Source organism: Nitrospira japonica (genome assembly GCF_900169565.1).
GTDB classification, from domain to species: domain Bacteria; phylum Nitrospirota; class Nitrospiria; order Nitrospirales; family Nitrospiraceae; genus Nitrospira_C; species Nitrospira_C japonica_A.
On the sequence record NZ_LT828648.1, the window covers coordinates 856,899 to 913,732 of the forward strand.

Consider the following 56,834-nt stretch of genomic DNA (forward strand, 5'->3'; position numbering starts at 1 on the left):
CTCTGGCCGCTCCCCGTGGTCGCGCCTGCCTGACCGGTCTGCACGGCTCCTCAGCCGGTTTCGCCCTGACGGAACTGTGGCAACCCGGATCCGGCTCTCCGTCCGGCAAGCCGTGGCTCATCGTCACCGGCACCGACGAGGCCGCGGAACGCCTCTACGACGATCTCCTATTTTTTCACCGGCTGACCGGCCGGACGACCGACTCCCTGACGCTCTTCCCCCGATGGGAAACGTTGCCTTACGAAGCGACTGCGCCCCACGTCGGATTGGTCGCCCGCCGCATGAACGCGCTGCACGGAATCCACGGTGCCCCGGCCGCGCGGGTCGTGACGTCGGTCGCCGCCCTGACTCAGCGCCTGATGCCGGTGGAGACGTTCGTGCGCTCGCTGCTCCGGCTCGATGTCGGCGGTTCCATCGAGCGAGACGCCTTGACCGGCGGATTGTTGCGGTTGGGCTACCGCCGGGTGTCGGTGGTGGAAATCCCGGGCGAGTTCAGCATCCGAGGGGGCATCATCGACATCTTTTCGACCGCGTATGGCGATCCGTTGCGGGCGGAGTTTCTCGGCGAAACCATCGACTCCCTGCGCCTCTTCGATCCGTCCACCCAGAAATCGACCCGGAACCTGGATCGCGCCGTCGTCTTGCCGGCGCGTGAATATGTACGGCTGGATGCGGCCACCGAGGCGCTGGCCCCGATTCAGGCCGACGCGGAGTGGCGGGCGCCGGACCTCTATCCTCATATGGATACGCTGTTCGACTACTTTTCGGCGCCGCCGATGCTGGTCTTGGATCAGCCCGCCGTCCTCGCTCGCTCCGCCGCCGATCTCTGGGAGCGGATCGATGATGGGTATCTACGCAACAGCGAACGGGACGGTTCATCCCCCTATCCTTCGCCGGAACGATTGTTTCTGACCTGGCAGGACGTGGTCTCCGTCACGGAGGACCGGACTCAACTCGCGTTGGAGCCGCTGGCGGCGGCCGATCCGTCGTGGGATCCGGTCCAGACCTTCCCGGCGCAGCTCCCCGCCAGCGCCGGCCTCGGAGTACGGGGGACCTCGTTCACCCAAACACTTACGATCCTCGATCGTCTGCGCGAAGCAGGCCGGGTGGCGCTCGTTGCGAGGAGCCGCGGCCAGGTCGAACGCCTCCTGGCCTTGCTCCGCGAGCACGATGTCCCCGCGGTCGAATGGACCGCCGCGCATTGGAAGGGCTCGGGCCAGACCAAAGCCCCGTTTTACGTCCTGCAAGGGGAACTCTCGGCGGGATTTCTCTCCACGGACCTGCGCCTGACCGTCCTGACGGAGGAAGAGCTCTTCGCCAAAGGGACGCGTCATAAGCCCCAGGCCAAGAGCAAAGCCGCGACCTTCCTGTCGTCCCTCGAAGACCTCAACGTGGGCGATTACGTCGTGCACGTCCAGCACGGCATCGCGAAATACCAGGGACTCAAGCGCCTGACGGTCACGGAGTTCGACAGCGATTACCTGATCCTGGAGTTTTTCGGCGGGGACAAGCTCTACGTGCCGCTCGACCGGCTCAATCAGGTGCAGCGGTACAGCGGCGCCGACGGACACGTGCCCCGATTGGACCGCTTGGGCGGCACCGCCTGGGCCAAGACCACGGCGCGCGTCAAGAAGGACATCGAGGAGATGGCTCAAGACCTGGTCGACCTGTATGCCAATCGGGAACTGGCCACGCGCCACGCTTACGGGTCCGACAGCACGCTGTACCATGAATTCGAGGCGGCGTTCGAATTCGAGGAGACGGCCGATCAGCTCAAGGCCATCGACGACATCACCCGTGACATGGAGTCGAGCAGGCCGATGGACCGGCTCGTCTGCGGAGACGTGGGCTACGGCAAGACCGAAGTGGCGATGCGGGCGGCCTTCAAAGCCGTGGAGGACAATCGTCAGGTGGCCGTGCTCGTGCCGACCACGCTCCTGGCGCATCAGCACTATGACAATTTTACCGAGCGGTTCGCCCCCTTTCCCACCAAGGTGGCGTTGCTGTCGCGATTCCAGTCGCCCAAAGAGACCAAGGCCATCTTGAAGGACGTGGCGGCGGGTATCGTCGACGTCGTCATCGGTACTCATCGTCTTCTGCAGAAGGACGTGACGTTCCGGAACCTCGGCCTGGTCATCATCGACGAGGAGCAATGGTTCGGCGTCAAACACAAGGAGCGGCTCAAGACGCTGCGCACGCAGGTGGACGTCCTGACGCTCACTGCCACGCCGATTCCACGGACCCTGCAAATGGCCATGGCCAGCGTGCGCGACCTGTCGATCATCGATACGCCTCCGGCCGGCCGGCTGTCGATCCGCACGCACGTCGTCCGCGGCAGCGACAAGCTGATCCGCGAAGCCGTTCTCCGCGAACTGGGACGCGGCGGGCAGGTCTATTTCGTCCACAACCGTGTCGAAACGATGGAACGGACCGGAGCCTGGCTGCAACAGATCGTTCCGGAAGCCCGCATCGTCATGGCCCACGGGCAAATGGACGCGAAGCCGTTGGAAGCCGTCATGCTGAAATTCTTCCATCGGGAGGCGGATGTACTGATCGCCTCCGCGATCATTCAATCCGGGTTGGACGTGCCGAATGCCAATACGATCATCGTCAATCGGGCGGACACGTTCGGTCTGGCGCAGCTGTACCAGTTGCGCGGGCGGGTCGGACGAGGCGGCGATCAAGCGTACGCCTATTTTTTGATTCCCGATGAAGGCACGTTGACCGGAGACGCGCAGAAACGATTGATCGCCATTCAGCAGTTCACGGAGTTGGGATCCGGATTTCGCATCGCCGCCGCCGATCTCGAAATCAGAGGGGCTGGAAACCTGCTCGGCAAGCAACAGTCCGGACATATCGCCGCCATTGGCCTTGACCTCTACATGCAAATGGTCGAGCAGGCGGTGCAACGGCTCAAAGGCCTCGTCATGGAAGAAGAGCCCGATCCCGTGCTCCGGCTGAACGTGTCAGCTTATATTCCCGAAGAGTACGTTTCGGATCCGCATCAGCGCCTGTCGTTCTACAAACGGCTTTCCTCCTGTCAGCAAGTCGGCGAGTTGGCGTTGCTTCACGGAGAGCTTCAGGACCGCTATGGACTTCCCCCCGACCCCGTCGAACGGCTCTTCGAAGTCATGCAGATTCGTCTTCACGCCAAGGTGCTCCGCCTGGACTCGGTCGAATTGAAGGCCCAGTCGGTCGTGGTGATCTGGGGGACGAACAGCCGGATCACTCCGCCTGCCGTCCAGCAGATGATGGATCGCTACAAGAACCGGGTGCGTTTTCTCTCACCGACCTCGTTCGAACTTCAAATGTCGCATCAGGACTGGCCTTCCATCTTTCGAGAACTCGCCGCAATGTTGCAAAGCCTGGAAGTCTGTGATACCACCACTTCAACGAAGACGTGATCGCCAACCACATACCGAAGGTCCACCGCCGCATGGTTTCCAGACCATTTCGTTCCGCAAGTCCGTCCGGGTCGGCCGCCGACCGCCGAATTCGCCTGGCTTGCAGCGCCTTGTTGCTGCTGCTGGCCGGTTGTACGCCGCCGTCCTCCGAAGAGCGGATCGTCGCGTTCGTCAATGGACGGCCCATCTCGCAGGTCGAGTTCGAAAACGAATGGAACGAGCTCCCGGATGCGACCAGAACGCGATACGAAAAAGAAGGCGGGAAGCCGCGTCTGCTCAGCGAAGTGATTACTCGCGAACTCTTGTTGCAAGAGGCGCGCAGGCAGGGATTGGATCAAAATGATCAGATCAGGGATCGAGCCCGGCGGTACAAGGAACGCTTGATGCTGGACGAACTATTGAAGGACCGCATCAAGACCAAAATCGAACTGACCAAGGAAGAATTGGACGCCTATTACGACAAGCACGCGCGCCAACTGCTGACGCCGTTGAAAGTCAGAGTGGCCGTGATGCTGCTTCCGAACTATCCGGCCGCGAAGGATCTCGAAAAGCAGGTGAACCAGGGCGGCGACTTCGGCAAGTTCGCCCAGCGCTACTCAATCGACGCCAAGACCAAAGCCAACGGCGGAGACCTGGGTCCGTATCGCAAGGATCTGGTCGCACCGGAAGTGGACGAAGCCATTCACCAGCTGAAGCCGGGCATGACGAGCGCCCCCATCAAGACCGACGCCGGCTACTATCTCGTCAGGATTACGGCGCTCGATCCCGAAATCATCCAGGCGGACTTGGCAACCAGGGAACGACTCCGGCAGGAACTGTTGAACGAAAAACGCCAGAAACGTTTTGACGACGTGATCGCCGACATTCGCGCCAAGGCGGTCGTAAAAATTGCCGACGTGTCCCGGTTCGGCGCCGGAGACCTGGCCAACCGCTGACGCAGGCTTCAAGGCCCTCCTAATGCTGCGGCATCCAACCCGGCCTGCAGACCATCGGTGCCCTTCCTCAATCAGGCCCGTCTCCTGTAGAATCGTGAGATTATGAACCGGCATAGCCCTCCCGCTCGGCCACAACGGACCAGATCATTATTCCCTCCTATGCAATGATCCACCCGACCTCGTTGACCATATGGCTCGTCGCGGGCGCTGCGTGCGGAGCCCTGGTATGGCTGCCCGACCGGCCTCCGGCGCAAGCCGCACATGTCGAAGACCGCATCATCGCGATCGTCAACACCGACCTCATCATGCTGTCGGAGATGAACCGGGAGCTCAAACCTGAGAAAGATCGGATTCAGAGGCAATACCGCGGCACGGAGCTGACTCGACAGCTGTCGATCGCCCAATCCATGACGCTCACCGCCATGATCGAACGTCGCTTGCAGTTGCAGGAGGCCAAAGCCCGTTCGGTCGAAGTGACCGACCAGGAAGTGAAACAGGCGGTCCATCAACTCAAGCAACAGGGCGAAAAACTGGACGAGAAGGACCCCGCGAACATGAAAGCGGTCCGGGAACAGCTGACGCTTCTCAAGGTGGTCGACCGGGAAGTCCGCAGCGGCGTGATGGTCGCGGACCCGGAAATGAAGCGGTACTACAACGAGCACCGCGACCGCTTCTCGCTCCCCGAAGAATACACGCTCAGCCAGATCCTTATCCGGCCGCGTTCGCCGGACGATTTATCGGACGCGACCGAAAAGGCGCGAACGGTCGTGAAACTGCTCAAGCAAGGCGAATCCTTTGAAGATCTCGCGCTTCGCTACTCGGACGGCGCCAACGCGTCACGCGGTGGGCGGATAGGCCTCGTGCGCCAGGGAGAATTGCTGCCGGCCATCGAACGTGGCGTCGCGACCCTGGTGCCGGGCGGCATTTCCGATGTGATTCAGTCGCCGGAGGGACTGCACATCGTCCGACTGGACGACAAGAAACCCAAGCAGTTCCGTCCCTACGACGAAGTCCGGTTGGAAATTCAATCGCTCGTGTATCAACAAAAGAGCGAGGACATGTTCCAGGATTGGTTGGCGGACCTGAAGAACAAGTCGTATATCGAGATCAAATTCGAGTCCGCTCCTTCAGCACCGTCCACAGGCGATCCCTCCCCTCGCCCGTTGTCGACGAATACGCGATGACCGGCAAACGGTCGTCGAGACCCAATTCCGCCCCCAATCGCCGCAGGCCCGCCACTCGCTCGCTCGGCTTGAGTTTGTCGACCTTCGTCGCCACGACGACCGGAAGATGACCGATGGAGAGGAGCCATTCGATCGTCGCCCGGTCCTGAGCGGCAGGCACACGACTTTCCACAAGCAGCACGACGATCCGGACTTCTTCCCGGTCGGTCAGGTAGGCCTCGAGCAGCGGACCCCATTGCGCGCGGATCGACTTCGAAACCTTGGCGTACCCGTATCCTGGCAGATCCACGATCATAAACCGTGCGAGCTGAACGTCGCCCGTGACCACGGAAAAGACGTTGACGGCCCTGGTCTTTCCGGGCGTTCGGCTCACCTTCGCCAGACTTTTCCGTTGCAGCAGCGAATTGATCAGCGAGGACTTGCCGACGTTCGAGCGGCCGACGAACGCGATCTCCGGCAGACCGCCGTTCGGAAACTGTTCGGGTCCGACGCAACTTCTGATAAACTCGGCCGTCAGAATCTTCATCGTATCCACCATTGTCTTAGGCAGCCTCCGTGCGGAAGTCAACACCACGTCGAGGAATGCGTCTGGTCACGGGATTGCTGTTGTGCGCCGCGGTCGGTTTGGCGGCGATCGGGCTCTTTTGGCTGCTCGCCATGCCCGACGTATCCGCCCTCCGCACGACGAATCCCACGATCACGGCTCTCATCGAGGCGCGGCAAGCCCAGGCCAAGGAGCAGGGTCGTTCCATCGGGCGCCACTGGGTCTGGGTGCCGCTCTCCCGCATCTCGCCGTATCTGCGCCAGGCCGTCGTCGCGGCCGAGGACGCGTCGTTCTTCTCGCACGAGGGATTCGATTGGGAAGGCCTGAAAGACGCCGCCCTCTATGATCTGGAAAAGGGCGAACTGAAGCGCGGAGGCAGTACGATCACTCAACAGCTGGCCAAGAACCTCTACCTGTCGTCCGAGCGCTCGCTGTTCAGGAAGGCACACGAGGCATTGATCACGCGGTCGCTCGAACAGCATCTTTCGAAGGACCGAATCCTCGAACTGTATCTGAACGTGGCGGAATGGGGGAACGGAATCTACGGAGCCGAGGCCGCCTCACGGCATCATTTCATGAAGCCGGCCCGCGACCTCTCCGCCGATGAAGCGGCCTGGCTCGCGGCCATGCTGCCCGCGCCGCGCCGATATGACCCGCTCAGAAAGACCACCGCACTGACCCGCCGTCATGAGCGCATCTTGCGACGCATGAGCCGGGTTTCAACAAGACCGGTCACGCGATAAGGTCCGTGGCCGGTGTGTCATGTTGGGCAGGCTATCGCGGCTCGTGGGAATCCCCGACTTCCGGTACGTCCCGTTCTCCGAAGATGGCGGATTCGTGCGTGTAATATTTGAACTCCAGCAGATTGTCCGAGGGATCCTGCAGGAAATAGGTGTGGTGTTCGATCCTGGTTCCGGGAAACCGGACTCGAGGCTGCTGATAGAATGCGAGCCCCTTGGACCTGGCACGATCGGCGAATTCCTGCCATTGCGCTTTCGTCAGAAAGACCAGGCCGAAATGCCGAGGGTAAATGCCTCGTTGAGCCTGCGGCTCATCCACAAGGTGGGCCACAAGCTGATGGCCGGCAAGCCCGAACGTCACGGCGCGCTCTGATTCGCGACCGAGCGTGCAACCCAACCCGTCGACATAGAACCGCTTGGCGGCCAGACGGTCGTGAATGGGAAAGGCCAGATGAAACAGGACTTCGTTCATGTCCAACGATCCTTCACGATGGGACTGCCCGTGCCGCGCCACCAGCCGGCGGCCATGCGAGGAGTGACGTGGGCGATGGCAAACCGCCCGTCAGGCGCTACAACCAACATACCAGCCACTCCCTGAATCCGCGAGACCAGTTGGTTCAAGATCCGCCGGGCGGCGGCCGCCGGGCTTTTGCCCTCTGCCAGCCGCTCACAGACGATCCCCGCCACCGCGAGACGGATGATGCCTTCGCCGACGCCGGTCATCGATACCCCACCGGCCCGATCGTCGGCATAGACGCCGCAGCCGATCAACGGCGTGTCGCCCACTCGGCCGGGCAACATGCGCTCGATGCCGCCGGTCGAAGCTCCGGCCGACACCGTGCCGGCTTGGTCCAACGCGACGGCCCCGACGGTCCCATGTCGCTCTCCTGTCATGGATGTACGGGCGAGCAAGCGATCGTACGACAGCCCCTGACGAGCCTGAGTCGGCGGAAGCCGTTGCAGTTTGAAGTGGCGGGCGAACTTGGTGGCCGACGGACCGACCAGCAACACGTGATCCGTTTTTTCCATGACCAATCTGGCCGCAGTGATGGGATGCACAACGCCCTCGACGGAAGCGACCGCGCCGGCCCGTAAGCCTTTTCCCTCCATGATGGACGCATCCATCCGCCGCACACCGTCGAGTTGACGATAGGCACCCCGGCCGGCGTTGAAGGCTCCGCCTTCCTCCAAAATGCCGATCGCGCATTCCACGGCGGCCAGGGACGGGCCTCCTCGTTGGAGGATCCCATATCCGGCCTCAAGCGCCAGCTTCAGGCTTTGAACTTGTTGCGAGGTCATCGGACGGCGGCCCGCGCCGCCGTGGACGAGCAGAAGAGGGCGAAGACGCGTCAATTGAGCAGCAAGTCCCTGGCGTGACGATAGGCGGGGTCGCGCAGGCGATCCAAATCGGAACGCACAAACCCCAATCCCGTCACGCAGAGTTCGAAGTTCTCGGAGAGTTTTCTGAACAACGGAGGCTCGTCGGGACCCGGATTGCGGGCCATTTCGGCCACGATGCCGTAGGAACGCTTTCCGGCTTTGACGTAATCGACGAGAAAATCCTTGTGATAGATCAGGCCGGCGGTTTTCAATCTGCGCAGGTACTCGGGAAAGAGTCCGGCCATGAACAGGGTGAAGTCGCCGATATGCCGATGGACGTCCCGTTCCCGTTCCATAGACTGTGCTCCGTACAGCACCTCGGACTCGTACAGGAGCTCGACCACGGTATCGAGCGGTTTGCCGTGCTGGCTGCGAACCTTATAAAGTTGATCTGTGCTTGCGAAATCGACCAAGAGATTCGACAGGTAGGCGGTCACGTTCAGATCGGGCCAACCCAGGTGTTCCGTAAAGCTCTTCTCGGTCAATGCCCCGAAAAGCTGCCGAAGCGGATGTCGCGGAGGAACCTCTGCTCCCATCACGCCCTCCCTGCTATGGCCTTCTGTGCCTAGTATAACAGAGTAGCCGTCACTCGCATCCTGTTTGCTGTATGCGTGCACGGAACAGCTCTCACATCCGAATGGAGCCGGTCACCGGGTCTCCAATACGAATGTCACCGGCCCGTCGTTGACCGACTCGACAGCCATGTGTGCCGCGAAGACTCCCGTCTCCACGTGGACTCCGCGTGCGCGCACCTCGTGGATGACGAACTCATAGAGGCGCTTCGCTTCCTCGGGAGGCGCGGCCTCCTCAAAGCTCGGACGCCGGCCGTTCTTGGTATTGCCCAACAGGGTGAATTGGGAGACGAGGAGAACCGAGCCTCCGATATCTGCCAGGGATCGATTCATCTTGCCCCGATCATCGGAGAATATCCGCAACGTCTGCAGCTTCTCGGCCAATGAACGCCCGGCGGCTTCCGTATCGTCGGCCGCCACTCCCAGAAGCACCAACAGTCCCTCACGAATCTGCCCGACGGTCTCGCCATCCACCTCCACCCGCGCCCGCACGACCCGCTGAACGACGGCTTTCATGCGGATCCCGTCCTGTGCGCCGGTGAACGTCGTTTGCCGCCGAGCTTCCGTCGCGGAGGCCGGCGGGGACGCAGCTCCGCCAATGTCCCCTCCAGAGTCAGCAACCGTTGTTTCATCGATAGACCTCCGGAAAATCCGCCCAGCGAGACATCATGTGCCACAATCCTATGGCACGGAATGATGATGGGAATCGGATTGGCTCCCACCGCATTGCCCACGGCCCTGGCATATCGGGGCCCGCCGACGCGGGAGGCCACCCATCGATAGGAGCGGAGGGAGGCATATGGCAGCCGCCGGAGCACTCGCCAGACCCGCTGTTGGAACCGCGTGCCGAGCCGGACGTCCATGGGAAGAGTAAACGTCCGACGGCGGCCCGATAGATACAGCTGCAGCTGCTCCCTGGCACGCTGCAAGCCGCCGGTCGCGCGGCCGATCGTCATCGGCCCCGCGCCCTTCCGGATGCTCCGTTCGGCTTCCTGCCTGGTCTTTTTCGGCAAGCTGATGGCGCAGATGCCCTTGGCCGATTCGGCAATGCCGACCCAGCCCCAGCTCGATCGAAAGATCGTCGCGCGTAGCATTCCGGTTTAGCGCCTGAAGAGACGACCCAGTTTGCGTTGCACCATTCCCCACACCAACTGTAATTCTTCCGAGCCGAACATGGCCTGCATCCCGGCGTACCCGCTGGCGCTGATTGCGACCGCCAGACCCACCATGGCCGACTTCAGCACCCAATCGCCCGGACGGTTCCAGATCTCGACCCCGGCCACCCACAGACACACTCCGATCAACGGCACACAGGCGACCGCCGCCCGGAGCGACGAGCGGCCGATCGATCGCCAATCGACACCGCCAAGCCGTCGGGTCAACATCACCACCAGGATGCCTCCGTTGAGCATGGCCGCCAAGGCAGTCGCCAAGGCCAATCCGGAAGCACCAAGCGGAGCCATGAGCAGTACCGACAACACGATGTTGCCGACGACCGCCACAGCAGCGGAAATGGCCGGCGTTCTCGTGTCCTGCAAGGAATAGAACGCGGCAACGATGATGCGGAGACCGGCGAAGGCCCACAAGCCCATCGCATAACACAGCACCGCGGTGGCGGTGGCAATCGTGTCGGCATGGGTAAACGAGCCGTGCTCAAAGAATAGGTGTACCAGGGGCACGCGCAGCAGGATCAAGCCCAGCATCGCCGGGAGAATGATGAACAGGATCATACGGATGCCGAATCCTACGGTCGCGGCCAATTCGTCCATGACACCCTTGGCCGCCTGCGCTGACAGTGTCGGCAGGATGGCCGTCGCCAGCGCCACGCCGAAAATTCCCAAGGGAAACTGGATCAATCGCATGCCATAGAAAAGATAGGTCGGTCCGCCTGGGAAGAAAGAGGCCAAGATCGTACTGACCGTAATATTGATCTGGGTGACCGACAATCCCAGCAGCGACGGCAGCATCAAAATGCCGATTCGCCGGACGCCGGGATGGCCCGGTTCCAGCCGAAACCCAAACAGCATGCCGCGTAATTTGAGCCCGGGCAGTTGCATCGCAAACTGCGCCGCTCCTCCGGCCACGACCCCGATCGCGACACCAAGAATCGGTTCCGGGAGCGCGGGCGACAGAAACAGCATGCAGCCGATAATGAAGAGGTTGAAAAATACCGGGGAAAACGCCGGTGCGGCGAAGGCTCGCATCGAGTTCAGAATGCCCATAGCCAGCGCCGCCAGGCTGATGAAGAGCAGGTAGGGAAACATGATGCGCGTCAGCAGCGTCGTCATATCCAGTTTTGCGGGGTCGCCATGAAACCCGGGAGCCAGAATCCAGACGATGACGGGCGACGCGAGCACGCCAAGCAAGGTAATCCCGGTGACGATCGTCAACAACGTCGTAAAGACCGCGCTCGCCAACTCCCAGGCGTCCTGTTTGGATTTCAATGTCTGATATTCGGTGAACACGGGAATGAACGCGGAGGACATGGATCCTTCGGCAAACAGCTCGCGCAGTAAGTTGGGAACGCGATAGGCGACGAAGAAGGCGTCGGCGGCCGGCGTCGCGCCAAACAGGCGGGCCATGACCATGTCTCGAATGAACCCCAGGATACGGCTGGAAAATGTTGCGACGCCGATAAGTCCGGCGGCCTTGACGACCGAGCGGGTTTCTTCCGGAAGTTGGACCGGGACCGCTTGTCCGGCGCGAGATCGGGACATGATTCGGGATTCTAGCCGAAGGATCGCGGGCAGTCTATTGAACTGTCGCTTAGGATTCGTCGATCACACGGTCCGGAATTTCGTTGGGATTGTCGCCCGATGTCGCCGGGCAGGCAACGGCAAGAATCTCCCCGCAACGGCTCACGCCCGCACACAGAGCCACGGCCATGTCGCCCGCTCGAACCCCTTCAATCACGGATCGCACCACCTCATCCCACTGGCCCGAGGACACCAGCCGAATCAGTTCCTTGTCCGCCAAGACGTAGACCTCGCGTTCGAGGACCGAGAGCATGAGCAGAATCCCGGTCCGTTCGCGAGTCTGGAAGATACCGTGCTGCGCGAAGGCTCGTTCGGCCCTCAGCCGAACCTTCTGACGCATCCGCTCTCGCGAGGTGATGAGGCGCACGATCGGCGCAAAGGTGCCCGACCACGCACCAGCGGCATATGCGGCGACGGTGCACAGCACCAGCCACGCTGCGTTCTCGCCGTCCCAACTCCATGGCAGCCAGGCGGCTTCCGACATGAGAAGGGCGGTGAGCGTGAACAAGGCCAGGATGAGGCCGGCTCGATGCGTGGCGTCCCGATAGACACCGGACCGCGACACGATCATCGGAACGATTTCCGCCCGGGTCCGGCGTTCGGCAGTACGGACGGCTTCTCCGATCCGCTCACGTTCCTCCGGTTTCAGCACCCTACTGTCACCAATTGCCATTGGCCCCTCCGCCTCCGAAATCTCCCCCGCCTCCGCTGAACCCGCTGTCCGACGACCCTCCGCTCCACCCGCCGCCTCGGCTGCTGTACCATGTCCAGTCGTCATGCGTTCTTCTCCAGCCGCCGCGGCTGGTCCGGAGGACCAGCCAGAGCAGGACGGCCGTCACCGCTGCCGCCATCACCCCCAAAATCATGCCCGCGGATTGGGCCACCAGATAGGCCAGTAGACTTCCAAAGAGTGCTCTGGTTCGTCGTAGTCCCTGGCTGAGCACGATGCCGGCAAGAAAGCCGACGACAACCCCGATAAAAACGAGCTGCAGAGCATCCGTGTCTTGCCCCCAACCTCTTCGAGCGGCGGAGCGATCTTTCGCTTCGTACGTCCCTTCGATGGTTTTGAGAATGGCCTCGGTCCCGGCGCGCACGCCTCCGGGCATGTCGCCCGCCTTGAATCGCGGTACCATCTCATCGCGGATGATATGTGCGGAACGGAGATCGGTCAGCGTTCCTTCCAAACCATAGCCGACTTCGATGCGGAGTCGGCGCTCCTTGACTGCAATCAAAAGCAATACGCCGTTGGCCGTGCCCCGCTGGCCCAGCTTCCAGGTTGTCGCCACGCGGTGGGCATACTCTTCCAGCGACTCGCCCTCGAGCGACGGTATGATCAGGACGGCGACTTGATTGCCGGTCTTTTCCTCATGAGCCTTGAGTGCCGCCGTCAGCCAATCCACGTCGGACGCCGGGAGCACGTGCGCGGAGTCGACGACGCGGCCTGTCAACGGGGGAGCTTCGAGTGCGAAGAGCGGTGCCGCGACCGACAGGAGGGTGAACAAGACGAAGAGCCGGACCGGCCCTCGCCAGACCAGCCTCGTTCTTGCGAGTTTCATACTCGGCCTGGACGGTTTAGAACTTGACCGGCGGCGGCGTGGCGACGCTCTTTTCGTCGGCCACGGCGAAGTTGGGACGCTCCTCCAGATGGAGCAAGAACTTGGCGGTCAGGTTCGTTGGAAAGTACCGGACCATCTTGTTGTACTCGGCCACGCGGTCGATGTAGCGCTTGCGCGCGACGGCGATGCGGTTCTCCGTGCCTTCCAATTGGCTCTGCAGATCGCGGAAATTCTGATCGGCTTTGAGGTTGGGATAGTTTTCGGCGATCGCAATCAGCCGTCCCAACGCCGACGTGAGGCCCGCTTGCGCATTCTGAAACCGCTCGAACGCCTCGGGGTTGTTCAGGGTCTCCGGCGTGATCTGCACTCCGGTCGCCTGTGCCCGTGCCTGCACGACTTTTTCCAGCGTGTCTTTCTCGTGGCCCGCATAACCTTTGACGGTGGCCACGAGGTTGGGAATGAGGTCGGCCCTCCGCTGGTATTGATTCACCACTTCACTCCATGCGGCCTTTGTATCCTCGTCCAGTCCCTGCAAATCGTTGTAACCACACCCGCTGAGACAGGCGAGCACTATCATCCAGCCGGCGATCCCGCGCATTGTACTCATGATCCTCCTCCTTCTGATGAGCCGCCCGCTCATGCTATCATGGCCTTCATCCTTGAATATATTGCGCCTCGGGGAACGGACATGTCACGTGACCACACAACGCGTTCGCCCGGCGGATTCCAGGTCCGTCATCGATCGCTTGGCTTGTATCAAGGGAGCGCGATCGAACTGGCCTTCTGGTATCCCTCCTCCGGTATGCCCGAGTACGGTCTTTATCGATTTGCGACCGAGACGCAGGCGCAGTCCTTGATCGACTTTCTCGTCTCCGCCGCCTGTGCGGAGCCGCTGAGCAGGGAAGACTTACAGATTGAACCGTTCGACCTGGCCGAGCACGAACGACTCGTCGCCGAATACCCGTTGCCGTCCGCCTGGGAACAGCCGCTGTAACGGGATTCCCCCGCCCGGTCCCTTACCTGGTCTGGTTGCAGATATTCGGAGGCGAAGGGAGCTTAACTGGCGGCTCGCAGCTTGGGGGCGAGCCGATCATGATGTTCAACGCTTCGGGATTGGACGAAGGCCAGCAAGCGCTTGTTCTCCTGTGCGGCACGGAGAAACTTGAACGCAATACCCCGCTGACTGACGGATCGAACCATGGCCGCCACTTCCAGCGGCGCCTGATCCTGGTCGGTCGTGATTTCCAGATAAAAAATATCGTCTACATGAACCAGCGTGTCGCTCTTGATGATGCATCCACCGACCGAGAGATCCATCACAATGCCTTCTCCGCGAACCTTTCCTCCAGAAAATGATAAATAAAGGCGCACCGGAATCCTGAGATGCTGCCGTCGCTCGGTTTTGTGCTCGGGCATCACCACGCCGATCCTGGAAGCCATGAATCGGCAACTGCAATGCTGGCAACTGAAGGGGGACATCATCAACAGCGCTGCGACCCGCTCACCGGCGGACACCGGCTGCTCACGCAGGATTTTTTCTTGGCGGCACTGCGGACAATGGAGGAGGCGGGCCATAGCGTCGTCGAATGTGACCGGCATCCGGCTTATTGATCGGGGACTGTCTTGAGATCATCGATAATGCAACTCTCCGATCCTGTCAACAAAACAGCGCTTTTCCCTGACGACCACCAAGCGAGCCGACGCCGCCGGTGGCTTAATGAAACTCTGCGTGGGGGTCGGCCGGCGCATCGGTGAGAGGGCCGGGTTCGGCGATGGTCGATCGGAGGAATTCCCGATTGAACGTGGCGATGAAATGCACGCTGATCGATTTCGGACAGACGGCCTCGCACTCATATTGGTTGCCGCAGGAACCAAATCCCTCCCGATCCATGGCCTTCATCATCGCATCGGCTCGTCTGGCCCGCTCCGGTCCGCCCTGGGGTATATGAGCCAGGTGGGATACTTTCGCCGCCACGAACAACATGGCCGACGCATTCCGACACGCCGCCACGCAGGCGCCGCAGCCGATGCAGGAGGCCGCATCCATCGCCGTTTCCGCCCGATCCTTGCCGATGAGAAAGGTATTGCCGTCGACGGCGCCTCCCGTGTTCGAAGAAATATAGCCGCCCGCCTGCATGATGCGATCCAATGCCCGGCGGTCCACAACGAGATCCCGGATCACGGGAAAGGCTCTGGCACGCCAGGGTTCGATGGTGATGACCGTCTCATCAATAAACCGCCGCATATAGAGTTGACAGGTGGCGACTCCTCGGTCGGGGCCATGAGGAATACCGTTGATGACCAGCGAGCAGGCCCCGCAGATGCCTTCGCGGCAGTCGGATTCGAAGGCGATCGGCTCTTCGCCCTTCAGAATGAGCCGTTGATTGACGACGTCCAGCATTTCGAGGAAGGACATCGCGGGACTGATATCGTCGGCGGGATAGCTCACGAACGCGCCTTGGCCGTCCGGACCCCGTTGCCGCCACACGCTCAACGTGAAGTGCATATATCCCCGCGATTTGTTTCAGGCTCGTCTATTGATAATTCCGCATCGCCGGTTTGACAAATTCAAAGACCAGCGGTTCCTTGTGCAGGATCGGCGTTCCATCGGGCTGATATTCCCACGCGGCGACATAGGCGAACCGTTCGTCGTCACGAATCGGCTCGCCGTCCGGGGTTTGGTGCTCCTCACGGAAATGCGCCCCACATGATTCTTCGCGATGCAGCGCGTCATGGCACAGCAATTCCGCAAATTCCAGGAAGTCCGCCACCCTCCCGGCATACTCCAGTTGCTGATTGAACGTCTCCCCTGAGCCGGGAATAGCCACTTGGCGCCAGAAATCGTGCCGCAGCGGCGGAATGGTCTGCAGCGCGTGATGGAGCCCGGCGCGGCGGCGCGCCATGCCGCACGCATTCCACATGATATGGCCGAGTGCGCGATGAAACGAGGCGGCCGTGCGCGTTCCGTTGCCCTGGAGCAACTTTGTCGAGCGAATGGTTACCCGCTCCACCGCCGCGCGCGCGTCGGGATGATCACGCGTGATCGGCGCGCTCTTGGTCGTGGCCAGATAATGTCCGATCGTATACGGCAGGATGAAGTACCCGTCGGCCAATCCCTGCATCAACGAGCTGGCTCCCAGTCGATTGGCTCCATGGTCGGCGAAATTGGCCTCGCCGACGACGAAAAGGCCTGGAATGGTGCTCATGAGATTGTAGTCGACCCAGAGGCCACCCATTGTATAGTGCGGTGCCGGATAGATCCGCATCGGAGCTTTATAGGCATCTTCTCCCGTGATGCGCTGATACATCTCAAACAGATTGCCGTAGCGTTCCCGAACCAGCCCCAGCCCTTCCCGCTCAATCACCTCGGCAAAATCGAGATAGACGCCATGGCCGCCCGGTCCGACTCCGCATCCCTCGTCGCATACGGTTTTCACGGCACGTGACGCCACGTCTCGCGGCACGAGGTTGCCAAACCGCGGGTATCGCCGTTCAAGAAAATAATCCCGCTCGGACTCGAGAATCTGCTCAGGCGCCCGTGAATCCCCAGCCCGTTTGGGCACCCACATTCTTCCATCATTGCGAAGCGATTCGGACATGAGGGTCAGTTTGGCCTGATGCTCCTCACTCGGCGGAATGGCGGTCGGATGGATCTGGGTGAAACAGGGATTGGCAAATGCGGCGCCTTCTTTCCAGGCCCGATAGGTCGCGGTCACATTGGAGCCGGTCGCATTCGTCGAGAGATAGAAGATATTGCTGTACCCTCCTGTCGCGAGGACCACGGCCTGCGCCACATGCACGTCGAGCCGTCCGGAAATCAGATCGCGGACCACGATCCCACGGGCATGACCGTCGACGACGATCAAATCGAGCATTTCAGTCCGCGGATGCATGACGACCTGGCCCCGTTCGATTTGCCAGCAGAGCGCCGAATAGGCGCCCAGCAGCAATTGCTGACCTGTTTGTCCCCGGCAATAGAACGTGCGCGAGACTTGCACGCCCCCAAATGAGCGGTTCGCCAACTGTCCCCCGTACTCGCGGGCGAAGGGGACGCCCAGTGCGACGCATTGATCGATGATCTGCGTGCTGACCTGAGCCAATCGATAGACGTTCGCTTCGCGGGAGCGGAAATCCCCTCCCTTGACGGTGTCATAGAACAGGCGGGCGATGCTGTCGCCGTCGTCCTGGTAATTCTTGGCCGCATTGATGCCGCCTTGGGCAGCGATGCTGTGAGCGCGGCGCGGACTGTCATGAAAACAGAAGCAGTCGACGTGATAACCGAGCTGTCCCAAGGTGGAAGCGGCGCTGGCTCCCGCCAGCCCTGTTCCGACGACGATGATCTTGATGGCCTGTTTGTTGTTGGGGCTGACGAGTTTCTCGGTAAACCGGTGCCGATCCCATTTGGTTTCCAAGGGACCCGACGGCACTTTTGAATCGAGGCGGACCATCAACGCAGAACTCCAAGAGCAATCGCCAAAACGATCGCCGAATTGCCCAGCGCGACCGTGCCGGCCACGAACGGACCGGCGGCTCTGAAGACCCGATTGAGGACCGGATGCTCCAATCCCAGGGTCTGCAGGCTGCTGGAGACACCGTGACTGAGGTGCACCGCCAGCACTCCTTGAGCGAGAAGATAGAGCAGCGCGAACCAGGGATTCTGAAACGTGTGGATCACCCGGCTGTAGACGTCCCGATGCCCTCTCGGATCCAGCCTGTCCACGAAGGAAGTGTCCACGACCCCGGCGGTCAAGTGCAGCAGATGAAACACGATGAACAACAGGACCAGAGTTCCCGTCAAGGCCATCGTGCGTGAGGAGATCGATGCTTGGCGGTAGACGCGGCTTGCGTAGGCCACGGGCCGAGCCCGACGGTTTCGTATCACCAATTGGATCGTCAATCCGATGTGCAAAGCCGCGGTCAGCAGAAGTCCGATTCGAGCGGACCACAATAAGATGGGTAATTCACGAAGAAATGCCGCATAGGTGTTGAGCGCCTCCTGGCCCTCGAACACCTGCAGATTCCCCAGCATGTGGAACACGACGAAGCCGGCAAGCACCAGACCCGTCAACGCCACTACAACCTTGCTGCCAAGCGAGGTACAGAAGACGGTGAAGAACCGCGTCATCTTCGAGTCCTCATGGCGACGGTGCTCCGTCCCGTGCTTGTTCGCGCCGCACCGTCAAGGCGGAAACGGGATACCAGCGGTCCGCGCGCTTTCCGGCAATCGCCAACTCGACGTCTGCCGTGCTCCCATCCTCGCTCAGGACCGCCACGTCGAGATGATATCGCCCGGCCGGAAGATCCTCGGACAGAGGGTGCGCATCCTCCACTTGGATCGACGAGCCGGGCAACCAGTCCATCGGACGGGCCTCGCTCTCCCATTGTGCCACGACGGCGCCCTCATTCGATCGCAAGCGATAGGCGAGCGGATGATCGTGATACATCGGAGCCACGCCGACGTTGTTCCATTGTGACCGGACGGTGACGATGCCTCCTGGAATGGTTTCGACGGTATGCGTCAACTCGCGAAGCACCAGCCGGTACCCGAGTCGCTTCTGAAATTCCTCGATGCGTGGCCGCCAGCTCTCCGGAACTGGTTCAGACTTGGCGTTCAATACTGAGACATGCCACTCCAAGCCTTTTTGGAGAATCAGGTCGAGATTGAAGCCCTTGTCGATCCAATCCTGCATCACGCCACAGACTTCGAATTCTATGGGACCATGCTTCCACGCTTCCGCGACGACCGGATCGCGGAGTTTTCGGGCATAGACATGGTCCATGTGGTTCCAATCGGATCTGAAATACCCGTAGTCACCGAAACAGTCTCCTCGCCAGCCGGCCCCTTGAGCCGTCGCGTACGCCAGTTGGCCTCCGACCAATGCCACGAGAGGCACCGCCGGGAAGTATTGGAAATACCAATCGGTGATCTTCCGCTGATTGTCTTCCGTCGCGTACAGCTGCTTGCAACGCGCTTCCACTCCAAGGCAACAGGCCATGTTCCATTCACCCCAGCAACCGATCGACCCAATGTCCACATGGTCGATCGCCGGAGAGTCGCCGTACCGGGCCCCTAATGCTTTCAGGAGTCGTTCATGGGCTTCCAGGAAACGGGGATCATTGTAATCCGGAAACGTACCGCCGGAGACCGACACGCTTGCCACGCCCTTGTCCAGCAGCCAGGCCGGTGATCCGTCCTCATATTCAGTCATGATCCGAAATGCCAGGGTTTCACCCTTGGCCCTTGCCTGAGCGATCACGTCGTCCACGAGCTGAAAGTTATACTCCCCCTCTACCGGTTCAAGGTCGGCCCATGACCAACGGAAATACGCCACGGTCGAACGAGGATACTGAGTCCTTGAAGGTGGATGATCGAACCCGAAATGGAAATCGGCAAACCCCATGCCGGGATTATAGAGAATATCGTCGATTTGTAACGGATATACGGTGACTAACGGCGGCGACGCACGTTGATCGTCCGTTGCGGCGGCAGGCTCACCGGCGGTCACGACATCGATCGAGGTTGCCAGTGAAAGGAGGAGATACCAGATCGTGAGAAGGATCGGAAACGATCGCGACGTCTTCACCAACGCTCCGCTGGTTGGAAGTCCACTTCCTTTCTCTTTCATTGTTGAGGCCGGAACGCAAAATGTCAATCATACCGGACGAATCATGTGCCGGAGATGGCGCGGCCGGCCAGCGATCCTGTCGCCCAGGCCCATTGAAAATTGAATCCGCCGATCCGCCCGTCACAGTCGAGCATCTCACCGATAAGATAAAGACCCGAGACCAGCTTGGATTCCATCGTGCGATAGTCGACCTCCTCCAGTGGAACTCCGCCGGCCGTCACCTCGGCATAATTCCACCCGCGGTCGCGCACAATCGGCAACCGAAGTCTGCTCAGCGCATCTACCAGACGAAGACGGTCTTGACGGGGGCACTGGGCCAACAGACGCGATGGATCGCATCCCACATGCCGACCAACCTCCTCGGCAAAACGTAGCGGAACGCGTTGAGATAGGATTTTTGCCACGGTCCTTTGAGACGACTGCATGGTCTGTTCGACCAACCACTGATCGATGTCCTCGGACCTCGAATCAGGAAGGAAATTGGCGAATATTTCCGCATCCTGCCCCTGATGCCGCGCCAGGGTCCAGAAGCGGCTCGCATCCATCACGACGGGACCACTCACCCCGAAATGAGTCCAGAGCAGACTTCCGATCCGCTGATCCACCCTCTTCCCGTCAATGACCGTCGTCAAACGAACGATTTGTGAAAGGCCCATGAGACGTTGATGAAACATGCCTTCGTCCAAAACAAGCGGAACCAGCGCCGGACTTGTCGGAGAAACGCGGTGTCCCAACCGTTCGGCCATGACATAGCCCATTCCATCACTGCCGGATTTCGGGAGTGAACGTCCTCCCATTGCCAGTATCACTTTTTGGGCGGCCATGCTTCCTTGAGAGTGGTGCACAAGGAATAGATACCCGTCCCGAGGATCCGGCACTCGATCAATTCGACTCACGCGATGCCGACACAGAATATCCACACCCCGAGCCTGACAACTGCTGACCAAGGAGGTCAAAACTGTCCGGGCCTTGTCGGTAACGGGAAACAACTTTCCGGTTTCCTCGCGTTTGAGCGTGACGCCAAGCGATGCAAACCAGGCAATGGTGTCCTGAACCGGAAATCCTGCGAGAACGTTTTTGATAACCCGTCGGTTTCCGAAAAAGTCTGCCGCGGTAACCGTATGGTGCGTGACATTGCACCGTCCACCCCCGGATACGAGAATCTTCACCCCCACCGTCGCTGCTCCGTCGAGAAGCACGACACGACTCTTCGTCGCGCGAGCTTGAGTCGCGAAGAGTGCGGCGGTCAGACCGGCCGCCCCGGCCCCGACGATGACGACATCCGCCGTTCGCATGCTCATCTGAGATTGCACGGAAGTGATAAGTCTTCGAGATTGACCGGCGCGCCTCACTATATAGCATGGCTCTGATGGACCAAGAGAGCCCGAGCGAATCGATCGCATTCAAGAAATGGGAAGCGTCCCGCTTGGGTTCAATCCGCCGACGAAATCAGAAATTATCCTGAGAACTTGCAGTGATCGGGATACTTTTTCGCATTAGAGGGTTTTAACTAACCGTTAACACCCCGTTAATCTTTTGCTGCTACAGTTGCGCTCGTACGCAAACCTGTTTCCGTGGAGGTGGGCAATGACCTGTCAAAAATGTCACGGGTTGATGATCGAAGAGTGGCGGCCGGAATATTCGACCGACGTCACCGTACACCGTTGCATCAATTGCGGTCTGGTACTTGATCCACTGATTGCTCAGAATCGCTCATTAAAAGCGCGCGGGAAGCAACCGATTCTCGATGCAGCATAGAGCACCATCTGGTTCGGCCGGCACGGATGACTTGCCGTACCGGCCGAACAGGGCAGGCGTGGACGTCGCGCACACGACCGCATCGAAGCCTGGAAAGGGTTCCGATCGGAACCACGGTTCTCGCTCGTCGCGGCTCGACGTCTACCTCTACCCTGCGAAAGTGGGTGGCGAGATGATATTCCCATAAAATTCAGCGGTTACAATCTCTGCTATCCCTTTTGACTCTGCTCCCCCCCTCTCTTTTTTTCCACGCCCCTCTTCCCTCATTTTGATCCGATCAAACCCTTTCGTAAAGTGGCGCCCCGACATCCGCTGTTGGAGGACGGCGGCTCTCCTGTGGTAGCCTAGCAACTGCGACACTAGGACCCAACGGAACGCTATGAGCATCAAACCGGTGACCGACAAGATTTTCACCATCCTGCTGGTTGAGGACAACGGCGGAGACGTGGAAGTCTTTCTGCGCACTGTTGAGGCAGAGCTTCCCCGCGAAGCAGATGAACAGGTCGACTTGGTGATCGCCGCGCGCGCAGAAGGTGCGTTGAAGGTCCTTGAAGACAGGCGAATTGATCTGGTGATCACGGAGGTCCGGCTGCCGGGAATGAGCGGCATCGAGTTGCTGCAGCGGATCCAAGCGAGAGACCGTAGGATTCCAGTCATCGTGATCAGTCGAGTAGGAACTGTGGATACCGCCGTCGAAGCGATGCGCTGCGGAGCGTTTGACTATGTCACCAAACCATTCGAAAGACTGGACTTGGCCGCCAGGATTCACCGAGCGATGCGAATTTCTGAAATCTTATTCCGGTACGAGCCTCCCCAGAAGGGAGAGCCGCAGACATTCAAGGAATTGATTGGTGTAAGCCCCGCCATCCGCAATGTGACGGCCTTGATCGAAGCCGCCGCGCGGGTGCAGTCCACCACGTTGATCATTGGAGAAACGGGAACCGGAAAGGAGCTGATTGCCAGGGCCATCCACGAACGGAGCGCCGAACGTGACGGCCCCTTTCAGGTCGTCGACTGCACGACCTTCTCGGAAGGAACGGTCGAGAGCGAACTCTTCGGCCACGTGCGCGGCGCCTTTACGGGGGCCGTTGGAGATAAGCTCGGATTGATCGAACGGGGAATTGGTGGCACGCTGTTTCTTGACGAGATCGGCGACCTGCCTCTTCCATTACAGGCAAAGCTGCTCCGGGTTCTGGAAGAGGGAGAAATGCGGGCCGTGGGAAGCGTGCAGATGAAAAAAGTCAGCGCGCGCTTCATCGCAGCGACCAATCAGGAGCTTACCGAGAAGGTAAAACGGAATGAATTCCGCAAAGATCTGTTTTTCCGACTCAATGTCATGGCCATCAGAGTGCCGCCCCTACGCGAGCGATCACAGGATATTCCTCTGCTTGCCCGCCATTTCATGTCCCGATATACGAAGGAATTCGGTAAATATGTAAATGAATTGCATCCTTCTGCTGTCACGGAACTCGTGGCCTATCCCTGGCCTGGGAACGTTCGGGAACTTCGCAACGTCATGGAGCGGGCGGTCATGCTGGCTAACGGGGATCGCATCAGCCAAGAGGATGTTATCGGCCTGCTGCAGTTTACCGATCAAGCAAAAAGAGCCCAAGGAGATGATTACCTCTCTCTTCCCTATGCGAAAGCGAAGGAAAAGGTATTGGAGGACTTCAGTCGCCGCTACATCAAGTCCAAACTGGACCACCATCAGGGCAACGTCACACATGCGGCTCAAGAGGCAGGATTACCTCGCTCCTACTTCCACGAAATTATGCGGCGATATTTGAGAGACGAGAAGTAGTCCCGCTGTCATTCTTTCCTTACACTTCACCCCGTCTTTCCTTGTATCGTATTGATTTTTAATTGATTTAGTCATTATCAACTTCACTGTCAGCATTCACTGACACACAAATCATATATAAATCATAGGCTTACGATAGTCGCCCCATTTCTTCGTCAGGCGCTGCTGACAGGCCCTGTTTTCTGCTGGATCCTGCTCGAGAACTCCTTTCAGTCAAAAAACCATAACATGCTGATTTACAAATTGAATATCGGCATTGCGTCGCCGACATTTCCCTAGCATTTAGCCATGCTACCGGCATGGTGCTTGTAAAGATGTTCCGTCCATGAGCGACGAGGGAGGTATGTTCGTGCGACTCGATTCTAGTCGAAAGGGGGTGAGAGGGAAGGTCGGTGGGCCTTTCAGAGTTGACAGAGGTAACGGCAACGTTACGCAAGATTGTCTTTGAAGTAGGAGGTGTTCGCAATGCAGCAATCATTAGTCTCACGTCGGCAGTTCCTAAAAATTACAGCTGGAACGGTCGCGGCTGTCGCAGTGGCGGACAAGGTCTTGGCCTTGACGGCGCTGCAGCCGGTCATCGAAGTGGGTAACCCACTGGGTGACTATCCGGATCGGTCCTGGGAGCGGGTCTACCACGACCAGTATCGTTACGATTCTTCTTTTACGTGGTGTTGTTCCCCGAACGACACTCACGGATGCCGCGTTCGCGCCTTTGTTCGCAACGGCGTGGTCATGCGGGTCGAACAGAACTATGACCATCAAACCTACGAAGATCTCTACGGCAACCGCGGGACATTCGCACATAATCCCCGGATGTGCCTAAAAGGATTCACCTTCCACCGCCGCGTATACGGCCCGTATCGCTTGAAGGGACCGTTGATGCGGAAGGGTTGGAAAGAGTGGATGGATGCCGGCTCCCCGGAGTTAACTCCGGACGTGAAGCGGAAATATAAATTTGACGCCCGTTTTCTGGACGACATGATGCGGGTGTCCTGGGATACCGCGGCGACCTATGCGGCCAAGGGCTGCATCCTCATCGCGACCCGGTACAGCGGCGAAGCGGGCGCTCGGCGCCTGCGCGAACAGGGCTATGCACCGGAGATGATCGAGATGATGAAGGGCGCCGGAGTTCGGTGCTTTAAGCATCGGGCCGGTATGCCCGTGCTCGGCATCATCGGGAAGATGATGAACACCCGCTTCAACGGCGGTGTGTTGCCGCTTCTGGATTCCTGGATCCGCAAAGTGGACGCGGACAGGGCCCAAGGCGGAAAGTACTATTCGAACTACACCTGGCACGGCGACCAAGACCCCTCCCATCCATGGTGGAACGGCACGCAGAACTGCGACATTGACCTCTCCGACATGCGGTTCAGCAAGCTGAACACCAGCTGGGGCAAGAACTTCGTCGAGAACAAGATGCCGGAAGCTCACTGGAAGCTCGAGTGCATCGAGCGCGGTGGCCGCGTCGTGGTGATCACGCCGGAGTACAATCCGACGGCCTATCGGGCCGACTACTGGATTCCGGTGCGCCCGGAGACGGACGGCGCCTTGTTCCTGGGTGGTTCCAAAATCATCCTCGACGAGAACCTGCAGGACATCGACTATATCAAGCAGTTCACCGATCTTCCGATCCTGGTCAGGACGGACACGCTCCAGTATCTGGATCCGCGTGACGTCGTCCCTGATTTCAAGTTCCCGGATCACTCCAAGAGTTATTCGGGGCGGATTCAGGCCCTCAAGCCCGAACAGATCGAGCGCTTGGGCGGGTTTATGATGTACGACCTGGCGAAAAAGCAGCCGGTCTATGTCAACCGGGAACAGGTCGGTTTCCATTTCGTGCAGACCGGAATCGATCCAGCGTTGACCGGAACCTTCCGCGTCAAACTGCTGAACGGTCGCGAAGTGGACGTATCGCCGATCTACCAGATGTACCTGGTCCACCTCCAGGACTACGATCTGGATACGGTGAATCAGATCACCCGGTCGCCCAAGGACTTGATCGTCCGCTGGGGTCGGGATTCAGGCACCGTGAAGCCGGCGGCCATGCACAACGGCGAAGGTGTCTGTCACTACTTCCATATGACGGAAATGGGTCGGGCAGCGGCATTCGTCCTGACCTTGACCGGCAATATCGGAAAGTTCGGCACGGGATGTCATACCTGGTCCGGCAACTACAAAGCCGGTATCTGGAACGCCACCCCCTGGTCGGGCGCCGGCCTGGCGGTGCATACGGGCGAGGATCCGTTCAATCAGACCCTCGATCCTAATGCGCACGGGAAGGAAATCAAGACGAAGTCCTACTACTACGGCGAGGAGGTCGGCTACTGGAACCACGGCGACACCGCCCTGATCGTCAATACGCCGAAGTACGGACGCAAGGTGTTCACGGGTAAGACGCACATGCCGAGCCCGAGCAAGGTGCGGTGGGTAACCAACGTGAACATTCTGAACAACGCCAAGCACCACTATGACATGGTGCGCAACGTGGATCCGAACATCGAGATGATCGTCACGCAAGACATCGAGATGACCTCGGACGTCAACCACGCCGACATCGCGTTTGCCTGCAACTCCTGGATGGAATTCACCTATCCGGAGATGACGGCGACGGTGTCGAATCCCTGGGTGCAAATCTGGAAGGGCGGCATCCGGCCGCTGTACGACACCCGCAACGATGCCGATACCTTTGCGGCCGTGGCGGCCAGACTGACGGAAATGACGGGCGATGTCCGTATCCGTCAGGTGTTCCACTTCGTGTATCAGAACCGCGTGGACGTGTACGTCCAACGCGCGCTCGACGCCAGCGCGACCTGCTACGGGTACAACGCTGACGTGATGCTGAAGTCGGAAAAGGGCTGGATGGTCATGGGACGAACCTATCCCCGCCATCCGCTCTGGGAAGAAACGAACGAATCGAAACCGCAGTGGACGCGATGCGGCCGTATTGAAACCTACCGCATCGAGCCCGAGGCGATCGAGTACGGGGAAAACTTCATCGTTCACCGGGAAGGCCCGGAGGCGACCCCGTATCTGCCGAACGCCATCTTCACGACCAACCCGTACGTCCGACCGGACGACTACGGCATTCCGATCACGGCGCAGCACCATGACGACAAGACGGTGCGCAACATCAAGCTGCCGTGGGCGGAAATCAAGCGGCACGCCAACCCGTTGTGGGAGAAGGGCTACCAGTTCTACTGCGTGACGCCCAAGACCCGGCACCGGGTGCACAGCCAGTGGTCGGTGAACGACTGGGTGCAGATTTACGAGTCGAACTTCGGCGATCCGTACCGCATGGACAAACGGACGCCGGGCGTCGGCGAGCACCAGTTGCACATCAACCCGCAGGCGGCCAAAGACCGCGGCATCAACGACGGCGACTACGTCTATGTGGACGGCAACCCGGTGGACCGGCCCTATCGTGGCTGGAAGCCCTCGGATCCGTTCTACAAGGTGGCCCGTCTGATGATCCGGGCGAAGTACAACCCCGCCTATCCGTACCACGTGACGATGGCGAAGCACGCCCCGTACGTGTCGACGGCGAAGTCGGTGAAGGGCCACGAGACCCGGCCGGACGGCCGAGCCATCGCGGTGGACACCGGCTATCAGTCCAACTTCCGGTACGGGGCCCAACAGTCCTTTACCCGGTCGTGGCTGATGCCGATGCACCAGACCGACTCGCTCCCGGGCAAACACGCCAACGGGTTGAAATGGAAGTGGGGGTTCGAAATCGACCACCACGCGGTCAACACGGTGCCGAAGGAATGCTTGATCCGCATCACCAAGGCGGAAGACGGCGGCATCGGAGCGCGCGGCCCGTGGGAACCGGTGCGCACCGGCTTTACCCCGGGACAGGAGAACGAGTTCATGATCAAGTGGCTCAAAGGTGAGCACATCAAGATCAAGGTGTAGGAGTTCGGTGCTGAGAGCCGCGTCCTGAGCTTACCTCAGGACGCGGCTCCCGGACACTCGGCACTCAGGACTTAGAACTCAGCACTGAGACAACATGATGCATGACGCACACAACCATTTGATCATGAGAAGGAGGATTCACAATGCCAGAAGTCTATAACTGGCAACTGGGACGGAAGATGCTGTATCCGTATGAGGAGCGGCATCCGAAGTGGCAGTTTGCCTTTGTGTTCAATATCAACCGGTGTTTGGCGTGTCAGACGTGTTCGATGGCGGACAAGTCGACCTGGCTGTTTTCGAAGGGCCAGGAATACATGTGGTGGAACAACGTGGAGACGAAGCCGTACGGCGGGTATCCCCAGTTCTACGACGTGAAGATCACGCAGTTGATCGAGCAAGTGAACCCGGGGGGGCAGGTGTGGAACGTGCGGGTGGGCCGCAAGCACCATGCGCCCTACGGGGTGTTCGAAGGGATGACCATTTTCGACGCGGGGGCCAAGGTGGGCCAGGCGGCGATCGGGTACATTCCGACGGACCAGGAATGGCGCTTCGTGAACATCTACGAGGACACGGCCACGTCGATGCGCTCCTTGGTGGAGGGGATCGATCGGTCGGGGTTCTCGCGCGATGAACCGTGGCGGCTGTCCGGCAGCTCGCTGCCGGAGCATGAGACGTTCTTCTTCTACCTGCAACGGATCTGCAACCACTGCACGTATCCGGGCTGTTTGGCCGCCTGCCCGCGCAAGGCGATCTATAAACGGCCGGAAGACGGCATTGTGTTGATCGACCAGAACCGCTGCCGCGGGTACAAGAAGTGCGTGGAGCAGTGCCCGTTCAAGAAGCCGATGTACCGGGGGACGACCCGGGTGTCGGAGAAGTGCATTGCGTGCTATCCGCGGATCGAGGGGAAGGATCCGCTGACGGGCGGCGAGCCGATGGAAACGCGCTGTATGGCGGCGTGCGTGGGGAAGATCCGCATGCAGAGCCTGGTGCGCATCGGCGAGGACGGCCTGTGGGCGGAGGACCGGTGGCACCCCCTGTACTACACCATTCGGGTGGAGCAGGTGGCGTTGCCTCTGTATCCGCAGTGGGGCACGGAGCCCAATGGCTATTACATTCCGCCGCGGCACAGCCCGCGGGGCTATGCCCGGCAGATGTTCGGTCCGGGCGTGGACAATGCCATTGAGAAGTATCTGGTGCCGAGCCGGGAGTTGTTGGCGGTGCTGCAGCTGTGGCGCGCCAGTCAGCAGATCGTCTTCCGGTATGACGTCATTCCGGGCCCGAAGGTGTTTGAGACCCAGATTCACGGGAAGCGGTTCGAGATGTACAACGATACCGTGCTGGGCTTCAACAAGTCGGGGAAGGAAGTGGCGCGCATTCAGGTCGAAGAGCCGATCTACATCAGACCCGCGGAACGGGTGAACTGGCTGTAGGCCGGCCCGGCGAGCCCGCGGCCTCGGGGCCGCGGGCGGTCGAGCGCGGAAGGGCAGAGTATTGATTCAATACTCTGCCCTTCGTGTATCTGCTGATCGTCAAAAAGAGCCGGAACACCGGCTCAGCGTACCAACGCTAAAAGGACTCGTGGCACGACGATCAAAACTGTGGGCTTACCTCGGGGCGGGAATCGTCCTGATCGTGATCTTTTCCATCGAGCAGATGATGCTCCTCCGGCAGTGGCAGGACAACATCGTCTCGCAGCAACAGCGCAGCGCGATCCGCGAAGAAGTGCTCATCTTGCGCCGCTGGACTTCGGATATCGATAATGGGTTTCGTGGGTACGTCCTCGTGCGGCAACCCTACTTCCTGGCTCCCATGGTCATGGCCGAAGAAGAAATCCCGATGGCGCTTGAGCGTTTGACACGGCTGACCGGCTCGACCCCAGCACTTCAGGGAAGCGTCCAGGTGCTCAAGCGACGGCTTGACGAATTGATCACGACCAAGCGGAAGCTTGCCACCAAGATTGCCAACGGGGAATCGGAAGAAGTTTTGGCCTATGTACGGGCCGGTGAAGGATTGGCGCTGGCGAAAACCATCTCGGCAGTCTTCGACGACTTCGAAACCAAAATCGCCAGGCAATTTCCGGAAGCGGACCTGACCCCGCTCGAGCGACAGAAAAAAACGCTCTGGCAGCTGGTGGCCGCCCAAGCCGGCGCCGTGTTCGTCGGAGTGCTGGTGATGGAGTTACTGCTTGCCGCTTTTGCCGCGCCTCAGCGGTCGGAAACGTAACCCCTTCCTCTCCCCTCGCCACCGCGACTCGACACGTCATTTCATCATGGAATCGAGAATTCCGCCCAGAGAAAGGTATGGTCTGACGGATCCTTCGCACGCCGAGGCTCGACGTCGACGTCGGCCTTGATGCACCGTTCAGCCAGCGGCGCCGTCGCAAGAATATGGTCGATGCGCCAGCCCTTGTTGCTCTCCAACGAACTCGGTGCTCGATAATCCCAAAACGTATACTGCTGACGGTTCGGATACAACCGCACGAACACATCGTGAAATCCCCAGCCCAGTGTCCCCTGGTACGCGTTTTTGGCATCCTCGTGATAGCAGACGTGCTTGAGATGCTTCTCGGGACTATGGACGTCCATGGGTCTCGGCGCCACGTTCATGTCTCCGCACCAAATGGCCGGGGCATCGGGGGACAGATGCTTGTCAAAATAGCATCGGAGTCGTTTATACCATTCCAATTTGTACGCGTACTTCGGTGAATCGATTTCAAACCCCTGGGGTATATAGGTATTGATGATCGGAATTCCGTCGATCACCACGTGCAGCAGGCGAGGCTCATCCGGCTCTCCTCCGTCGTCCAGTCCGGCCCGAACCACGTCCGGTTTCTTCCGGCTCAGGATCGCGACGCCATTGTAGGATTTCATCCCGCGGAACGTGATCTCGTACCCGCAGGGAGCGAGGCCAAGCAAAGGGAATTCGCTGTCTTGCACCTTTGTTTCCTGCAGACAAAGCACATCGGGTTTGTTGTGCTCCAGCCAATCCAGCACGATCTGAAGACGCTTGCGCAGTGAATTGACGTTGAATGTGGCGATCTTCATCATGTTGCCTCTGAACAGCCGCGATGCTACCAGATGCTTCCCCGGATGAACAAGCGGAGCACTCCGGTCTCGAAAACATCATGTCCCCGGCCGAGGCCGCCCGGTTGGAATACACGGCGAGCCTTTGTTCGAGAAATCCGACCGGCGGCATTCCGGCCAGACCACCAGGGGCCGGCCGTCACCGCATACGACCCAATCGCTGGCTTATGCAGGATGCTGCTGGAATGACGCGGCAGGCATGAGAAATCGGCGGAGTATCGCTTGCTCAATTCTCGAGCGGCCTCGGTCCGGAGCTGGAAATCGCAGGATCAAGTGGATCCGTCCCGAATCGACCAGCTGGATCGTGACGCGAGGTTCCGGAGAGGGAGCCTCCAGCAGGTTGGTCTGCTCCAGGAGCTTCATCTGACGGCTGGCCTCGGCCATAAAAGGCGCGCATTCGGCCTTGGCCGACTCGAGCAGCCGCTTCTCCTTCTCCTGCCAATGCTCATCCGACTGGAGCGGCACCGCCAGCGTATACAACCCGTACTCCTGCCCCGGATTTTCCTTGACCAGGGCGTTGGTGAAGAGAAGGCTGTTGGGGAACACCGTCACACGGCCGGTATAGAGATGAGAAGCCTGGCCGGGACCGATCTCCAGGAGTTTCGTCGTAAACATGTCATGGTCCAATACCACGCCTCGGTGGCCGGCAATTTGAATGCGATCTCCGACCGAATAGACCTTGCCCCCGACCCGCAACGCCGATCCGCTCCAACAGAGCAAGAGTTCCTTCGTTGCAAGGACAAGGGCGGCGGCCAACGCGACGAGCGACACGGCGAACGCCTGGAGCTCGTGCGCCCAAATCACCGCGAGACCGATCAGAAACGCGAAGAGAATCGAGTTTCTGGTCGTCACGACCCAGCGTCGCTTCGCTTCCATCGACAACCCGGCATTGCGCGAGATTCCTCGCACGACCAGGGCGCGGATGATCAGAAGCGACACCAGCAGAACGAGCGATGTGAGCCCGTCCCAGCTCACCGAACTGTCGAAGCGGATCCAGTCGAATTGATTCACAGCACTCCGTCGTGAACGGACGTGTCGACGGTCGTGTCGTCACCTCCGTCTCGGATCGACTCCGGACGCCACCGGCTCACAAGGACTCCTATGCAAGATGAGCAGAGACCTATTCGTTCTGCAGGAGAGCTTCGCGGGTTCCCGGCACACATTCCTCCCGCTTCCATTGCTTGAGCACCTTCTGTTCGTTGAACGTCAAGGTGTATCGATAGCAGTAGAGAATCTCTTTGGGGCCCTCACCGGCCTTTCCCAAGAGCGACGTGGCCTGTTTGGTGGCGTTGGACAATCCCGAAAAATGCAAAGAACTCAGTTCTCGTTCGGTGATCGGCACACGATACGTCCAGATACTGTCTCCGCCGAGTGCGGGAGTTTTGGCGGTATGAGGCGGACCCAATTTCTCGGTGACTTCGTCCTGAGTGAGTCGGTTCACTCCCTTGTTGAAGTACCCGTCACGCCACGGACCGCCACACGCAGCGGCAAGCAGGGCACTGACGAGGAGCGGAAGAACGCGAGGGACGCGGTAGGGAAATATCATGGTTTCGGCCGGTCGTGAAGCTCCTGCATCCGCTTGATCGAACAATATAGTGCATAGCCCTGCGCCAACATGCCCGTGACCAGGAGGCCGAGGGCCGTCTGAAGCCATCGAGAACCCTGATCCTCCAGCCCATAGATCCCCATGACGAACCCGGACGCGATGGCGACGACGCCGACGAACCGGGCCATCATGGCGTTCATTCGCCAATTCACGCGGATCGGAGGCGGGGAATCCATGCTCTGTACGCTACACTGGAACCAGGCACCGGTTCAACTCCGGGCGGCTCGTAGCTCGCGGGCCCGCACCTCCAGGGAGACGGCCTCCTCCCTGCGCCCCAATTTCTTCAAGACATTGGCCAGGTCATCCAAGGTCTTGGCCACTTCAGGGTGCGACGGGCCCAAGGTCTTTTCTCGTATGTTCAATGCCCTGCGATAGAGAGGCTCCGCCCGTTCAGGCTGGCCCTGTGCCACCCGGAGCTGAGCCAAATTCGCCACGCCGAGCGCGACATCGGGATGCTCCGGCCCCAGGAGCCGCTCTTTAATGAGCAATGCCCTGGTCAGTAAGGGATCGGCCTCGGCATACTGCCCGTACATGCGATGTAAGACTCCGAGATTGTTCAAAGTGGCCGCAACGTCAGGATGGTCCTCACCGTGTACCTCCTGATAGATCTTGAGCGCCTGCAAATAAACCGGCTCGGCCTCGACGTGTTTGCCCTGTCCGGCATAGACCTGCGCCAGCTGAGACAGACTGACGGCGACCCGACGATCGTGCAAGCCGAACTCTTCCGCCTTGCGCACCGCCACGAGAAGGAGCCGTTCCGCTTCCGCGTAATTCCCTTGCTGAACAGCGTGTTGTGCCGCAGCCATGGTCGATTCCCACGTAGCCTGCTGGCAGGCGACGAGCCCGCACACCAGAAAGGCAGCCAGCAGGACGAATCTCATGGCAGTCCAATCCGCTCGGCAAGCGTTTCGGCAGGGTATGTGATGATTTCTGCCAGAGTCGGATGATAGTGCGGCATGCGGAGCAGGTCGGCAACCGTGCCGTGATAGTACATAACGGCAATGAGCTCGTGAATGAGTTCTCCGGCTTCCGGTCCGACGATCTGGGCTCCGAGCAATTTCCCTCCGGCCGGAGACGCCACCAGCTTGACGAATCCGTGACGGTCGCCCCGGCACATGGCCTTCCCATGATCGGCGAAGGGATATGAGGCGGCAAGATGCGGAATCCCACCTGCGCGGCAGGCCATTTCGCTCAATCCCACCGTCGCCACTTGCGGCTCCGTAAACGTGACGTCGGTCACCAACCGGCTGTCGAAGGATCGCAGTGCCCCCTCCGATTGGAGCGCATTGAAGCCCGCCAGCTCCCCTTGCTGCACGGCGATATGGACGATGTCATAGAGGTTGGTCACGTCGCCGGCGGCGAAAATATGCGGCTGGGACGTCCGCATGGTGTCATCCACCGCTACTCGCCCATTGATCACGGCCACCCCCGCCTTGTCCAGCGCGAGCCCGTCGATCCGAGGCCGCCGTCCCAGCGCCTGGAGAATGAGCGCCCCGTCCGCATGGACCTCGCGCCCCTCGTGGTGAAACGTGACCCGTTTGTTCGAGCCGGACCGCTCGACTCGCTGCAGGGCCGTGCCGGTGTAGAGGACAATCCCCTCTTCCCGTAAGGCTTGCTCCAACGCGGACCCGACATCCGGATCAAGATGCGAGAGCAGATGAGGGCTTCGTTGAATGATCGTCACGGCCGTACCGATCCGCGCAAAGAACTGGCCGAACTCCAGGGCGACCGGTCCGCCGCCCAGCACCACCATCGACGCGGGCCGATCCCGAAGATCGAGCAAGGTATCGCTGGTCAGATATCCCGTTTCGTGCAATCCCGGCACCGATATATCGTTCGGCACGGAGCCGGTGGCGATGACGAAGGCCTTCGCCTCCACTTCCTGCGACCCGATCCGGACTCGGTTGGGAGAGAGAAAAGAGGCGGCGCCTTGATAGAGCTTGTACCGCGGGTCCCGCAGCTGTTCGATGCGATAGTCGGCGAACTCCCGGACCAGCCGATCCTTGCGGTCGACGATCTGCTCCAAATGCGCCGTCACATCGACGGGTGAGAGGCCGAACTCTTTGACTCTCCGCATCAATGCGGCAATCTCGGCCGTGCGCAGAATGGTCTTGGTCGGCATGCAACCGCGCAGGATGCAGAGACCTCCGAGCGGGCCCTGATCGACGATCGCCACTTGTGCGCCGCGATCCGCCGCAGTCCGCGCCGCGGCATAGCCGGCGGATCCGCCTCCGATGATCACGATGTCATGCGAGTTTGCCATGCGCCTCCCTATGGGATAACTCGTCCGGTTGCCGTATAGTACTACATGTATGGTTGAGCCGGGCCGCTATCGCCACTACAAGGGCGACGAGTACGAAGTCGTCGGGACCGCGCGGCATTCGGAAACCGAAGAGGAATTCGTGGTGTATCGGGCCCTGTACGGCGCGCGCGGGCTGTGGATCAGGCCTCGCGCCATGTTTGAGGAGACGGTCACGGTCGATGGAAAGGACGTACCCCGTTTCCGGTTTCTAGCAGGCCGTTAAAAAACTGTTTTGGACCCAGAAAACACAAAGCTGGGCATGATCGCTATATCGAGTCAGAAGCGCTCACAGGATGTTCAAAAAGGCCTTCTGGCAAGGCCGCAGCGAGCGAAGAGGCGAATCGCGTACTCTCTGCCGTACGCTGAGCCTATGAGCGACGCGAGAACGCAGCCAGAGGACTTTTTCAACATCCTGCTAGAGCCTGGTCCACTGTGAGAAGCTGGCCGCTTGACCCACCCTGACCGCCCGCGCATCCATGACCGTCCACACGCAGGCCCCCTCGATACGGAACCGCCGTCCCGTCAGGGATATACGCACGCCGCGATAGTCGCTGAAAAAGCCGCACGAGCGCGCCGTTTCCAGCATCCGGCGGCGTTCATCCTGATGAACCGGCTCGGCGGTCATCCGGGACGGGGTTGTGACCAACTGCTCCCAGGTCGACTCCCATAAGTCCAGCGCGCGACGATTCCCGTAGTTCAGTATCGGATCCTCTTCGATCCCGTGCGAGACCACCACGAACGGTGCGTCGAACAGCCTGTGGGCCTGAACCTCCGGCGTCCCGGCCCGCTCGATGAGTTCCTCGCCGGCCCAATGCCGATAGCTGTCCAGCAGCCATCGGCACCATTGCACCGTCGACGGCGTGGCCCAGCCCGACGATCCCGCCGTATCATCCATGTTTCACCGAGCAGCACGGGATACACATGTTTCGGCCCGACATAACCAGGAAGGACGCACCCTTGTCAATTCCCGGGTGGACCTCTGTATAATGGGCTCCCCCGATTCAGTGCAACGGAGGAATGTGCATGTCCAGCCGGACCCTATTTGATAAGATCTGGGATTCCCATGTCGTGCGCCAAGAACCGGACGGCACGACCCTGCTCTACATCGATCGCCAATTGGTCCACGAGGTCACTTCACCTCAAGCGTTCGAGGGACTGAAGCTTGCGGGCCGTCGACCCCGAAGACCCGGCGCCACCCTGGCGGTACCGGACCACAACGTGCCGACGACGGACCGTCGTCTGGGGATCGCCGATCCGATCAGCGCCAAGCAGATTCGGACGCTCGAGGACAACTGCCGTGACTTCGGCATCACCCTGTTCGGCATGGATGACCCGCGGCAGGGCATCGTGCACGTCATCGGTCCCGAGCAGGGATTTACGTTGCCGGGGACGACGATCGTGTGCGGTGACTCGCATACCTCGACGCACGGCGCGTTCGGCGCGTTGGCCTTCGGCATCGGCACGAGCGAGGTCGAGCACGTCCTCGCCACGCAATGCCTCGTACAGAAGCGGCCAAAGACCATGGAAATCCGGGTGGACGGCGAATTGTCCCCCCGCTGTTCAGCGAAAGACGTGATCTTGTCGATCATCGGCAAGATCGGAACGGCGGGCGGCACCGGCTACGTGGTGGAATACACTGGATCGACGATCAGGGGCCTCAGCATGGAAGGCCGGATGACGCTGTGCAACATGTCGATCGAGGGCGGGGCACGGGCCGGTTTGGTGGCCCCCGACGACAAGACCTTTGCCTATCTCAAAGGACGACCGCTGGCGCCGCAAGGAGAACTCTTCGAACAGGCAGTGCGAGTCTGGCGGAAGCTCGGATCCGATCCGGGCGCCCGCTACGACGCCACGGTCACGCTGCAGGCCGACGCCATCGCACCGCAAGTCAGTTGGGGAACGAGCCCTGGCATGGTCACCGGCGTGGACGGACGCGTTCCGGATCCCCGCGGCTTGGCCGACGACAAAGCCAGGCAGGCGGTGGAGCGCGCGCTTGAGTACATGGGCTTGACGGCGAACATGCCGATTACGGAGATCAAGATCGACAAAGTATTCATCGGCTCCTGCACCAATTCACGGATCGAGGATCTTCGTCTGGCCGCAGGACTGGCCAAGGGGAAGCGGGTCGCGAGGACCGTGCACGCCATGGTCGTGCCCGGATCCGGATTGGTCAAACAGCAGGCGGAGCAGGAAGGGCTCGACAAGGTCTTCGTAGAGGCGGGATTCGAGTGGCGGGAAGCCGGCTGCAGCATGTGCCTGGCGATGAACGCCGACGTCCTTCAACCGGGTGAACGCTGCGCCTCCACGAGCAACCGCAACTTTGAGGGCCGGCAGGGCGCAGGCGGACGAACTCACCTGGTCTCCCCCGCCATGGCGGTCGCCGCCGCGGTCGAAGGGCATTTTGTGGACATCCGACATTGGACATAGGCAGGAACTCATGCACGCATTCACCCAGATGACCGGACTCGTGGCCCCGCTCGATCGTGTGGACGTCGACACGGATCAGATCATTCCGAAGCAATTCTTGAAGACCATCAAGCGGACCGGCCTCCGCGAGGGCCTGTTCTACGATTGGCGGAAGCGCAAGGACGGGTCGCCGGACCCCGAGTTCTTTCTCAATCAGCCCCGCTATCACGATGCGACGATCCTGTTGACGCGCGACAATTTTGGCTGCGGGTCGTCGCGTGAACATGCGCCATGGGCTCTGCTCGATCAAGGTTTTCGTTGCGTGATCGCGTCCAGCTTCGCGGACATCTTCTACAACAACTGCTTCCAAAACGGCATCCTGCCGGTCGTCCTGAGGTCCGACGACATCCAATCCCTGATGAAGGACGTCCTGGCCACGGAAGGATACACACTTGCTGTAGACCTCGGCCGACAAACGGTGACCGCTCCGGCCGGAGTGTCCTACCGCTTCGAGATCGATCCGTTCAGAAAAGATTGTCTGTACCGCGGCCTTGACGCCATCGGTCTTACGCTGCAACACGAGCCGGCGATCTCCGCCTATGAAGCCAAGCGGAAACACGAGGCGCCCTGGCTTTTTCTCGATCTCCCTTCCTAGCCGAGGAGGTTTCGCGTGAGATGGTTTTGGCGACCGGGACTGCTGTTTACGATACTGTTCTTTTTCGGCGCGGCATACTTGCTGGTGGCGCTGAACTACAGCTATTCGGACGGCAACCGTGCCGGCTACATCCAAAAGCTGTCGACCAAGGGCTGGATCTGCAAGACCACGGAGGGAGAACTAGCGATGACGACCGTGCCGGGCGTGGCCCCGGTCCTCTGGGAATTCAGTGTGTGGGACGAGAACGTCGCGGCGCAATTGACGCAACTGATCGGAAAGAGGCTGGTGCTGCACTACAAAGAATACCGCTACCTTCCCACCACCTGCTTCGGAGATACGCCGTACTTCGTCGATCGCGTCGAGGTACAGGAATAGCGCCCTACAGCCAGCCCTTTTTCCGGAACAGCACGAGCATCGCAATTCCGACCGCGGCCATGACTCCCAGGACCACCGGATAGCCCCATTCGGCCCGGAGCTCGGGCATGTGCTCGAAATTCATGCCGTAGATGCTGGCGATGAAGCTCAGCGGCATGAAGATCGTCGTGATCACCGTCAACATCCGCATGACGCTGTTCAGGCGGTAGCTGACGCTCGACAGGTAGATGTCGAGACTGGCCGAGACCATTTCGCGCAAAGTCTCGATTGTATCCACGATCTGCACCACGTGATCGTAGACGTCGCGAAAGAAGACCTTCGTCGGTTGCTGAAGAAACGGACAGTCCGATCGGGAAAGATTGTTCATCACATCCCGCAACGGCCAGACGGCTCGGCGCAGGAAAAGCAATTGACGCTTGAGCGCGTGAATGTCACGGAGCGTCTCCGGCTGCGGATCTGCCACCACGAGTTGCTGCAACGACTCGATCTTTTCCCCGACCACCTCCAGCACGGCAAAGTACTGGTCCACGATTGCGTCGATCAGCGCATGACACAGATAGTCCGCGCCGGACTGCCGTAAACGGCCTTTGCCGCCGCGCAGCCTCTCCCGCACGGGTTGGAACACATCGGTTCCGTTTTCCTGGAACGACAGCACGTAGTTCCGCCCCAACACCACGCTGACCTGTTCGACCATTACGCTCTGATTGTCCGTCAAGGTCAACATCTTCGTCACGAGAAAGAGATAGGTGTCGTAGTCGTCCAGCTTGGGACGCTGATCGGTATTGGCAATGTCTTCCAGAAGGAGCGGGTGGAGGCCGAACTGCTTGCCGAACGCTTCCAACACATCCATACGATGCACGCCGCTGACGTTGATCCACACGACCGATTCATCGGTCGGCGGCGCGAGCGTGGCCGGATCTTCCACCTGCCTTTCCTCACAATATCCCCCTGCATAGTGGAAGGTCGTGATGGTGACGACCTCGGATTTCTTCTCGCCGATGTGAACGATGGTTCCCGGAGCGAGCCCGCTTTTCTTGGAACGTTTCTGCACCAGTTTCATGGGTAACCTGACAGACCGTGGAAGCAGGTTTTCCGGCCCCTCCGGAAGAACCGCAGGCATGGGACGAGCTCTCGAGGGCCGGCAGCTCATCAGGCTCTGCTTGTACGCAGGTTTTCCCGGCTGGTCAAGGGCCACACGGTGTGGAGTCTGCGACTTTGCCCTTTGACGGCAGTCCGAGACCTGATAGGCTGAGATGGACGATACCGCACGATACACATGGTCTCCTGTATGGATCGAGAACTCAATCTCCTGGTCGAATCCGTCCGCGAAGCCGGTGCCCGGGTTCTCGAGCTGGCGCGCCTTGGGTTTGACGTGCAGACGAAGAGCGACCGCTCTCCGGTGACAACCGCCGACCTGGAAGTCAATCGAATCCTTCACGCGATGCAGCAGAAGTACTTTCCCGAGGACGGATGGCTATCCGAGGAATCTCCGGACGACCCGGCCAGGCTGGAGCGTGCCCGTGTCTGGATCGTAGATCCCATCGACGGAACGAGGGCCTTCATCAGGAAACTGCCGGAGTTCTGTATTTCCGTCGCACTGATCGAGAAGGGTCATCCCCTTGCCTCGGTCATTTTCAACCCCTCGACCGATGAGCTCTTTTCCGCCGCCCGAGGCCGCGGCCTCCGGGTCAACGGCAAGCCGGTGGTCCCCCGGTCAATCGGGACAGATTCTCCTCTTGTGATGGTCAGTCCGGGGGAGTTCCGCAGCGGTCGTTGGACTGAATTGAATCAACGCGCGCGCACCAGCACCTTCCATTCCATCGCCCATGCGCTGACCCTCGTCGCGACCGGGCGAGCCCAGGCGGCGATCACAGCCGAGACGGAGAACGAATGGGACCTCGCGGCCGGCGTGCTGTTGATCGAAGAGGCCGGGGGCTTGGTCGAAGACGCCGACCATCGTTCTCTGACCTTCAACCAGCCTGTCCCTCAATTCACGGGCTTGCTCGCCCTGGCAGGAACGACAGATCCCCACCTGCAACCACTTCTGCGAAGCCACGTGGCTCGAGCCGGTAAACGGGCGACGCGATGACACCGCCCGGAACGGTCGCCCTCCTCGGCACCGGCCTGCTGGGAGGGGCCATCGCCGAACGATTGCACCATAGCGGCCTGTCAGTCATCGCCTATAACAGAACGGCCTCCAAGACTCGAGCCCTCCGGTCGCAAGGTCTCGTGATCGCGGAACATCCTGAAGACGCCGTTGCGCAGGCCGAAGGAATCCTTCTGGTCCTGACCGATGCAGCGGCGATCGGATCGATTTTGCTGAATCCGCCCTGCGCGCAACGCCTCTCCGGCAAGACGGTGATTCAGATGGGCACGATCGGCCCCGACGAAAGTCTGACGCTGCAGCGCGATCTCCGTGTTTGCGGCGCGGACTATTGCGAAGCTCCCGTGCTCGGAAGTCTGGCCGAGGCGAAGGCCGGAACGCTACTCGTCATGGTCGGGGCCACGGTCGGGCAGTTTGAGGCGTGGCGGCCCGTCTGGAATGCCTTGAGCCGGCACCCGCGCTTGATCGGTCCGGTCGGCCGCGCCGCAGCGCTGAAACTTGCCCTCAACCAGCTCATCGCAGCACAGATCGCGGCGTTCTCCTTGAGCCTCGGCGCCGTCCAGCGATCCGGCATCGCCCCCGACACGTTCATGGCTATCCTTCGCGAAAGTGCATTATTTGCTCCCGCCTTCGACAAGAAGCTGCCCCGCCTGCTTGCCCGGCAATACGACAACCCCAATTTTTCCGTGGCGCATCTCTTAAAGGACTTGCGTCTCTTCGGCCGCCTTGCAGCCGGCCTGCATCTCCAGTCCGAATCCGCGGACGGAGTTGGGCGGCTGCTTGAAGCCACCATCGCGAAAGGCTTGCAAGACGTGGATTACTCCGCGTTGTTCGACGTCATTAATCCGCCCGACACGACTGGGCCGCAATAGATTCGTCCCGTCGACACTTCGCAAATTCCTTGTAGATCATCGGGAATCTTTTATACTGGGAATCGTTCAACTCAATAACGAAATCATAGCGATCGACACGTGCGTACCGCTGTACAAAAGCCGACCAAAGCACCGATCAATCCCGAGGCCTTCGACTCCCTGGTGAGTGACGGGCTCATTCGCCAAGCCGACCTGGTCAAGGCGTTTCAAACCGCCTTGGGCGGCACCGCGGAGTTGGAGTCGCTCCTGCTGGATAAGTATCGCGTTCCGAGGGCCGAGCTTGGCAAGGCGCTCAGCACCTTCTTCGGCTGTCCGTACGTACCGTTCGATGAGCGATCGGTCTCGGATCCCAGCCTGCTCAAGGACCTGAGCTACGACTATCTGAAGAAGTACCATTGGATTCCCTTCCGGCGTTACGAGCAAGTGATCGATGTGCTGATCGACAACCCTCATGACCTGGAGAAGGGCCACGACATCCGCCGTGCGTTCCCCGGCCTCACCATCCGCTTCTCGGTCAGCCTCCAGCGCGACATCGAACGCTACCTCCAGCTCGCCAGCGGAGACGGAGACATGGGGTCGATCAGCGATACGCTGGGAGAATTGCGGTCGGAAGCCCGTTCGGAGCGGGATGCCAATGAAGAGAGTGATTCCATCGACGAGAACAATTCCGCGATCGTCCGGCTCGCCAATCAGATCATCGTCGAGGCCTACCGCAAAGAAGCGTCAGACATCCACATCGAACCCTATTCGGACCGCAAGGAAACCGCCGTCCGTTTTCGCGTCGACGGCACGTGTTCGACCTATATGCGGGTGCCGGCCACCTACCGGCGGGCGCTCGTTTCACGGATGAAAATCATGGCGAGCCTCGACATCGCGGAGCGCCGGAAACCGCAGGACGGAAAAATCCGCTTCAAGCTCGGCGACGAACGCTTGATCGAGTTGCGGGTGGCGACGTTACCCACGGCGGGCGGAAATGAAGACGTGGCGCTCCGCATTCTCAGCGCCAAGGAGCCGCTGCCTCTGGAGGCGATGGAATTTTCCTCCCGCGACCTGGCCATCCTGCTGGAGCTGGCCGAGAAACCTCACGGCCTCATCCTGTGCGTCGGGCCGACCGGATCCGGCAAGACGACGACCTTGCACGCAATCCTCCGGCATCTCAATACGGATGAACGCAAGATCTGGACGGCCGAAGATCCCATCGAGATCACTCAGGAAGGGCTGCGCCAGGTTCAAGTCCACCCGCGCATCGGTTTCACGTTTGCGTCCGCCATGCGATCGTTCCTCCGGGCGGATCCCGACGTCATCATGATCGGCGAGATGCGAGACAAGGAAACCGCCGAGGTCGCGATCGAGGCATCCTTGACCGGCCACTTGGTGCTCAGCACGTTGCATACGAACAGCGCCGTCGAAACCGTGTCGCGGCTGCTGGACATGGGATGCGACTCCTTTAATTTTGCCGACTCCATGCTGTGCGTGATCGCCAAGCGTCTGTGCAAGCGGCTCTGCACGGCCTGCAAACAGTCGTATCATCCCTCCAGGCAGGAGTACGACGAACTCGCCGCTAGCTACGGGGCGGAAGCCTGGGAACGACTGGGCATTCCCTACGACGAGGCATTCCTGCTGAACAGGAACCAGGGATGCGAATCCTGCCATCAAACGGGATTCAAGGGGAGGGTGCCGTTGCACGAACTGTTCTGCAATTCCGACGACCTGAAGAACATGATTCAAAGCCGAGCCAGGACCTCGGACATGCTCAGGGCCGCCAGGGAGACCGGCATGACCACGTTGATGCAGGATGGGATCCGGAAAGTACTCGGCGGCGTCACGACGTTCAAGCAGGTGCGGGCCGTTTCGATGAAATGAGTCCGTCCGGAGCTGCGCCCGGGAGCGGTCAGAACCCCGGCGACCGTTCCAGCATGGTCATGAAACTTTTCAGCCGTTCCCGCTCTTCAGCCCCGACTTTGATATATTCCAGCCCGAACTGACTCTTCGACGCCCAGCGAACCGCCGCCAAACTGACCTTGACCGGCGGCTCCCCTTCACGCAAGTGCAAGTCGAGACGAAGATACGTCGCCGTGTCCGGCGTTCGGCTGGCCGTGATCATGCAGCCGTCATGGGAGATGTTGAGGATGGTTCCGCCGGCCTCGGCGGTATCGTCCTGGAAGCGGATGGGAAGCTGAACGGCGAACCGCGGTGACTTCCTCTGTATCACTGGTTGTTGCCTTTCATCGCCAGCCGCTCATTGAGGAGTCTCGCCTCGAGACATCCCCTCGCTTTTTCTGCTCACATGGAAAGTTCCCCCTTTCTGTGAGGGCGTGTGATCCTGGCCGATCCGTGTGTACCACCAGCGGCCCTCCCCTTCCGAAAAATCGGGCGAAAACTCCACGCGAAAGCCGCCTTCCCGATCATTCTCGCGCTGCGACCACAGACCTTCCCAGATCCGTCCCGTCAGCGCCGTGGTGGTAAACCGGCCGTCTTTCCAGGCATAGGTGCCGTTTCCCTGCTCGTCGAGACGCAGGATGACGACCGCTCCTTCTTCGTACTCCCATTCACCGGCCAAAACGCGGCGGTCCTCGCCGGCATCGGCGGGGAGGCTGGCCGGCGCAGGCATCGAATCCTTGAGCACCGGTTTTGCGCATCCCACGCCGACACACAGAAGGAGACAGAGGAGGATGGTTCGACCGATTGATCGTCGCATATATACTTGTTGTATCATCGCCTTGTGATCACGGCAAGCGTGCGCGCCGATCATGCCAGCTTCGACAATCGCCTGCAGGCGTCGTCGATGTCGGCGTCCGTTTTGGCATAACTGAACCGGATGAAGCGACTGCCCATCGAGCCGGAGAAAAATGCCTCGCCGGGAACTCCCGCCACGCCAACCTTCTCGAGCACGTGCAGGGCGCGATCCTTGCCGTTTCTCCCGTGGATCCTTGACGCGTCAGCCAGCACGTAGTACGACCCCTTCGGGATCGAAGGGGTCAGGCCGGCCTGATTCAGCGCCGTGCAAAAACGATCCCGCTTACCCTGATACTCCTTCGCGAGTGCCGTGTAGAACGAAGCGGGCAGAGTGCGGATTCCCGCCGCCACGCCGACCTGAAGCGGCGTGGGTGCGCACACATAGAGCAGATCGTTCATCGCCCCGATCGCCTTGGACCACTCTGGCGCCGCCACGGCATAGCCGATGCGCCAACCGGTGACGCTGAACGTCTTCGAATAGCCGCCGATGGTAATCGTCCGGTCGGCCATGCCCGGGAAGGCCGCCATGCTGACGTGCGAGGCTCCGTCGTACAGAAAGTATTCATAGATCTCATCGGTCAACACGAGGAGATCGTGCTGGCGGGCCAGGGCGGCGACGGCTTCCAATTCCCGCCGGTCGAAGACCTTGCCCGACGGATTTCCCGGTGAGTTCACGAGGATCGCCCTGGTCCTCGGCGTGACGGCCCGCTCGACTTCTTCAATTGAAAAGGTCCATTGCGGCGGATGCATCGAGACGATGACGGGCACCGCCTCCACGGCGAGCAGGGCGCTCACGTGATACTGGTAGTAGGGTTCGAAGACGATGACTTCGTCCCCCGGGTTGAACAGGGCCAGGCAGGCGGAATGAAACGCGCCGGTCGCCCCCGCGCTGACGGTGATCCCGCTCTCGGGGTCGGCCTGGACACGGTTGTCGCGCACCAGCTTCTCGGCGATGGCTTCTCGCAGATCGGCAAGCCCGTCGAATCGGGAATAGACGTTGTTCCCGCTCCGCATCGCCTGCTCCGCCGCCTCGACGACGACGGAAGGAACCGGGGTGTCACAGACGCCTTGTGCCAGGTTCAGTCCACCGGCCTTGGCGCACGCCTGGGTCATGGCCCGAATTTCCGAATGTCCGAGCCGGGCTAATCGTTCATTGATAAAGGTCCGTCCCACCGCAATCCTCCTGATGATGGTTTCGTCCCTTCTGGCAGAAGGTCACCGAAAAGGTCAAGGTCGCCTGTCGGCGATGGCAGGTATGCGTTTTCGCTAGGCAGCCTGCACGCCTGTGATAGAGTGCCCTCAAAGGGGCCGTTCATCCCTCCTCGGAAGTACCACGCCCGGGGAAGGCCTGACGCGAATTCATCGGCGAGCGTTATAGCAGCGCATCGATGAATGAACCCCATCCGGGTGCGAAAGGCGGCCGGTACACATGAACGGACAAGACGGACAGGATCGCCGCGGACGACGCCTGAAGGTCAGCCATCGCTTGTTCTTCTTCGGGGAGGACGAGTTCGAGGGGGAGGCGACGATCCTCGACATCTCCACCGGAGGCTGCCAGGCCACTTCTCAGACCGAAGTGAAGTGCGGTATGGTCCTCAAACTGTCGCTGTTCCTGCAGGATCAGCCGTGGCCGCTGCGCATCGACGACAGCATCGTGCGCTGGGTCAAGGAGCAGACGTTCGGGTTGGAGTTTTTGGGAATCCGTCCCGCTCAACGCGAACGGTTGCGGGCCATCCTGATGAAAGCCAAAGCCTAGACGGGTCTGTACCGACTCCTTGCCCTACGCAAGTTTCGCCGACGTTTCTCCCGCTCCACCCTGACTTACGACGCCGGACCCCACAAGGCCTCCAAGCGCTGTGTTCGCCCGCACGTGGAATTGTAGAACCGATAGCGTACCGGATTCTTCTTATAGAAGTCCTGGTGATACTCCTCCGCGGCGAAGAATTCCGACACGTGCAGAACCTGCGTCACAATCGGACTGGTAAACCGATTTGATTGTTCAAGCGCGCGTTTCGAATCTTCCGCCAATCGCTTCTCTTCCTCACTCTGATAGAAAACCGCCGTGCGATATTGCGGCCCGTGATCGCAGAATTGGGCATCGGTCGTGAGCGGATCAATATTTTTCCAGAAGACGTCCAGAAGTTGCGCGTATGTCACCTTCGAAGAATCGTACCGGACCTCGACCGACTCCATGTGTCCCGTTTGACCGGTGGACACCTCCTCGTAACTCGGATCCTTCACTGTCCCGCCCATAAAACCGGAGACTGCACCGGACACGCCGTCTATTTTCTCGAACGCACGCTCCATAGACCAGAAACATCCCCCCGCGAAGTATGCTTTCGCCGCAGCAACCGGTGGGGTGTTCGGAGCTGCGGACAACGGAGACATCAGGGCTCCGAAGGACGTCTGGATGACCGCCAACAGGATGAATATCCGTGATATGCGACGCATTGTGGGGACTCCGGGACAGACGCGAAAAGGTCAGAAGCTCTTATACCTATCTACGAATTTCGTGAGGAAACGGATGTGCCGAGACAGATAACAGGGGTTCCTTGGGTGCGGGGCTAGAATCCCGCCCACGGATTGGGTCCCTGCATCCCCTGGCTGTCGTCTCGTTCGAGTCGCTTCAGGATGACGTTGATGGCATCCTCTGGCGTTTGTACGCTGGATACCAGCTTGCCTCCGAGGTTCTTGAAAAATTTGTCTTCGACCGGAGTGGCGCCCAGGAGAATCACGCTCTTTCCGGCCTTGAGGGCGAGCGCAACCTCCGACACCGTTCCGGACCCACCCAGCCCGCAGGCCACGATCACTTGGCTGGACAGTACGCAGACGTTGTTTCTCGCATTACCCATCTCGGTGATCACCGCCACGTCGACGTATTTCGATACTCGATCCCTTGTCGACGGCAGCACACCCACGGTCAGGCTTCTGGCCACTTTTTTCGCCCCCTGACTCGCCGCGTGCATCACCCCGACGTCACGTCCTCCGGTCAGGAGCACCCATTCGCGTCGTGCAATCAGCTCTCCGAGCGCTCGAGCATTCTCAATGTCCTTTTTCCTCGCTTTGGCCGGCCCCATCACTCCCACAATGTACCGCACGCCAAGCTCCCTTCGCTCGAGTCTATTCGACAGATTGTAGCCGGTTGCCGGGTTCGTTGCCAAAGACACGGCGCGGTACGGCTCAAAATCTGGAAGCCGCCAGTGTCACGTCGGCGTAGTTCCAGGCGGCCTGAAACCGGCGATCGACATCCGCCGCCGCGTCATCCTTCTGTTGGGCACGCAGGCTTTGCCCCAGCCCGAACAGGGCCCACCCGTTCTCCGGAAACCGTTTCAAATCCGTCCGGTAGACTTGCTCGGCTTCTACGGGACGATGCGCCATCAGCAGGACGGCTCCCAGATACAGCCGCGCCGACAGAGGCCAGAGCGGCGGTTCGGAGTACTGCATGGCGTCCTCGATCTTGACCGCCTCCTGAAGGGCGCGAACCCCCTCCTCATAGCGCCCGTGACGCGCCGCAAGATCGCCCGCCAGCAGCCGCTCGGCGATCTTGAGTTGATCCCGTTCGATTTTTTCATGGGGCAGACGCGTCCGGCGGACCTGCTTCGTGAGTCCGGCCAGCGCATAGTGTTCGCCCGCCGCGCCCGGCAGCCGTCCGGTCGCAGCCAGCGCCAATCCCCGACCGAGACGCCACACACCTTCCATGAGGCGGAACCCGCGCGGCGGAGGCGGCTCCTTGAGGAGGTCTTCCCAACGGCCGAACCGAATCCAGGCAAAAAGTTTGGATGGTAAGTATTGCTCTTTTGATCGGTCCTTGCGGACTTCTTCCTCCGTAATCGTGGCCAGCAGCGAGCCGGAGATCTTGATCGATTCCGCGCTCCGTCCTTCCATCATCAACGACGACCACAAGAAGTGGAGATTGTGGCTGTAGTATCCGTCGGCATAGTCACTGTCCGGGTGTTGCTCGGCCAGATACGTCTCATCGACATGCGCGGCCTGGGCGTTGTGCTCGGCCGACTCGTGATATTTTCCGACTCGCGCGAAAATATGCGCGGGCATATGGACGAGGTGGCCGGCTCCCGGCATGAGGCCGGCCAGCCGGTCGGCGCAGGCTAGCGCCCGCTCGGGCTGCGGCGACGCTTCGACGGCGTGAATATAATAGTGGCAGGCCCCCGGATGGTCAGGATGCCGGGTCAACACCGTCTCGAGTGTCACGACGATCTCTTCCGTTCCGGGCTTGGGTTTTCCGTCGGTCGTCCACAAATCCCATGGCCGGAGGTTCATCAAGGCTTCGGCGAAAAGGACGCCGGCATCGGGGTCGTCCGGATAACGATGCCAGACGAGTCTCATCGCATCGGCATATGCCTTGGCGAACGAACTCCGCGCGCTTCCTTTCGTGCCGACATACCGTTTGGTCAAGGCTTCGACATAGGCACGTTCCCGTTCGCCGGCCTGATCCATGCGACTCCGCGCCTGTCTGACGGCTTCGATTGCGCGCCGCTCCTGGTCCTTCCCCATGCCGGAGTTGATGTTCGGACCGAGCGCCAGCGCCACTCCCCAGTACGGCATGGCCGCCTGCGGATCCTGTTTGGACGCCTCTTCGAACGACCGGATCGCTTCCGCATGGTTGAATGCATAGACCAGCCGCAGTCCTTGATCGAAATACTGTTGAGCCGATTCCGACGCGGTCGAGATCGGATGATGCAGCGTCCCGAGGTTCTCGAAGATCGGGGGAGCAGCCTGTGCCTGAACGCAGGTCAGCGACAGGAGGAGACCCACGGTCGGCCACAGCAGACGGCCGCCCCGATGCCGTGAATGTGTGCTATCGGAGGACATGCAACGAGTTGGCCGGCGGAACACGCATCCTGCTCAAAATCGCGTCACGCTTGAGAAGTTGAACTCCCTGATCATCATCGCGGGAACGAGTGCCTTATTCGTCTCCGACGTCACGGCCTCGGCGGGCTCGGTGCAGGATTCCAGCTGTGCAAAGGCCCGGAGCGGACTCTCGTGAAACCGGAAGTTCTTGACCGGCGCCACGATCTGGCCGTCCTCCACCAGAAACGTCCCATCTCTGGTCATCCCCGTCAGCGTCAGGTCCGAAGGATTCGCGACCCGAATATACCAGAAGTTGGTCACGAGAATGGCCCGGTCGGCCTGTTTGATGAGATCCTGAACTTTGGCCGCGGCCGGTTTCGAATCGGACAGGTACGGGGCCTCCATCGTCGGAATGACCGCAATGCCATGACGGAGAGCCGTGAAGCGGTCGTAGGACAGCTGCTGCAACGTCCCGTTGTCGACCCAGGTCGACGTCTCGCTCGGCAGCCCTTCGGAGGTGAATCCGACTCCAAGGAGGTCCCCGTGATCGGGAAGATTGCGGAGCGTGAGCCGCTCGCTGAAGACGCGCCGGCCCAGCTTCCCGGTGAACGGGCTGGTCCCCTTATCGTAGTCCCTGGCATCCAACATCCAGAGCACCCAGGACAACAGCCCTGCCACGGCGGCCGGTTCCAGAATGACCGGATACCGGCCCGGCGGCAGCTCTCTGAACTCGCGGCCCCGCTTGGCCTTTCCGATCGCGGTGAGCGTGCGCTCCTGAATTCGGAGATGATCCAGCGAACGGTGCGCCGCGGCGCTCCATCCCGTCGCCTCACCGGCCTGCACCGTGACGCCGAACCGCGACTCGGTCCGCTCCTCGAACGCAAACAGTCCGTTGCTGGCCGCAATGCCGGCGGAGGCGTGGGCGGAGGAGACGATACCGGCCGCCAGGAGATTCTCGATGCGGCATTGTCCGATCGCTTCATTGGCATATTCGAGCCGCCGCGCCGGTCCCGCCGCGGCGGTTTCGGGCCGGGCCGTGTCCCGATGCGGGAAGGTCGTCTGCTCCGGAGGCGGCAGGTACTCGGGATCCTTGGGGGACAGCCTTGCCGTCTGTTCCGCCTTCGCGACGACGTTGTTGATCGCTCCCGCCGTGAAGTCGGTCGTGCTGGCCGTACCGCTCCGGCCGTCCAGCGAGACCGTGACCGTCAGGGTTCCCCGTCGCGTGTCCACGTTCTGAATGACCTGGCTGTTGGCGAACCGAGTCGTCCCGCCGTGGTGATCGTGGAGCACGACGATCGTTGCGTCCCCCGCCGAGCGCCTGAACACCAGATCGGCAAGAAAGCGAAACTCCTCGCGTCCGGTCATCCGGGGCCATGATTTGTCTGTCAGGCTCATGCGCGGCTCTATCCCTTGATCACATCGACTTGCCGGAACCGCGCCGGCGAGGCGGCATGCGTCATCCAGCCGGACTGGCCCGGTTGACCCTTTCCACATGTAATGAAGCCGAACCGCCGCCGGTGCGTCCGATCGGCGACGCCGTCGCACCGCCCCCAGAATTCCGGCGTGATCCCGTGATAGATCACGTCGCGCAGCATGTGGGTGCGTTTGCCGTGCTCGATCAACCAAAACGCATCGCCGCCGAATTGGAAGTTATACCGCCGTTGGTCGATGCTGTACGAGCCGTGCCCTTCGATGTAGATGCCCTTCTTGATGTCGCCGATCAGGTCGTCCAAGCTGGCCGAGCCGGGTTCCAACCCGATGTTCGCGATCCGGACGATGGGCACGCTTCCCCAACCCTCGGCGCGATTGGAGCCACGGGAGCGCGTTTCGCCGATCTTCGAGGCCGTTTCCCGGTTCGTACAATAGCCGACGAACAGGCCGTCCCGCACGATGTCCCATTTCTGGCAGGCGACGCCATCGTCGTCATAGCCGGTGGCGGCCAAGGTTTCCGGCTCGGTGTTGTCTGCGACCAGGGTCACGCTCGGCGAACCGAACCGGAAGGTCCCGCGCTTGTCGGGAGTGAGAAAGCTTGTGCCGGCGTAATTCGCCTCGTAGCCCAACGCACGGTCAAGTTCGCTCGGATGGCCACATGACTCATGCATGGTCAAGGAGAGATGCTCCGCGTCCAGCACGAGGTCGTAGCGGCCGGGCTCCACGGCCGGAGCCCGCACCTTCTCGGCCGCCTGAGCGGCGACGCGCGGGGCCTCGGCCAGCAAGGCGGCGTCTTCGATCAACTCGTATCCGGTCCTCAAGGACGGCGTGTTGAAACTGCGTGACGCAAACCGGCCGTCGTGCCGCGCGACAGCCGTGAATTCTCCCTGCACCGCCAGGAGATCGAATTCGAGCCGGGAGCCTTCCGTCGACATAAACAGCTTGCGGTCCCGGCGGGCCCACAGAGCGGCGCGGCTCCGGACGACTTCGGCCTGGCGGTGGACGTATTCCATGAGTTCGCAGAGCAGGTCGGTCTTCCGTTCGAGCGGGACGCCGAACGGGTCGATACGAAAGGGAGTCGCGATACTGGCGCGATGGACCGGTTCGTCGACCAGCACCACTTTCTCGCGGGCCAGGGACGACGAGCCGCGGGCAATCTCCACCGCGAGATCGGCCACGCGCGGCACTTCTTCCAGCGAGAAGACGGAGCTGGCTGCAAACCCCCACCCGCCGTGATACAGAACGCGGATGCCGAATCCGGTGTCTTCAACGTCCTGTATGGAGGCAATCCGGCGGTCTTCCCCTTCGAGACTCTGGGTCAGGCTGTGCTGGACACGCACGTCACCGTACTCGGCTCCGGCGGCCCGGATGCGGGCCAAAGCCAATTCGGCGAGCTCCATCCAATTCGTCGTCATCTCCATAGAGTACACCAGGCAGTTTCGACGCCAAGTATACCAGGAGACGGGCCCGTTCGGAGGCGAAGAATGTGAGAGATTAGATGCCGGTGCCGGTGCGCGAGGCTTCGACGAATTGCTCGCTGGATTCGTCGAGGGCGCGACCCTTCCGACCCTTCTGCGGCAAGATATAGAGGAGCTTCGAGTTCTCCGGCGCCGACCCCGGCAGGGACATTTCGTACGGCACGGAGCGCTGATGGTCGGCCATCTGCAGCCTGGGATCATACACGCTGTTAAACTTCCACAACATCTTGACGAAATTCGTCTGACCACGCAGCAGGTGTCCCGCCGCGAGCTTCGCAGTGGATTTGAGCGCGGTCCACCCCAGATGCTTTTTGTTCAGCACCTGTTGGGTCTTGACCAGCTCCTCGTAAAACTCGGGAAGGGGCATCCTCGTCGGCAGCACCGCGTGTTGGATGTCGAAGAGGCGGTAATCGCGCGTCTTGAACTTCCGCGATTCGGTGTGCCAGCTCTCCGTGCCGGGATAGGGAGTATTGACGCTGATGTTGACGATCTCCGGGATTTCCAGGCACCACTGCCTGATCACCTCGAATCGCTTCCGGTCCCAGTCGGGATCGGCGATCAGGTTGATGGCCACGGTAATGCCGAGGGAGCGGGCGAATTCCAATGCCTCGAAATTGCGCCCCAAGGAGATGCGTTTCCGGTGCATGCGGAGGCCTTCCTCGTCGATCGCCTCCACGCCCAGAAACATATATTGCAAACCCAGCGTCTTCCAAAACTTGAAAACCTCCTTGTTGCGCAGCAGCACGTCGCCGCGCGTCTCGAGGTAATACTGTTTCTTGATTCCCCGCCGCGCGATCGCCTCGCCGATTTCGAATCCCTGCTTGGCTTGAATGAACGCGACGTCGTCGACCAGAAAAATACCCGGCTCGGCCACCATCGAAAGATCCTCGACGGCCTTTTCGGGACTCACCGTGCGGTAGCTGCGGCCGTAAAACGTCCAGGCGCTGCAGAAGGAACAATCCCAGGGGCACCCGCGCGCAAATTCGATCGAGGCGCAGGGATCCAGCACACCGATGAAATACTTCCGGCGGTGGCGGACCAAGTCGCGCGCCGGCCGCAGGTCGTCCAGGCTGTCAACGAACCGCGGGGGCGGCCCCTCCCCGTCGGGCGTCACCGCTCCCGGCACGGTCGACACGGCGCCCCGGTCATGCTCCACCGCCTGCAACAACAGAGGAACCGAGACTTCTCCCTCTCCCTTGAGCACACAATCGATGGCGCCCTCGGCATGCCGGAGCAGATCACGAGCCACGAACGAGGCGCTGTGGCCTCCGACGAATACAAACGCGTTCGGCGCCTGCTGCTTGGTTGCTTTGGCGAGATCCACGATTTCCGGCACGTTCGCCAAATAATTGCATGAGAACGCGACCGCATCGGGTTTCCAGGTTCGCACGAGCGCAAAATAATCCTTCCACGTTTCCACTTGCAGATCGATCAGTCGGACCTCATGCCCCGCCTGACGAACGGCTTGGGCCACCAGCTCAAGGCCCAACGGCTCAAGCCGCAGGTAAATTTTCGTGTACATGAGGGGGCCAGGATGCACGGCGAGAAATTTCATACCGGCAGACCGCGAAGCGGAAAAGACTTGTCGTCTCAGAATGTAGGTCCCGGCGAATTCTGGCAGAAGTCAGATCGTTCGTTCAACTAAGAAACCGCGCCGCATTGGCGGCAAGGGTTTCTCCTAGTAGCCTATTCGGTTCCAAAGTGTCTGCGGTTCATCCCGCCCGGGTTTCCCCACGACCGCCAGTGCCACGTCCGCGCGATCGGTAAAGAATCCATCCGCTCCGCTCAGGGTCACCATCCACATTTCCCACCGCTCGTTGATCGTCCAGGGATGGACGAACAACCCGGCCTCGTGAGCCTGACCCGTATGCCAGGGCCAGGTCGTAAGATACCGTTTGGGTGCGGCCGTAAGAGACCAGTACGGGCTGAAGGCCCACCTAACGCCCCACGTCCCGACGCCGGAACCGACATCCGACGCGATCTTCATCAACGAGTCCAGCCCTTCCCGGGCCACCATGAGCTCATCGAGCAGGAGCAGTCGAGGAACTCGCGGTGCAAGCGACTTCAGCCGAACCAGGCTGTTCGGCTCGAACGACTGAAAAATCACACGCCCGGACGGCGGCCCTTCGCTGTCCTCGATCCATCCTCGTTGCCTCAAGGCACCGACCAGCTGTTCTTCGATCCCCGGGAACCGGCTGGCGGCCTTCGTCTCGATGTAGAGACCGGGACGCCTGGTTCCCGACTCGGCCAGGGCGATGACCTCATCCATCCTGAGGATCCGCAGTCCCTTGAACGAACCGCGCGCCCGGTCCGGAAAAGTCCGATTGAACCAGGACCCGGCGTCGAGCTGCGCCAGCTCCGCAAAGGTAAAGGTGTCTATGGTGTCTTTTTCACGCCCGGGAAAAACCTCCGCCACATTGGTCGTACGGGACAAATCGTCGTCGTGCACGACCACCAATGTGCCGTCTTTGGTTCGTTGCAGGTCGATTTCCAGATAATCCGCGCCGAGCTCCCGAGCCATCAGATACGCGGGCACGGTGCTTTCCGGAGCCAGGTGCGAGGCGCCGCGATGGGCGATGACGGCGGGGCGGGGAATGTTCAAGGCCTTGGCCACTCGCTTTCCTCTGGCGGTTCCCCCCAGAACCCCGCAGGCAAGCCACAGTCCCGCGGTCAACATGACCGTGGCGGACATCACCGCGAGTATCAGCTTCAGACCCGAGCTCATGGCCGACTTAGGTAGTCCTCTCGCCTGCAGCCTGTCAAGGATCCATCCAACCCTGTTGGGACGGACGGCCGCGCTTGGTTTTCACGGAGCGAACCACTACCATACGCCCCACGATGTACAGTCGAAGTCAGACCCTCCGGCAGCAGCTCTCTCTGTTGCTGACCGGAACATCCCGGACCGCTCGGCAGCTCGCCGCACTGGTGAGCATCAGCGAGCGACAGGTGGAGGAACACCTCGAGCACGTGGTCAGGTCTCTGGCGCGAGACTACTCCCGTCGCTTCATATTGCGGCCGTCCGCATGTCATGAGTGCGGGTTTGCCTTCCGCGACCGAACTCGCCTGACTCGCCCAAGCCGCTGTCCCCGCTGCCGGAGCGAGGCAATCTCCGCACCGGAGTATATGATCGAGACGCGCACCTGATCGGCGTGTACGGTAGGAGCGCCATGTATCCCCGTCCCTGTGGTCGCAGATCATGACCTCTCAGGCGTTTCGACTTCAATTCCGATGGGAAACGTTTAACCACGACCTGTTGGCCTCGGTCGTGGTCTTTCTCGTCGCCCTGCCGCTGTGCATGGGCATTGCCGTCGCGTCGGGCGCCCCGCCGGCAACCGGCATCATCACCGGTATCGTCGGAGGTTTGGTCGCGGGGGCGCTGGCCGGCTGTCCGCTCCAGGTGAGCGGGCCGGCGGCCGGCCTGACCGTCATTGTCTACGAGATCATTCATGAGCAAGGCATGGAACGGTTGGCCTTGATCATCGTGCTCGCCGGCATCATTCAAATGAATTGGGCTTGGCTCCAACTGGGACAATGGTTCCGCGCGGTGTCCCCGGCCGTCGTGCACGGCATGCTGGCCGGCATCGGTGTGCTGATTTGCGCGAGCCAGTTCCACATCATGATCGACGACCTCCCCAAGGGCTCGGGGTTGGAGAATCTGGCCACCCTGCCCTCCGCCATCTGGAAAGGACTGGTGCAGGACGACAGCGCACCGATGAATCACCATCTCGCGGCGCGGATCGGCGTCCTGACGATTGTGGGGATCGTCATGTGGAATCTGTATGCGCCGAGGACGCTCAAAGCCTTACCATCCGTCCTGATCGGCGTATCGCTCGCCACGGTGACGACGGCTCTGCTGGGTCTCGACATCGCCCACATCAAAGTCCGGGACAATCTCCTCACGATCATCAATCCTCCCACGCTCGATTCCATGCGCCACCTGCTGGACCCCGCGATTCTCGGCGAGGCCCTGGCCCTGGCGCTGATCGCAAGCGTCGAGACGCTCCTCTCAGCGACTGCCGTCGATCAGCTTCATCATGGTCCGCGCACCCGTTACAACAGAGAGCTCTTCGCGCAAGGCACCGGCAACCTCTTGTGCGGGTTCCTGGGCGTCCTGCCGATGACCGGCGTCATCGTCCGCAGCGCGGCGAATGTCGAAGCCGGCGCACGTTCACGCGCGTCCGCCATGATGCACGGAGGGTGGCTGCTGCTGTTCGTCTCGTTTCTTCCGTTCATCTTGCGCCTGATTCCGACCGCCAGCCTCGGCGCCGTGCTCGTATTCACGGGCTACAAGCTCATGAACGTCGAGGTCGTCCGGGAACTCCGACGGCACGGTTCGAGCGAGGTGCTGATCTACGCCGCCACGCTCGGGACGATCGTCGTCACCAATTTGCTGACCGGCGTGCTCGTCGGAGTGGGACTGGCTCTCGCCAAGCTGCTGTATACCACGCAGAATCTCGATGCCTCCCTCGAGCGCGATCCATCGACCGGGAGGCTGATGCTCAATCTGCAGGGCATCGCGACTTTCGTCAGCCTGCCCCGATTAGCGACGGCCTTGGAGGCGGTGCCGCCGTCCACCGATCTCGAGGTCCGGTTTTCCTCTCTCCGGCACATCGATCACGCCTGCTTGCAACTTCTCGAGTCCTGGGCGAAACTGCACACCGCATCCGGCGGCAGGGTTGATCTGGATTGGGACAAGCTCAACGGGTTGTCGTACCACGCGAGAAAAGACGTACGAGCGGCCACCGGGTGGCGGAAATGGATTTATTAAGGTGAGACGCACCATCGATTCGACTGGCGGGCTGGCGGCGGCCATGCTGCTGTTCGTGACGCTCTCGGCGGCCGGTTGTACCGGCGACAAGCCGAAGGAACTGCTGGAGACCGCCGAGTTCGAGGAACGGCAGATGAACCTACCCCACGCCAAGCAGCTCTATGAAGAGCTCGTCCGGCAATATCCGACCAGCCCCGAAGCGAACACCGCCCGCGCGCGTCTGGCGAAGCTCAACCGCGACTAGTCGGCCACGGCCGCGGAAACCACGGCACGAGCGCACTCGTCGTCTTCTGATAGATCCGATATTCGTCCCCCCGCCTCTCGAGGGCCTGTTGCTCGGCAGGCGGAATGCCCGTGAACTTCACCAGTGCCCAGCCCATTCCCAATGGCGCAAGCCAGGTCAGCAGCCACCCCGGCGATCCGATCGTCATGACGACGTAGGCCCACCAGTGCAGCCATTCGAAGAAATAATTCGGGTGCCGCGAATAGTACCAGAGCCCTTCGCGGCACACACGGCTTCTGTTTGCGGGTTTGGCGCGGAACGCCGCGAGTTGGCGATCGGCCACCGCCTCTCCTCCCACCGCCACGATCCAGACGATCGCCCCGACTACCTCGATCAACCCGAACGGCGGGCGCGGATTCTGAGTCAGGACCAGGAACGGCAGAGAGAACAGCGCGACCGCCGCGGCCTGGAGGTGGAAATAGCCGAACATCTTGAGGCGTTCTGCGCGCCCCCACTCGGCTCGAAGGCGGCGGTACCGGGCATCCTCGGCCTTGCCGATGAGACGGTCGAAGAGGAGATGGATTCCGAGACGTCCCGCATAGACCGAGACCATCACGACCGCAAGCATCTTCCGTTCGGCATCGCCCGATGCCTGCGCGGCATACCAGCAAACGGTCGCGATAAGCCCGGCGCACCAACCCACGTCGGCGAGCGAGGCGTTGCGATGCAGAAGTTGGAGCATCCAGAGGCCGGCCATCACTCCGGCCATGGTGAGATAGGCGGTGAACACCAACGTGTGCGGATCGGAAGCCATT

56 protein-coding genes (1 of these 56 only partly in view) are annotated in these 56,834 nt (G+C 60.7%); 21 read left to right on the forward strand and 35 right to left on the reverse strand.

Features of this window, described 5'->3' with window-relative positions:
- The 3 genes from mfd to NSJP_RS04225 form a co-directional block, all read left to right on the forward strand.
- Positions 1-3,404, forward strand: partial view of a transcription-repair coupling factor gene (gene mfd, locus NSJP_RS04215; RefSeq protein ID WP_080885683.1) — the 3' portion only. 55 nt of this gene lie to the left of the window's left edge; only the last 3,404 of its 3,459 coding nucleotides appear in the window; its start codon lies beyond the left edge, outside the window; it ends in the stop codon at positions 3,402-3,404.
- A gap of 32 nt (positions 3,405-3,436) precedes the next feature.
- Positions 3,437-4,339: a peptidylprolyl isomerase gene (locus tag NSJP_RS04220; RefSeq protein ID WP_155969865.1), complete on the forward strand. Its 903-nt coding sequence runs from the start codon at positions 3,437-3,439 to the stop codon at positions 4,337-4,339.
- Between the two features lie 182 nt (positions 4,340-4,521).
- On the forward strand, positions 4,522-5,523 hold the full coding sequence (locus NSJP_RS04225; protein WP_172834151.1) for a peptidylprolyl isomerase: 1,002 nt from the start codon (positions 4,522-4,524) through the stop codon (positions 5,521-5,523).
- On the opposite strand, the gene yihA is transcribed toward NSJP_RS04225, so the two are convergent.
- Entirely contained in the window at positions 5,447-6,049 is a 603-nt protein-coding gene (gene yihA / locus NSJP_RS04230) for a ribosome biogenesis GTP-binding protein YihA/YsxC (protein ID WP_080888503.1), read from the reverse strand. The genes NSJP_RS04225 and yihA overlap by 77 nt on opposite strands.
- Positions 6,050-6,105: 56 nt before the next feature.
- Here yihA and mtgA point away from each other — a divergent pair, with 56 nt between their 5' ends.
- Complete coding sequence (gene mtgA, locus NSJP_RS04235) at positions 6,106-6,810, forward strand: monofunctional biosynthetic peptidoglycan transglycosylase (RefSeq protein WP_080885686.1); 705 nt, start codon at positions 6,106-6,108, stop codon at positions 6,808-6,810.
- A gap of 31 nt (positions 6,811-6,841) precedes the next feature.
- Here mtgA and NSJP_RS04240 read toward each other — a convergent pair whose 3' ends face one another.
- From NSJP_RS04240 to NSJP_RS04280, 9 genes are all read right to left on the reverse strand, one after another.
- The gene (locus NSJP_RS04240) at positions 6,842-7,279 is read right to left on the reverse strand and encodes a VOC family protein (RefSeq protein WP_080885687.1); all 438 of its coding nucleotides are present in this window, start codon (positions 7,277-7,279) and stop codon (positions 6,842-6,844) included.
- Positions 7,276-8,160 carry an isoaspartyl peptidase/L-asparaginase family protein gene (locus NSJP_RS04245; RefSeq protein ID WP_080885688.1) on the reverse strand — a complete coding sequence of 295 codons (885 nt, stop codon included), beginning with the start codon at positions 8,158-8,160 and terminating at the stop codon, positions 7,276-7,278. Before NSJP_RS04245 ends, NSJP_RS04240 begins: the two co-directional genes overlap by 4 nt.
- A complete protein-coding gene (locus tag NSJP_RS04250) occupies positions 8,157-8,723 on the reverse strand; it encodes a hypothetical protein (protein ID WP_080885689.1) in 567 nt (188 codons plus the stop codon). Before NSJP_RS04250 ends, NSJP_RS04245 begins: the two co-directional genes overlap by 4 nt.
- Before the next feature lie 111 nt (positions 8,724-8,834).
- On the reverse strand, positions 8,835-9,275 hold the full coding sequence (gene dtd, locus NSJP_RS04255; protein WP_080885690.1) for a D-aminoacyl-tRNA deacylase: 441 nt from the start codon (positions 9,273-9,275) through the stop codon (positions 8,835-8,837).
- The gene (locus NSJP_RS04260; protein WP_080885691.1) at positions 9,272-9,853 is read right to left on the reverse strand and encodes a methylated-DNA--[protein]-cysteine S-methyltransferase; all 582 of its coding nucleotides are present in this window, start codon (positions 9,851-9,853) and stop codon (positions 9,272-9,274) included. The genes dtd and NSJP_RS04260 overlap by 4 nt, the downstream gene beginning before the upstream one ends.
- Before the next feature lie 6 nt (positions 9,854-9,859).
- Positions 9,860-11,476: a murein biosynthesis integral membrane protein MurJ gene (murJ, locus tag NSJP_RS04265; protein WP_080885692.1), complete on the reverse strand. Its 1,617-nt coding sequence runs from the start codon at positions 11,474-11,476 to the stop codon at positions 9,860-9,862.
- A gap of 49 nt (positions 11,477-11,525) precedes the next feature.
- Positions 11,526-12,188, reverse strand: a complete 663-nt coding sequence (locus tag NSJP_RS04270) for a TPM domain-containing protein (protein WP_172834152.1) — start codon at positions 12,186-12,188, stop codon at positions 11,526-11,528.
- Entirely contained in the window at positions 12,175-13,071 is an 897-nt protein-coding gene (locus NSJP_RS04275; RefSeq protein WP_080885694.1) for a TPM domain-containing protein, read from the reverse strand. The genes NSJP_RS04270 and NSJP_RS04275 overlap by 14 nt, the downstream gene beginning before the upstream one ends.
- A gap of 16 nt (positions 13,072-13,087) precedes the next feature.
- Positions 13,088-13,678 (reverse strand): LemA family protein, encoded by a 591-nt coding sequence (locus NSJP_RS04280; RefSeq protein WP_155969869.1) that lies wholly within the window; start codon positions 13,676-13,678, stop codon positions 13,088-13,090.
- A gap of 81 nt (positions 13,679-13,759) precedes the next feature.
- Here NSJP_RS04280 and NSJP_RS04285 point away from each other — a divergent pair, with 81 nt between their 5' ends.
- Complete coding sequence (locus tag NSJP_RS04285; RefSeq protein WP_155969871.1) at positions 13,760-14,065, forward strand: hypothetical protein; 306 nt, start codon at positions 13,760-13,762, stop codon at positions 14,063-14,065.
- Between the two features lie 62 nt (positions 14,066-14,127).
- Here the strand turns inward: NSJP_RS04285 and NSJP_RS19465 are convergent, their stop codons facing one another.
- Complete coding sequence (locus NSJP_RS19465; RefSeq protein WP_331714214.1) at positions 14,128-14,553, reverse strand: PilZ domain-containing protein; 426 nt, start codon at positions 14,551-14,553, stop codon at positions 14,128-14,130.
- Here NSJP_RS19465 and NSJP_RS19470 point away from each other — a divergent pair.
- Positions 14,455-14,682, forward strand: a complete 228-nt coding sequence (locus NSJP_RS19470; RefSeq protein ID WP_172834155.1) for a hypothetical protein — start codon at positions 14,455-14,457, stop codon at positions 14,680-14,682. The genes NSJP_RS19465 and NSJP_RS19470 overlap by 99 nt on opposite strands.
- Before the next feature lie 103 nt (positions 14,683-14,785).
- Here NSJP_RS19470 and NSJP_RS04295 read toward each other — a convergent pair whose 3' ends face one another.
- The 5 genes from NSJP_RS04295 to NSJP_RS04315 form a co-directional block, all read right to left on the reverse strand.
- Entirely contained in the window at positions 14,786-15,577 is a 792-nt protein-coding gene (locus NSJP_RS04295; protein ID WP_080885698.1) for a succinate dehydrogenase/fumarate reductase iron-sulfur subunit, read from the reverse strand.
- A gap of 28 nt (positions 15,578-15,605) precedes the next feature.
- Positions 15,606-17,519 (reverse strand): fumarate reductase/succinate dehydrogenase flavoprotein subunit, encoded by a 1,914-nt coding sequence (locus NSJP_RS04300; protein WP_080885699.1) that lies wholly within the window; start codon positions 17,517-17,519, stop codon positions 15,606-15,608.
- Positions 17,519-18,196: a succinate dehydrogenase cytochrome b subunit gene (locus tag NSJP_RS04305; protein ID WP_080885700.1), complete on the reverse strand. Its 678-nt coding sequence runs from the start codon at positions 18,194-18,196 to the stop codon at positions 17,519-17,521. Before NSJP_RS04305 ends, NSJP_RS04300 begins: the two co-directional genes overlap by 1 nt.
- 10 nt (positions 18,197-18,206) lie before the next feature.
- A complete protein-coding gene (locus NSJP_RS04310; protein ID WP_172834156.1) occupies positions 18,207-19,655 on the reverse strand; it encodes a DUF4832 domain-containing protein in 1,449 nt (482 codons plus the stop codon).
- Positions 19,656-19,738: 83 nt separating this feature from the next.
- Positions 19,739-20,992: a BaiN/RdsA family NAD(P)/FAD-dependent oxidoreductase gene (locus NSJP_RS04315; RefSeq protein ID WP_172834157.1), complete on the reverse strand. Its 1,254-nt coding sequence runs from the start codon at positions 20,990-20,992 to the stop codon at positions 19,739-19,741.
- An 842-nt stretch (positions 20,993-21,834) separates the two neighbouring features.
- Here NSJP_RS04315 and NSJP_RS04325 point away from each other — a divergent pair.
- The 4 genes from NSJP_RS04325 to NSJP_RS04340 all read left to right on the forward strand — a co-directional run bounded on the left by NSJP_RS04325 (position 21,835) and on the right by NSJP_RS04340 (position 29,394).
- Positions 21,835-23,256, forward strand: a complete 1,422-nt coding sequence (locus tag NSJP_RS04325) for a sigma-54-dependent transcriptional regulator (protein ID WP_080885704.1) — start codon at positions 21,835-21,837, stop codon at positions 23,254-23,256.
- A gap of 465 nt (positions 23,257-23,721) precedes the next feature.
- Positions 23,722-27,168, forward strand: a complete 3,447-nt coding sequence (locus tag NSJP_RS04330) for a molybdopterin-dependent oxidoreductase (RefSeq protein WP_080885705.1) — start codon at positions 23,722-23,724, stop codon at positions 27,166-27,168.
- A 143-nt stretch (positions 27,169-27,311) separates the two neighbouring features.
- Positions 27,312-28,601, forward strand: coding sequence for a 4Fe-4S dicluster domain-containing protein (locus NSJP_RS04335; protein WP_080885590.1), 1,290 nt, complete (start codon positions 27,312-27,314; stop codon positions 28,599-28,601).
- Between the two features lie 148 nt (positions 28,602-28,749).
- Positions 28,750-29,394, forward strand: a complete 645-nt coding sequence (locus tag NSJP_RS04340) for a CHASE3 domain-containing protein (protein ID WP_080885706.1) — start codon at positions 28,750-28,752, stop codon at positions 29,392-29,394.
- Between the two features lie 44 nt (positions 29,395-29,438).
- Here the strand turns inward: NSJP_RS04340 and xth are convergent, their stop codons facing one another.
- The 6 genes from xth to NSJP_RS04370 all read right to left on the reverse strand — a co-directional run bounded on the left by xth (position 29,439) and on the right by NSJP_RS04370 (position 34,123).
- Positions 29,439-30,218, reverse strand: a complete 780-nt coding sequence (gene xth / locus NSJP_RS04345) for an exodeoxyribonuclease III (protein WP_231989489.1) — start codon at positions 30,216-30,218, stop codon at positions 29,439-29,441.
- Positions 30,219-30,419: 201 nt separating this feature from the next.
- A complete protein-coding gene (locus NSJP_RS04350; RefSeq protein WP_080885708.1) occupies positions 30,420-31,265 on the reverse strand; it encodes a mechanosensitive ion channel family protein in 846 nt (281 codons plus the stop codon).
- 109 nt (positions 31,266-31,374) lie between these two features.
- On the reverse strand, positions 31,375-31,800 hold the full coding sequence (locus NSJP_RS04355; RefSeq protein WP_080885709.1) for a hypothetical protein: 426 nt from the start codon (positions 31,798-31,800) through the stop codon (positions 31,375-31,377).
- Entirely contained in the window at positions 31,797-32,000 is a 204-nt protein-coding gene (locus tag NSJP_RS04360) for a hypothetical protein (RefSeq protein WP_155969873.1), read from the reverse strand. The genes NSJP_RS04355 and NSJP_RS04360 overlap by 4 nt, the downstream gene beginning before the upstream one ends.
- A 69-nt stretch (positions 32,001-32,069) precedes the next feature.
- On the reverse strand, positions 32,070-32,741 hold the full coding sequence (locus tag NSJP_RS04365; RefSeq protein ID WP_080885711.1) for a tetratricopeptide repeat protein: 672 nt from the start codon (positions 32,739-32,741) through the stop codon (positions 32,070-32,072).
- The gene (locus tag NSJP_RS04370) at positions 32,738-34,123 is read right to left on the reverse strand and encodes a dihydrolipoyl dehydrogenase family protein (RefSeq protein ID WP_080885712.1); all 1,386 of its coding nucleotides are present in this window, start codon (positions 34,121-34,123) and stop codon (positions 32,738-32,740) included. Before NSJP_RS04370 ends, NSJP_RS04365 begins: the two co-directional genes overlap by 4 nt.
- A 49-nt stretch (positions 34,124-34,172) precedes the next feature.
- On the opposite strand from NSJP_RS04370, the gene NSJP_RS04375 reads away from it, so the two are divergent.
- On the forward strand, positions 34,173-34,385 hold the full coding sequence (locus tag NSJP_RS04375) for a DUF1653 domain-containing protein (protein ID WP_080885713.1): 213 nt from the start codon (positions 34,173-34,175) through the stop codon (positions 34,383-34,385).
- A 192-nt stretch (positions 34,386-34,577) separates the two neighbouring features.
- Here NSJP_RS04375 and NSJP_RS04380 read toward each other — a convergent pair whose 3' ends face one another.
- Positions 34,578-35,057, reverse strand: a complete 480-nt coding sequence (locus tag NSJP_RS04380) for an MEKHLA domain-containing protein (protein WP_080885714.1) — start codon at positions 35,055-35,057, stop codon at positions 34,578-34,580.
- A 128-nt stretch (positions 35,058-35,185) separates the two neighbouring features.
- Here NSJP_RS04380 and leuC point away from each other — a divergent pair, with 128 nt between their 5' ends.
- From leuC to NSJP_RS04395, 3 genes are read left to right on the forward strand one after another with little or no spacing between them, the layout of a single operon-like run.
- A complete protein-coding gene (gene leuC / locus NSJP_RS04385; protein ID WP_080885715.1) occupies positions 35,186-36,589 on the forward strand; it encodes a 3-isopropylmalate dehydratase large subunit in 1,404 nt (467 codons plus the stop codon).
- Between the two features lie 10 nt (positions 36,590-36,599).
- The gene (gene leuD / locus NSJP_RS04390; protein ID WP_080885716.1) at positions 36,600-37,223 is read left to right on the forward strand and encodes a 3-isopropylmalate dehydratase small subunit; all 624 of its coding nucleotides are present in this window, start codon (positions 36,600-36,602) and stop codon (positions 37,221-37,223) included.
- Positions 37,224-37,238: 15 nt separating this feature from the next.
- A complete protein-coding gene (locus NSJP_RS04395) occupies positions 37,239-37,598 on the forward strand; it encodes a hypothetical protein (protein ID WP_080885717.1) in 360 nt (119 codons plus the stop codon).
- Between the two features lie 4 nt (positions 37,599-37,602).
- Here the strand turns inward: NSJP_RS04395 and corA are convergent, their stop codons facing one another.
- Positions 37,603-38,658, reverse strand: a complete 1,056-nt coding sequence (gene corA / locus NSJP_RS04400; protein WP_080885718.1) for a magnesium/cobalt transporter CorA — start codon at positions 38,656-38,658, stop codon at positions 37,603-37,605.
- Between the two features lie 228 nt (positions 38,659-38,886).
- On the opposite strand from corA, the gene NSJP_RS04405 reads away from it, so the two are divergent.
- The 3 genes from NSJP_RS04405 (at position 38,887) to NSJP_RS04415 (ending at position 42,437) form a co-directional block, all read left to right on the forward strand.
- Entirely contained in the window at positions 38,887-39,687 is an 801-nt protein-coding gene (locus NSJP_RS04405; RefSeq protein WP_172834158.1) for a 3'(2'),5'-bisphosphate nucleotidase CysQ, read from the forward strand.
- Positions 39,684-40,574, forward strand: coding sequence for an NAD(P)-dependent oxidoreductase (locus tag NSJP_RS04410; protein WP_080885720.1), 891 nt, complete (start codon positions 39,684-39,686; stop codon positions 40,572-40,574). Before NSJP_RS04405 ends, NSJP_RS04410 begins: the two co-directional genes overlap by 4 nt.
- Positions 40,575-40,673: 99 nt before the next feature.
- Entirely contained in the window at positions 40,674-42,437 is a 1,764-nt protein-coding gene (locus tag NSJP_RS04415; protein ID WP_080885721.1) for a GspE/PulE family protein, read from the forward strand.
- A gap of 28 nt (positions 42,438-42,465) precedes the next feature.
- Here the strand turns inward: NSJP_RS04415 and NSJP_RS04420 are convergent, their stop codons facing one another.
- Genes NSJP_RS04420 through NSJP_RS04430 form a run of 3 tightly spaced genes read right to left on the reverse strand, consistent with a single transcriptional unit; the run spans position 42,466 to position 44,483 of the window.
- Positions 42,466-42,786, reverse strand: coding sequence for a PilZ domain-containing protein (locus NSJP_RS04420; RefSeq protein ID WP_080885722.1), 321 nt, complete (start codon positions 42,784-42,786; stop codon positions 42,466-42,468).
- Positions 42,787-42,813: 27 nt separating this feature from the next.
- Complete coding sequence (locus NSJP_RS04425) at positions 42,814-43,272, reverse strand: hypothetical protein (RefSeq protein ID WP_155969877.1); 459 nt, start codon at positions 43,270-43,272, stop codon at positions 42,814-42,816.
- 50 nt (positions 43,273-43,322) lie between these two features.
- Entirely contained in the window at positions 43,323-44,483 is a 1,161-nt protein-coding gene (locus NSJP_RS04430) for a pyridoxal phosphate-dependent aminotransferase (protein ID WP_231989490.1), read from the reverse strand.
- Positions 44,484-44,739: 256 nt separating this feature from the next.
- Between NSJP_RS04430 and NSJP_RS04435 the strand changes: the two genes are divergently transcribed.
- Positions 44,740-45,066, forward strand: coding sequence for a PilZ domain-containing protein (locus NSJP_RS04435; RefSeq protein ID WP_080885724.1), 327 nt, complete (start codon positions 44,740-44,742; stop codon positions 45,064-45,066).
- Positions 45,067-45,131: 65 nt separating this feature from the next.
- On the opposite strand, the gene msrA is transcribed toward NSJP_RS04435, so the two are convergent.
- The 7 genes from msrA to NSJP_RS04470 all read right to left on the reverse strand — a co-directional run bounded on the left by msrA (position 45,132) and on the right by NSJP_RS04470 (position 53,753).
- Positions 45,132-45,761, reverse strand: a complete 630-nt coding sequence (gene msrA, locus NSJP_RS04440; protein WP_080885725.1) for a peptide-methionine (S)-S-oxide reductase MsrA — start codon at positions 45,759-45,761, stop codon at positions 45,132-45,134.
- A 113-nt stretch (positions 45,762-45,874) separates the two neighbouring features.
- Entirely contained in the window at positions 45,875-46,408 is a 534-nt protein-coding gene (locus tag NSJP_RS04445; RefSeq protein WP_197685476.1) for an SLOG cluster 4 domain-containing protein, read from the reverse strand.
- An 82-nt stretch (positions 46,409-46,490) separates the two neighbouring features.
- Positions 46,491-48,083: a tetratricopeptide repeat protein gene (locus NSJP_RS04450; protein WP_172834159.1), complete on the reverse strand. Its 1,593-nt coding sequence runs from the start codon at positions 48,081-48,083 to the stop codon at positions 46,491-46,493.
- Between the two features lie 90 nt (positions 48,084-48,173).
- Complete coding sequence (locus NSJP_RS04455) at positions 48,174-49,514, reverse strand: TldD/PmbA family protein (protein WP_172834160.1); 1,341 nt, start codon at positions 49,512-49,514, stop codon at positions 48,174-48,176.
- Between the two features lie 8 nt (positions 49,515-49,522).
- Positions 49,523-50,971 (reverse strand): TldD/PmbA family protein, encoded by a 1,449-nt coding sequence (locus tag NSJP_RS04460; protein WP_080885729.1) that lies wholly within the window; start codon positions 50,969-50,971, stop codon positions 49,523-49,525.
- Positions 50,972-51,044: 73 nt separating this feature from the next.
- Positions 51,045-52,583 (reverse strand): hopanoid C-3 methylase HpnR, encoded by a 1,539-nt coding sequence (hpnR, locus tag NSJP_RS04465; RefSeq protein WP_080885730.1) that lies wholly within the window; start codon positions 52,581-52,583, stop codon positions 51,045-51,047.
- A gap of 123 nt (positions 52,584-52,706) precedes the next feature.
- Entirely contained in the window at positions 52,707-53,753 is a 1,047-nt protein-coding gene (locus NSJP_RS04470; RefSeq protein ID WP_080885731.1) for a glycerophosphodiester phosphodiesterase family protein, read from the reverse strand.
- 113 nt (positions 53,754-53,866) lie between these two features.
- On the opposite strand from NSJP_RS04470, the gene NSJP_RS20250 reads away from it, so the two are divergent.
- Genes NSJP_RS20250 through NSJP_RS04480 form a run of 3 tightly spaced genes read left to right on the forward strand, consistent with a single transcriptional unit; the run spans position 53,867 to position 56,040 of the window.
- Positions 53,867-54,172 (forward strand): transcriptional regulator, encoded by a 306-nt coding sequence (locus tag NSJP_RS20250; protein WP_456237785.1) that lies wholly within the window; start codon positions 53,867-53,869, stop codon positions 54,170-54,172.
- Between the two features lie 52 nt (positions 54,173-54,224).
- Positions 54,225-55,796, forward strand: coding sequence for a SulP family inorganic anion transporter (locus tag NSJP_RS04475; RefSeq protein ID WP_080885732.1), 1,572 nt, complete (start codon positions 54,225-54,227; stop codon positions 55,794-55,796).
- A 1-nt stretch (position 55,797) separates the two neighbouring features.
- Positions 55,798-56,040, forward strand: a complete 243-nt coding sequence (locus NSJP_RS04480; RefSeq protein ID WP_197685477.1) for a tetratricopeptide repeat protein — start codon at positions 55,798-55,800, stop codon at positions 56,038-56,040.
- Here the strand turns inward: NSJP_RS04480 and NSJP_RS04485 are convergent.
- Positions 56,027-56,833 carry a DUF1295 domain-containing protein gene (locus NSJP_RS04485; RefSeq protein WP_080885733.1) on the reverse strand — a complete coding sequence of 269 codons (807 nt, stop codon included), beginning with the start codon at positions 56,831-56,833 and terminating at the stop codon, positions 56,027-56,029. The genes NSJP_RS04480 and NSJP_RS04485 overlap by 14 nt on opposite strands.
- Between the last annotated feature and the right edge of the window lies 1 nt (position 56,834).

Excerpts from the sequence above, each read along its gene's own strand:
- NSJP_RS04220 (WP_155969865.1), top strand. The coding sequence starts at position 3,437 with ATGGTTTCCAGACCATTTCGTTCCGCAAGTCCGTCCGGGTCGGCCGCC.
- yihA (WP_080888503.1), bottom strand. The coding sequence starts at position 6,049 with ATGAAGATTCTGACGGCCGAGTTTATCAGAAGTTGCGTCGGACCCGAA.
- mtgA (WP_080885686.1), top strand. The coding sequence starts at position 6,106 with ATGCGTCTGGTCACGGGATTGCTGTTGTGCGCCGCGGTCGGTTTGGCG.
- NSJP_RS04240 (WP_080885687.1), bottom strand. The coding sequence starts at position 7,279 with ATGAACGAAGTCCTGTTTCATCTGGCCTTTCCCATTCACGACCGTCTG.
- NSJP_RS04250 (WP_080885689.1), bottom strand. The coding sequence starts at position 8,723 with ATGGGAGCAGAGGTTCCTCCGCGACATCCGCTTCGGCAGCTTTTCGGG.
- dtd (WP_080885690.1), bottom strand. The coding sequence starts at position 9,275 with ATGAAAGCCGTCGTTCAGCGGGTCGTGCGGGCGCGGGTGGAGGTGGAT.
- NSJP_RS04260 (WP_080885691.1), bottom strand. The coding sequence starts at position 9,853 with ATGCTACGCGCGACGATCTTTCGATCGAGCTGGGGCTGGGTCGGCATT.
- murJ (WP_080885692.1), bottom strand. The coding sequence starts at position 11,476 with ATGTCCCGATCTCGCGCCGGACAAGCGGTCCCGGTCCAACTTCCGGAA.
- NSJP_RS04270 (WP_172834152.1), bottom strand. The coding sequence starts at position 12,188 with ATGGCAATTGGTGACAGTAGGGTGCTGAAACCGGAGGAACGTGAGCGG.
- NSJP_RS04275 (WP_080885694.1), bottom strand. The coding sequence starts at position 13,071 with ATGAAACTCGCAAGAACGAGGCTGGTCTGGCGAGGGCCGGTCCGGCTC.
- NSJP_RS04280 (WP_155969869.1), bottom strand. The coding sequence starts at position 13,678 with ATGAGTACAATGCGCGGGATCGCCGGCTGGATGATAGTGCTCGCCTGT.
- NSJP_RS04285 (WP_155969871.1), top strand. The coding sequence starts at position 13,760 with ATGTCACGTGACCACACAACGCGTTCGCCCGGCGGATTCCAGGTCCGT.
- NSJP_RS19470 (WP_172834155.1), top strand. The coding sequence starts at position 14,455 with ATGCTGCCGTCGCTCGGTTTTGTGCTCGGGCATCACCACGCCGATCCT.
- NSJP_RS19465 (WP_331714214.1), bottom strand. The coding sequence starts at position 14,553 with ATGATGTCCCCCTTCAGTTGCCAGCATTGCAGTTGCCGATTCATGGCT.
- NSJP_RS04295 (WP_080885698.1), bottom strand. The coding sequence starts at position 15,577 with ATGCACTTCACGTTGAGCGTGTGGCGGCAACGGGGTCCGGACGGCCAA.
- NSJP_RS04300 (WP_080885699.1), bottom strand. The coding sequence starts at position 17,519 with ATGGTCCGCCTCGATTCAAAAGTGCCGTCGGGTCCCTTGGAAACCAAA.
- NSJP_RS04305 (WP_080885700.1), bottom strand. The coding sequence starts at position 18,196 with ATGACGCGGTTCTTCACCGTCTTCTGTACCTCGCTTGGCAGCAAGGTT.
- NSJP_RS04315 (WP_172834157.1), bottom strand. The coding sequence starts at position 20,992 with ATGCGAACGGCGGATGTCGTCATCGTCGGGGCCGGGGCGGCCGGTCTG.
- NSJP_RS04325 (WP_080885704.1), top strand. The coding sequence starts at position 21,835 with ATGAGCATCAAACCGGTGACCGACAAGATTTTCACCATCCTGCTGGTT.
- NSJP_RS04330 (WP_080885705.1), top strand. The coding sequence starts at position 23,722 with ATGCAGCAATCATTAGTCTCACGTCGGCAGTTCCTAAAAATTACAGCT.
- NSJP_RS04335 (WP_080885590.1), top strand. The coding sequence starts at position 27,312 with ATGCCAGAAGTCTATAACTGGCAACTGGGACGGAAGATGCTGTATCCG.
- xth (WP_231989489.1), bottom strand. The coding sequence starts at position 30,218 with ATGATGAAGATCGCCACATTCAACGTCAATTCACTGCGCAAGCGTCTT.
- NSJP_RS04355 (WP_080885709.1), bottom strand. The coding sequence starts at position 31,800 with ATGATATTTCCCTACCGCGTCCCTCGCGTTCTTCCGCTCCTCGTCAGT.
- NSJP_RS04360 (WP_155969873.1), bottom strand. The coding sequence starts at position 32,000 with ATGAACGCCATGATGGCCCGGTTCGTCGGCGTCGTCGCCATCGCGTCC.
- NSJP_RS04365 (WP_080885711.1), bottom strand. The coding sequence starts at position 32,741 with ATGAGATTCGTCCTGCTGGCTGCCTTTCTGGTGTGCGGGCTCGTCGCC.
- NSJP_RS04370 (WP_080885712.1), bottom strand. The coding sequence starts at position 34,123 with ATGGCAAACTCGCATGACATCGTGATCATCGGAGGCGGATCCGCCGGC.
- NSJP_RS04375 (WP_080885713.1), top strand. The coding sequence starts at position 34,173 with ATGGTTGAGCCGGGCCGCTATCGCCACTACAAGGGCGACGAGTACGAA.
- NSJP_RS04380 (WP_080885714.1), bottom strand. The coding sequence starts at position 35,057 with ATGGATGATACGGCGGGATCGTCGGGCTGGGCCACGCCGTCGACGGTG.
- leuC (WP_080885715.1), top strand. The coding sequence starts at position 35,186 with ATGTCCAGCCGGACCCTATTTGATAAGATCTGGGATTCCCATGTCGTG.
- leuD (WP_080885716.1), top strand. The coding sequence starts at position 36,600 with ATGCACGCATTCACCCAGATGACCGGACTCGTGGCCCCGCTCGATCGT.
- corA (WP_080885718.1), bottom strand. The coding sequence starts at position 38,658 with ATGAAACTGGTGCAGAAACGTTCCAAGAAAAGCGGGCTCGCTCCGGGA.
- NSJP_RS04405 (WP_172834158.1), top strand. The coding sequence starts at position 38,887 with ATGGATCGAGAACTCAATCTCCTGGTCGAATCCGTCCGCGAAGCCGGT.
- NSJP_RS04410 (WP_080885720.1), top strand. The coding sequence starts at position 39,684 with ATGACACCGCCCGGAACGGTCGCCCTCCTCGGCACCGGCCTGCTGGGA.
- NSJP_RS04425 (WP_155969877.1), bottom strand. The coding sequence starts at position 43,272 with ATGCGACGATCAATCGGTCGAACCATCCTCCTCTGTCTCCTTCTGTGT.
- NSJP_RS04435 (WP_080885724.1), top strand. The coding sequence starts at position 44,740 with ATGAACGGACAAGACGGACAGGATCGCCGCGGACGACGCCTGAAGGTC.
- msrA (WP_080885725.1), bottom strand. The coding sequence starts at position 45,761 with ATGCGTCGCATATCACGGATATTCATCCTGTTGGCGGTCATCCAGACG.
- NSJP_RS04455 (WP_172834160.1), bottom strand. The coding sequence starts at position 49,514 with ATGAGCCTGACAGACAAATCATGGCCCCGGATGACCGGACGCGAGGAG.
- NSJP_RS04460 (WP_080885729.1), bottom strand. The coding sequence starts at position 50,971 with ATGGAGATGACGACGAATTGGATGGAGCTCGCCGAATTGGCTTTGGCC.
- hpnR (WP_080885730.1), bottom strand. The coding sequence starts at position 52,583 with ATGAAATTTCTCGCCGTGCATCCTGGCCCCCTCATGTACACGAAAATT.
- NSJP_RS04470 (WP_080885731.1), bottom strand. The coding sequence starts at position 53,753 with ATGAGCTCGGGTCTGAAGCTGATACTCGCGGTGATGTCCGCCACGGTC.
- NSJP_RS20250 (WP_456237785.1), top strand. The coding sequence starts at position 53,867 with ATGTACAGTCGAAGTCAGACCCTCCGGCAGCAGCTCTCTCTGTTGCTG.
- NSJP_RS04475 (WP_080885732.1), top strand. The coding sequence starts at position 54,225 with ATGACCTCTCAGGCGTTTCGACTTCAATTCCGATGGGAAACGTTTAAC.
- NSJP_RS04485 (WP_080885733.1), bottom strand. The coding sequence starts at position 56,833 with ATGGCTTCCGATCCGCACACGTTGGTGTTCACCGCCTATCTCACCATG.